Raw genomic sequence first — 57,671 nt, 5'->3', positions numbered from 1 at the left:
GATACGTCCGCCAGATCTGTGATGTCTTTAACAATACTCTGTTATTGCCGCAAATAATGTTCCACATTTAGTGAACACCATGATAAATAAGCGTCACATATCGTAGAGAATGCCCGGAATGTGGTACAGTATTGACTTATAACGGTCATGGATAATTATTATAAGGCTATAAAGTGAAGAGGGCGCCGCTGATACCTGACATTTCGTAGTGCAAAATTATACCAATATGTCAAAAATGCTACCTTTGCGCCACAATTCACGTCAACTTTAACAAAAATGGAAAAAGATCTGTACCAGCATCCCGACTATTACCTTTTAGATGAACTTTTGACCGAAGAACAGAAACTGATACGCGATACGGTTCGCTCATTTGTAAAGAAAGAGATATCGCCCATAATAGAAGAGTATGCGCAGCGTGCGGAATTTCCCAAACAGCTGATAAAAGGCCTGGGAGAGACAGGCTGTTTCGGCCCCTTCCTGCCACAGAAATACGGTGGCCCCGGGCTGGACTATATCACTTATGGCATCATGATGCAGGAACTGGAACGCTGCGACTCGGGCATACGCTCTACAGCATCGGTACAGGGCTCGCTGGTCATGTTCCCCATATACAAGTTCGGCAGCGAGGAGCAGAAGATGAAATACCTGCCCAAGCTGGCCACAGGTGAAATGATGGGCTGTTTCGGCCTCACAGAGCCGAACCACGGCTCTAACCCCGCCGGTATGCTGAGCAACTTCAAAGATGCCGGCGACCATGTGATACTGAACGGATCGAAGATGTGGATATCGAACGCTCCCTTTGCCGATGTGGCCGTAGTATGGGCCAAGAACGAGCAGGGCGAGATACAGGGCCTGATACTGGAACGCGGTATGGAAGGCTTTACCACTCCTGAGACACATGGCAAATGGTCGCTGCGCGCATCGGCCACGGGCGAGCTGGTGTTCGATAACGTGAAGGTGCCTAAAGAGAACATACTGCCCGGTGTAAAGGGCCTGAAGGGACCGCTTACCTGCCTGTCGAGCGCGCGCTACGGTATAGCATGGGGCGCACTGGGCTGCGCTATGGACTGCTACGATACGGCCCTGCGCTACGCCAAGCAGCGCGAACAGTTCGGGCGGCCGATAGCGGGCTTCCAGCTGACGCAGAAGAAGCTGGCAGAAATGATAACGGAGATAACCAAGAGCCAGTTGCTGAACTGGCGCCTGGGTGTGCTGCGCAATGAGGACCGCGCTACGCCTGCACAGATATCTATGGCCAAACGCAATAGCTGCGACATAGCCCTGAAGGTATCGCGCGAGGCAAGGCAGATACTGGGTGGTATGGGCATAACAGGCGAATTCAGCATCATGCGCCACATGATGAACCTGGAGTCGGTGGTGACATACGAGGGTACGCACGACATACACCTGCTGATAACAGGTATGGACGTGACCGGTATAAATGCATTCAGTTGATAAGCCCCTGCCGTAAGGCAGATAATGATATTACTTTTACGAACAGCGTAGGCCGGTGCCTGCGCTGTTCCTGCTTTTAGCTAAAAAGGGTCTCGGTATACCTGCCTCTTTCGGTAAGGCTTATGGCCTTTTCCTGCATATTGTACTTTATCAGCCCCAGGTCCTGCAGAAAATCGAGGTAAAAGTCGATGTTCTCATGATACATGGCATCTATCTCAGACCGTATATCGTCGAGACAGCCATCATAGGGGACATTCACATGCACACACCGCCGGCGAATAATAGCCAGCACGATATTAAATACATTCATACAAGAGTATGTTTTTAACAGGATCCTCTTTTATTGGGTCGTTCCTGTACGCATTCCTTTTATCAATGCGCATGTAAGTTATGCAAATGTTATTGATTAAAATTGGATTTTATTATAAACAATATTTAAAAATGTACATTGAACAATTCACATGGATACACTGATCACCGATAACCTATTTGGTGAATATAAAAGATCGTCCATCGAGGCATAGGAATAAGCGTGTATACGAAAGATACTGGCGTAAATTTGCGGGTATGACAACAAGATATGGCCTGTGGCTGGCAATATGGTTGATGGCAACAATGGCCATATCGTGCGGGGAGAATAAGAAAGAGAACGAGAACAACGGGATAATAGTAAAAAAGAGCGCCCGGACACGGGTAAAGGGCCGCATAATAGAAAAAGTGCGCGTGGTGCAGATACCCCTCACGGCCGGGGAGAACAACCTGCGTGGCGTGGTACATACGGTAGCATACACCACCTATGGGTATGATACTAAAGCCGAACGGGCACTGAGAGACAGCGGCCTGAACGTATATGACGAGCAAGGCCGGCTGACCCGACAGGATGCATGGGACAAAAAAGGGAACAAAAAGTGGGAATGTGTGTATGAGTATGACAAAACAGGCAAGCTGACCCGCTGGATGCTGAATATGATAGCAAAGGGGGTACAAGATACTACGACCTTTGCCTACGACACAAAAGGCAATAAAATAAAAGCAGAGACACGCGCCAATGACCCGGCAATCAGCGGCAGGAAAGAATATACCTATGACGAGCAGGGCAACGAAACGAGCGTGACCGAATACGCATCGGGCAATAAGATACGCAGCCTTAGCCGCAGCAACTACAACAATATGGGCGACCAGGTGGTGCTCGCCGACCTCTTCCCTGACAGGACACCATATATGACACGCACCGCTACCTACGACCTGTATGGCAGCATAGTGTCGTTGCAGCTATATGTGGGCGACTCTATGACCAGCAAGAGCGTAATGACGAACGACGGCCGCGGTAAGCATGTGGAGATAAAGATGTATGATGGCAAAGGCCGGTTCAGCGGGCGGGCGGCATATGCATATGATACCAGCGGCAATATGGTGGAACATACTAATTATGACGCCAGTGATGCACCCGCCGACACAAGAACGGTACTGGAGCACGAATATGACAGCGCAGGTAACGTAACAAGAACTGTGACGTATACAGAGAAAAAGGGAAAACGCAGCCCGCAGAACAGTGTAGTGTACAGGTATACTTACTACCGGAAGTGAGCGGAACGGATAAGCGACGATGCAATGGAAAACTTACTAACTTTGCGGCTGGTACAGTTTTTGCACCCCCATTCTAAAAATTCACAACAATGAAAAGATCACTGACCATCGTATCGGGCATATGCCTTTCCATGTCCCTGTTATCGTCATGCATCGTTTCTAAAAAGAAATATGATGCAGAGACACAGCGTGCAGAGAAGGAAAAAGCAGAAAAGATAGCCCTGGGCAAGCAGCTGGACGAGCAGATAGCGCTCAATAAAAAGCTGAACGCCACCAATACCGACCTGAACAATACCGTGGCCGCGCTGAACGCCCGTATAGGACGGCTGAGAGACAGCATCAGCAATAATGAAAGCGCTATACGCGACCTGACCAATAAGGTGAACGTACTGGGCGATGAGAAAGAAAGCACCAAACGCCAGCTACGCAATACCCGCGACCAGGTAGATGAACAGCGCAAGCGACTGGAACAACTACAGGCCCTGCTGGACCAGCAGAAACAAGCCGCAGAGGCCCTGCGCAGCAAGATAGCCGAGGCGCTGAAAGGCTTCAACAGCAGCGAGCTGACGGTGAAGATGAAGAACGGCAAGGTGTACATAAGCATGCAGGAAAGCCTGCTGTTCCCATCGGGCAGCGCGGTGGTGAACCCAAAGGGCAAGGAAGCCCTGTCGAAAGTAGCAGGCGTACTGAACACAAGCTCGGACATAAACATCAATATAGAAGGGCATACCGACAGCATTCCTATTCGTACTGCGAAATTCGCTGACAACTGGGAACTGAGCACGGCGCGCGCCACATCTATAGCCCATGTGCTGATAGACGACTACCATGTGGTACCTGCCAAGCTGGTAGCCAGCGGCCGCAGCGAGTACGACCCCATAGCACCCAACAGCACACCTGAAGGCCGTGGCCAGAACAGGCGCACGGAGATAATACTGGAGCCCAAGCTGAACGAGCTGATGAAGCTGATGGGTGAATAATGCGGCAATTCGACAATGCGATAATGTGAGGAACGCGATGAGTGGTGATGTGATAAATGTGTAGTAGATATTTTTGTTAAAGCCCCTGTTTACAAGACAGGGGCTTTACATTTGTAACCTGTAGCTACCAAACAGGACACATATGAAGAACATAGGAGTACTGACATCGGGCGGGGATAGCCCAGGCATGAATGCCGCCATTAGGGCGGTGGTGCGTACCGGCGTATACCATGGCATGAACGTATATGGTATAAGACGCGGCTACCAGGGCATGATAGATGGCGACATACAACTGATGCAGACCACCGATGTATCGAACATCATACAGCGTGGGGGCACCATACTGAAGACCGCACGCAGCAAGGAATTCATGACGCCGGAAGGTATGCAGAAAGCATATGAGCAGCTACAGAAACATGGCATAGAAGGGCTGGTGCTGATAGGCGGCGATGGCACCTTCAGGGGCGCGGTAAAGTTCTTCGAGCAGTATACCATACCTGCGGTAGGTCTGCCGGGCACTATAGATAAGGACCTGTCTGGCACTGACCTGACGATAGGGTTCGATACAGCGGTGAACACTGCGGTAGAGGCCATAGACAAGATACGCGATACCGCAGAGGCGCACGACCGCGTATTTGTGATAGAGCTGATGGGCCGCGATGCGGGCTACATAGCACTGAACAGCGGTATAGCCTGCGGCGCGGAAGATATATTGATACCCGAGACCGTGACGCATATAGACGAACTGCTGAACAAGATAGAGGCCGACGAGCTGCGCAAGAAAGCGGTACATATAATTGTGGTAGCCGAGGGCGACGACTTTGGCGGCGCTACAGAGGTACACGCAAGTATAACGGAACGCTTCCCAAGGCTAGACGTGCGCGCCTGTGTGCTGGGACATATACAGAGGGGCGGATCGCCGACGTATACCGACAGGGTACTGGCCAGCCGCATGGGCCATGCCGCTGTGAACGCGCTGCGCAGTGGCGACACACAGGTGATGATAGGTATAGTGAACAACGAGATAGTGCATACCCCTTTTACCAATGTGATAAAGGGCACCACCCCTATAAGCGCCGACCTGATAGATATGATAAGGATACTGAGCGTATGACCATTATCATCCTCTTTCCTGTAACATTCACTAATTTTAGCCAATGGATATGAAACAACGTAAGCCGGTATACTATAGCGAGTACCTGCAACTGGATAAGATACTGAACGCGCAATTCCCGGAGAGCGATAAGGAGGACATAAAGGCCGATGATGAGATGTTGTTCATCATCATTCACCAGGCATATGAGCTGTGGTTCAAGCAGATACTGCATGAGCTGAGCATAGTGCGTACCATATTCGGCCAGGCAAGCATACAGGACAATGCGCCCGATATATACAACAGCGTACACCGCCTGAAACGAGTATGTAAGATACTGGAGGTGGCCGTGATGCAGATGGGCATACTGGAGACCATGACCCCGCTGGACTTCCTGGATTTCCGCGACCTGCTGCGCCCGGCATCGGGGTTCCAGAGCATACAGTTCAAGATGATAGAGGCCACACTGGGCCTGCACTACGAGCACAGGCATGGCAAGGCATATTACCTATCACAACTGAACCCTGCCGACATAGAACGCGTGAAGCAGGCCGAGGAGCAGCGGTCGCTGCGATCACTGCTGAACGAATGGCTGGCACGCATGCCTTTTGTGAACGACAAGACGTACTGGGGCAATGAGGATGCGGCATTCTGGAAAAAATACCGTGAAGCCTATACAAGCGGCCTGTCAGAGGCAGAGATGGCGAATGTGAAGGTATTCGACTCTATATTCATAGACAATGCACAATACCCCGAGGGGCGAGCATTCAGCGCAGAGGCATCGCGCAATGCGATGTTCATAATGCTGTACCGCGACCAGCCGCTGCTGCAACTGCCCTACGAACTGCTGACCACCCTGCTGGAGATAGACGAACAACTGTCTATGTGGCGGCACAGGCACATACACATGGTGCAGCGCACCATAGGCAAGCGTGTGGGCACAGGTGGCAGCACAGGTGCCGAGTACCTGCGCGGCGCTGCCGACAGCCACTACATATTCAAAGAGCTGGCAGAGCTTACATCCTTCCTGCTGCCACGCAACATGCTGCCTGCCCTGCCACCTGCACTGGTACAGGCGCTGGGCTATGCAGCACGATGACCATACAGAAAACGCCGGAACGGATACCGCGGTAGCGCAGTTACCCGTTCCGGTATTATATTTGCATGCATAAAACGCATTTCGCATGAGACCGACCTACACTACTGGCATATGGCGCACTACCCTACTGGTACTTTTTGCGGGGTCATTATTGTCGTCCTGCGCGCGCCAGGAGACCGTTTGCGAATGCGTGAACAATAACTCTTACAACGGGAAGAAGAAGAATGTCTTTATCCTCAGCAAGCGCAGGCTGGACAACGAGACCGCACTGGCCGAATGTGCCAAATGGCAGGAAACAGGTAATGGCACCTACGATACCTGCCTGGTGAAGATCATCAAATAGTACCCGGCGGCGGTCAGGTATTGTATACATTCATGGCCTTACTGATACCCTGCGTAGCGAAACATTCTATCGCATCCACGCTTTTCAGCAGTGTTTCCTTTATCACCGGCATTTCGGAGGGTTTCCATTTGCCCAGTACGAACTCTACCTGCCTGCCCTTCGGGAAATCGTTACCTATACCGAAGCGCAGCCGGGGATACTTATCGGTCATAAGGGTCTGCTGAATGCTTTTGAGGCCATTGTGCCCGGCATCGCTGCCGCTACCGCGCAGGCGTAGTGTACCGACAGGCAATGCCAGGTCGTCCATTATCACTAATATGTTCTCCAGCGCTATCTTTTCCTTGTCCATCCAGTACTTTACCGCCTTGCCGCTCAGGTTCATATAAGTAGTGGGCTTCAGTACTATGAATGTGCGGCCCTTCCAGCGCACTTCGGACATGAAAGCATGCCTGTCGAGGGCGTAATTCCCCCCATGTTTCAGCACGAAAGCATCGGCCACCTCGAAGCCTATATTGTGCCGGGTGGCATCGTATTCATTACCTATATTACCCAGGCCTGCTATCAGGAATTTCATGCGGCGAAAATACTTCAAGATCGGCAACTAAAGCACACATGCAGGGCCGTGGGCACAAGGTTGTATGCCCTAAAGATGTTAACTTTGCAGTATGCATGCAGTAAACACCATATCACCGCGCACACAATATTTCCTGGACAAGGAAGAGCAGTTCGGCGCGCATAATTACCACCCCCTACCCGTAGTGCTCACCCGTGGCGAAGGCGTATTTGTGTGGGACGTAGACGACCGTCGCTATTACGACTTCCTGTCGGGCTATTCGGCCATCAACCAGGGCCATTGCCACCCGCGCATCATAAAGACCTTCATAGAGCAGGCACAGAAGCTGACACTTACATCACGCGCTTTTCATAACAATATGCTGGGCGAGTTCGCAGAGTTCATCACACATTTCTTTGGCTACGACAAGGTACTGCCCATGAATACGGGCGCCGAGGCCGTAGAGACCGGCCTGAAGCTGGCCCGCCGCTGGGGCTACGAGGTAAAGGGCGTAGCGCCGAACAAGGCCAAGATAATAGTATGCGCCGATAACTTTCACGGCCGCACCATAAATATAGTATCCTTCAGTACCGACAATGATTCGCGCCGCGATTTCGGCCCCTTCACACCGGGCTATGAGGTGATACCCTACAACAATATAGCCGCACTGCAGGCAGCCCTGCAAGACCCCAATGTGGTGGCCTTTATGGTAGAGCCCATACAGGGCGAGGCCGGCGTAGTAGTACCAGATGACGGCTACCTGGCAAAGGCCGCAGCCATGTGCCGCGAGGCCGATGTGCTGCTGATAGCCGACGAGATACAGACCGGGCTGGCGCGTACCGGCCGTATGCTGGCCTGCGACCACGAGGGTGTACGCCCCGACATACTGCTGCTGGGCAAGGCGCTATCGGGCGGAACGATGCCGGTGTCGGCAGTGCTGGCCGATGACGAGATAATGCTGACCATAAAACCGGGCGAGCACGGATCGACATACGGAGGCAACCCGCTGGCCTGCAAGGTGGCCATAACATCTCTGCAAGTGCTGGTGGACGAAAAGATGGCCGAGAACTCTGCCATACAGGGCGAGTACCTGAGGCAGGAACTGCTGGCCATGAACCACCCTCATATATCGGTAGTAAGGGGCAAAGGCCTCTTCAATGCCATAGTGATAGAGCACCCCAATAAGGAAGCCGCGTGGGAAATATGTATGGAAATGAAGGAGAACGGCCTGCTGGCCAAACCCACCCATGGCGACAGGATACGCTTTGCACCACCGCTGCTGATAGACCGTAAGCAGATAGATGAATGCGTGGGCATCATAAAAAAGAGCATGGAGAAGTGGTAAGCAGCAGAACGAAGTAAGAATATGCGATACGGGGCCTGAATGGGCCCTGTACCTTTTTAACGGGATGATGGAATGCTGGTCTTGCGCTGGCGCATACTACGGCCCACTATATAGCCCAGCAATGCCGATGGTATCATTACTATAATGCTCATAGCCGATACCCACATGGGCTGAAAAGGCATGAACATGGCATTGAATATGGCGCCGAGGGTAATGATGATGCCTGTTATGAGCGCGGGCCTCTTTGTGTCATGATCGGGGATGAGGGTGGCGATGGCACCGGCGATGGTGGTGCAAATAATGTAGTTCACAAGCAATAGTATGAATGCAGTAACAGGCAGGGTAGATATGTAGGACACATAATCTTCCTTGGCATTGAGCTGCACCCCCACGGCAGGCGGGTACGTGGCATGCAGCGCCTTTTCGCCCAGCACCTGCAGCATCACACCGGCCATGGTACCGGCCACTACCGGCAATATGTAGCTTTTGAACTTCACTTGCGCATCTTCTACTGTAAAGTTAGCGACCGCCCATCACAAAACGATATTTGCGCCTATATTTGTTACCCTATCCATATGCCTTTTCGCTCGCTCACAGTGCTTTTATTGCTGCTATCGGCACAGGCCGCACCTGCCCAGGACAACAGGCCGGGCGCAGGTTTTTGCGTGGATGTGAACTACTTTGCCGGGAAGGTGATAAAACATACGGCCAAGTTCCGCCTGCCGGTACCCGATGTATCTACAGGGCTGGACCTGAACCTGCAATGGAAGACCTACGGCAAGCGCGACTGGCATCAGCGCAGGCGATACCCGACCATAGGTATAGGGCTTGCCTATACCAACTATGGTATAGACTCGGTATACGGCCGCTGTTTCAGTATATATCCCAATATAGAGATACCGCTTATAGCAGGCGACCGCCTGCGCTGGACGGTGCGCATAGGCGATGGCGCAGGCTTCGTGACCCGCAAATACTCGCGCGTGGCCCCCATAGACACCCAGAACAACGCTATAAGCAGCCACCTGAACGACTATGCATCCTTTATGATGGACCTGCGCTACAAAGTAAGCAGCCACCTGCATGTACAGGCCGGGGTGAACTTCTCGCATATCTCCAATGCATCCTTCCGCCAGCCGAACCTGGGTATAAACCTGGCAGGGGTACATGTGGGCTTCAAATATTTCCCGGTAACAGATGCACCTAAGCCCATAAAGCACGAATTGCAGCCACTGAGCAGGCGATGGCTGGGCCAGTTCAGGCTGGGGCTGGCCTATACGGGATCGAACGCGCCGGAAGGCCCCTCCTACCCTGTATACCTGGTAACGGCACTGGCCAGCAAACGGTGGATAAGCAAGAACAAGGCGCTGATAGGGCTGGACTACTCTTACCATCAGCAGATAACGGCCTTCCTGCGCAACAACAGCTTTGTAGAGCCGGGCACGGAGAAACAGCACGCCTATAAAATGGCCGTACTGGCGGGCAATGAGTTCATACTGGGGCGGCTGGGCGTGGTGCTGCAGGTAGGCTACTATGTGAAACAGGCCTTCCAGTCACAGGGCAAACTGTACCAGAAACTCGGCGGCAACCTGTACCTGAGCCGCAATGACAAGGCATTCGTAAAAGAGATGTACCTCTGCGCCTTCCTGAAAACACATCTGTCCACTGCAGAGCTGGCGGAGTTCGGCTTCGGTATGAGCTTCTAGCGCACTATGCGGTAGATACCTCCTTTATCGCCCACCACCAGCATATCGCCATTGGGACATAGGGTAATGCTGCGCAGGGCATAGGAGGTAAAACGCTCGTATTCCCGCCAGTTGCGGCCACCATCCTCGGTGCATATTATGAGGCCCTCATCGCCCACAGCCCAGCCATGCAGAAGGTCGGTAAAGAGTATATCGCGCAGCATGTAGCGGGGTATGGACAGGCTGTTGCCATTGCGCAGGCGCTGCCAATGGGCGCCACCATCGGTGGTGTGGAAGATACTGCCATTGGCCCCGCACATCCATATCTCGTTGCCCAGTATGCTCATGGCAGTGAAATTGTCGCCCTCTACATCCTGGTAGGCCCATGTGCGGCGGTGATCGGTGGTCTTCAGCACCACGCCATAGCCTATGGCATACCCCGTGGACGGGCCGGTCATATAGATATTATTGAGCCCGAACTGGAAGGTATCCTGGCTGATGATGTTGAATGCTGTATCGACCTGCACTATGGCGCTGGCGCGCTGCAGTACCGTACTTATGAAGATGCCCGTATCCTCTACCGGGTAGGCAGCGGCTATGTAGTAGTTCCAGTTCAGTATGCGGCCCAAAAGCCAGTTGCGCCCGGTATCGCGCGAGTGAAGCACTACCCCATCGGTACCGCACATATACATGGCCCCTGCGGGCGATACCGCAAAACCATACAATCCCTTGCCCGCCGCAGGATAAGACCCTGCCGTCCAGGTATAGCCGCCATCGGTAGAGTGCAGTACGGTAGCACGGTCGTATAGCTCGCCACCTGCTACGAAACATTCCTTATCGCTAATGAACCTTACCTTATTCAGCCTGTCGGTGGTATTGCTGGCAAGAGAGTAAACATTATCTGTCCGCAGCTGGTCTTTTTTACAGCCGGCCGCAAACAGCACCATTATACCTAATATCCAAAACCTGTTCATCCGGTCTTTCTTATTTCAGTTCATATACGCGCAGGCCATCTTTATCGAACAGCTTCTGCCCCAGGTGTTCCTGTACACCCGGCCGTGTATCTACATTGCCCGTGGTGTACAGGTACTTTGCGCCCCGTTGCATGTATGAAGATAGCAGATCTGCGCTCATATCGTCATTATCATAGCTCCAGCCCTTGCGGTCTATGTAGTACAGCAATACCATATCGCTGGGGTCGTTGCCTGCTATGCATAGGGCGCCGGGTGGGGTCAGGCTGCGTATCTCGTCCTTGTAGCGGTAGAATGCGGGCTCGAAACCGGTATCGGAGGCTACATCCCAACGGGAATAACAGCGAATAAAGGCTGTGACCGGCAAGACCACAAGGCATACAGCCGCGAATATGCGAACAGGCCGGGCCATAGCCAGCAGCCGCGATGCCCCATATGCCACCAGCAGGAAGATGGGCGGAAGGAAGGGGAACATATAATAATCGTGTACGGTAGAGATAGCGTTTATCTCGAAAAAGAAATAGAACAGTACTACCACGCCCAGCGATGCCAGCAGTATAAAGTATGGCCTGCGATATACTTTTCCCCTGACCATAAAATACAGCCCTGCCGCAAAAAGCGGTGTGGCGCCATAATTGATGAGCAGCTCGGGCAGCATGGACACGGTGATCTTGAGGAGAATGGAGAACAATTCTCCTACGCTTTCCTTAGCATCTGTGACACCGGCAATGATCATGTTATCGCCCCAGGTGTGTATGACGCTGATGTACCATACAAAGGCCGGAAGCACTATAAGCGCATATATACCGGCCACCGCGAGCGCGCGTTTTAGCTGCATGCACCCTGCCCTGAGCTCTGCCAGCAGGTACACGGGTACTACTATGCCATATATGACAAAGGGCAGCTTGGCCAGTGTGGCAAGGCATAGGAAGAGCGCGGAGAGGAAAAGAAGCCTCTCCCCGGCCCTCTCCCGGGGAGAGGGAGGTGGGTTGCTTGTGTTATGCTGCCTTATATTCACATATTCGTAGAAAAACGCAAGGCTCCATATAGCGGTACACATGCTGAAGTTATCGGGCATGGGGTTTACCATGTAATAATGGAATACCGGGGAAAAAGCGAAACACCAGGCACATATGGTGGCGATAGCCGTATGCCCGAAGATATTGCGGGCAAGCCTGTACATACCATATACCGAGAACAGACCCACTATGAAGGACAATACCCGCGAGATGGCCACCGATGGCCCCAGTACCTTATGCACCACCGCAAATAGCCACTGCATAATGGGGAACTCCTGCAGCAGCAGCCTATCGGGATAGGCCATATTGTTGCAGCGGGGGTGGAAGATGTTCATATCCTCGCGGAAGAAATTGTTGATGACCTGCTGGGTCTTGGTCTGCCGCCATACATGTATGCCCACAAGGTCCAGGTCGAAGACATACCAGTGAAGCGCCAGGCTTATAAGGGGTATAAGCGCCAGCAATAGCCTGTGATATTTCTTTATGAACTCCATTTGCCTGACAAGGGTGGCTACTTCGTCAATACTATTTTAGCCGACCTTCCTTTTTTGTTGAATGCGGTGAGGTCGTACCGTTCGTCGCCATCTATAAGCAGTATCTGTGCCGTATTAGGTGGCGCCGCGCCCTCGTCGCCCGCTACGAAGGTAAATGTATCGTTCTTGCCTGTAAGCGGCACTACCAGCCGTGTATGCTCGCCGGTAAGCGTATGGTCGGTGAGCAAGGGTGCGCCATTATGCAATATGGTGAGGGCATCGCCATCTACCACACCGCCATCCCATACCTCCAGCGTACACACCGGCGACCGCCATTGCAGGCGTTTATCCACCCCCTCGGTTATCTTATCGGTAGCGGTGGTAATGGTATCGGCGATGGCGGGTATTTTGGCGGGCTCTTTTGCAGTTGCTTCCTTAAAGGGCACCTCATTGGTATCTCCCGTCATTTCCAGCGTGCCCTGGTAGCATACCACCTTATTTTTATCCTTACCGGAGAATACGCCTGTCAACTGCACCTTGCCTTTCTTTGTCTTCCAGCGCAGCAGGGCGGTCACATAGCATACATCCATAGAGTCGGGCAGCTTGCCCAGGGCGGCATTCTCTGTCACCACCATTACCTTCATATCCCTGCGCACCTGCACGTTCACCTTCATGCGTACGGACATGCCATCCTGCTCGGTAATGGAGATACCTTTACCTGTAGTGCCAGCTATATCCAGCTCCAGCCGATAGGGATATGTGGGCCCATCCTTGGCTATGATGTTGCCCTTTAGTACGCATTTGCCCTGCTGCGCATGCAATGCAGTGGCAAGGAGCATACAAAAAAGCAGCGATACCCATTTGCCGAAAAAGATACGGATAAGATGCATGTCCGCAAGATAGCGATCACAGAGGTATATAGCAAAAGATGCCCTATGCCTTCCTGAGGCGTTTGTAGATCTTTATGGCGCTCATGAGGAGTATAACGAAGCATATGAGCCCACCCAGGCCCCACAGCAGGCTCATGCCCTGCTTTACCACGGCCAGCATTACTATGGCCACAAGGAATATGGTAGCCACCTCGTTCCATACCCTGAGCTTGCCCGATGAGTATTTGAATATGCCAGCCATTTGTTGCTTGTATATACGGTGCAGGGTAAAAAAGTAGGCATACAGCCCCACTACAAAACCCAATTTTATGGCGAGCCACATGGGCAGTTCGGGCTGCATCTGTGCATACTGATACCACATCCACGGCCCGAAAATGAGGGTAAGCACGGCCGATGGCCATGTGATACCGAACCAAAGACGCTTTATCATGATACCGAACTGCTGCTGCAGTACGGTACGCTCGGCCTCGGGCTTATCGTTGGCCTCGGTATTGTATATGAACAGCCGCACGATATAGAACATACCGCTGAACCAGGTAACGATGAAGATGATATGTAACGCTTTGACGTAGGTATACATTTTTAGTCGCGAGTCGTTAGTAGATAGTTATGGGTCAAAAGTAGAAAGTAGTGAGTAGAAAGTAGAAGGTCTTAAGTAAAAGCGGGTCATCATTCCTTATTCATTACCCCCAATTCCCAATTCCTAATTACAAATTCCTAATTACAAATTCCCAATTCCGAATACCTAATTCCTAATCCCCAATTCATAATTCCCTTAACAGCGTCTCTACGGCGCTCACCCAGGCGGGCCGGGTATTCATGCAGGGGATGTACTCATAAGAGTTGCCACCGGCGTGCATAAAGTTCTCCTTTTCGCGTATGGCTATCTCTTCCAGTGTTTCCAGGCAGTCGCTCACGAAGGAAGGACATACTACCAGCAGATCTTTTATACCCTCGGCCGGCATTTGCGTCATGCGCAGGGTGGTGGCGGGTCTCAGCCACTCTGCACGGCCCAGTTTCGACTGGAAGGCTATACTGTAGCGTTCCTTTGGCAGGCCCAATGCTTCTACCACCAGCCGTGTGGTCTCCAGGCATTGGTGCCTGTAGCAATAGCTATGCGTAGCCGATGGCGTGGTACAGCATTCGCCACGCAGGCAGTGCGACTCGGTGATGTCGCGCATGTGTATGTGCTTTTCGGGTATGCTGTGGTAGCTGAAAAGCACATGCTTGTCATTGCCCGTCACATACTCCCTCATGCTTTCGGCCATTGCGGCTATATAGGCAGGGTGGTTGTAGAATGGCCTCACTACCGACAGTTTGAAACTGTACTTGCCATCGGCATGTACCTTGCGGGCCTCTACCGATGCTGTTTCGAAGCTGGACATGGCATAATGTGGGTACAATGGCAGCAGCACCACCTCTTCTATACCCGGTGCTATGTGCAGCAACTGCTCATAGGCGGTCCTGATATCGGGGTTGCCGTAACGCATGGCTATCACCACGGGCTCGGCCACTTTCTCCTGCAGGGCATCGCGCAACTGGCGGGTGATGTGTACCAACGGAGAGCCGTCCTTCGTCCATATGGCGCGGTATGCCTCTGCCGACTTCGGCGCACGGAAGGGGTTGATGATACCTTTTACCAGTATACTGCGCCATATATATGGCGAGTCTATGACACGCTCATCCATCAGGAACTCATCGAGATACCTGCGCACATCTTTTACCTCTGTGGTATCGGGCGAACCGAGGTTCATGAGTATGATACCACGTTTATTACTATCTTTTATCATTCGGGAAAGACCAAGAACGTGCAAAGAAACACACTTATCGGCCTATGGCAATGGGAGCTGATCTTTGTCAGCTACTTAAATGACCAAAACGTGACAACAGCCCCCCCCCCCCGCGAGATCTTACCTGTAAAAGTAACCGCGCGGCCCGGAAATGACCATTGGCATTATCAGGCAGGCATGGCAGTGCCCGGCCGGCTATATACATAAGTGTGTATCAATGAACGGCATCTGTACAGCGGCATGGCAGGAACATGTTTTTTCCCAATGTCATTTTGATTTCAAGATCATTTGGCTTAACTTTATGCTGTAGATCTGTATCGAACACACAAAAAACACTAAACAAATCAAATTACTTAATCCAAAAAACTGACCGTATGAAACTAAGGATCGTAACTGGTACACTGCTGGTAGCAATTTTATCAGCTTTCACTGCAAGCGCTGGCGATTGCTGCAAGAGCAACAATCATTGTGGTGGCAAACATTGGCACCATCATAGCCATGGCTGCTGGGGACATCACGGTTACTACTATGGCCCTGATGGCTGCTATGCAAAACGCAAAGCTGCATGCTGCGACAACGAAAAGAAAGACAACTGCTGCACCAGCAACAATAGCTGCAAGCATACATATACGCGTGCTAACTACCACGAAGACTGCTGCGGCAGGGGCCATCTGCACATCGTAAAAGATAACAGCGAAGACTAATAGCTATATCTTAGCAACAAACTTGCCAGGGGCTGTCCACAGGATGGCCCCTGATGTTTTATACCAATTAGACAATGAAAACAGGCATGTTTTTTTGGCCCCTCCCGAACCTCCCCAAAGGGAAGGAGGTGAACTATGAGCGCTATAACGTGAAATTTTCCTGTGCCGAATTTTGAAGTCAAATTGTTATTATACCCGCCGGGAAACTAATATCGCATTATGTTCAGCCCCTCCCGACCTCCCCTAGGGGAGGTGATGAGATGTGAGTGCCCGGCAGGGTATTATGCCTATTTCTTTTTCTCTTTCCGGCCCCACCTTATGGCATAGTCGAGGTAGATATTGAGGTCGAACACGGCGCCCTTATCGCCCTTGCCATAACCTGCTATATGCAGGGGTTGAAGGTCGCGGAAGGACTTTCCGTTCATCAGGAATTTGCCGCGAAGGTTCCAGCCTGCCAGCAGGCCGTGTACCAGCTCTACCCGCATACCCATGGTCACCTCCGACCAAATGACAGAAAAGCTCCTGGCCGGGCTGATGCCCGATATGCTGCCCCATAGACTATCTGTAACAATGTATGTACCCGGGCTGCGCGATACATTGCCATAGGCCATGCGCAACCCTACGAACATCATATCCCAATCGTGCTCGCTTTCGCGGTACAGAATGCTCTTATTGAAGCCCAGCCTGCCGAAATAGTTGGTGGTGGTATACTGCAGGTCGGGGTAAGACACCTCCGACCCTCCCCAGCCACCCTCGGCGGCCAGGTAGTATTCGTTCTTCAGGTAGTAGTGTACCTCGCCCTCGTAGCTGTATTTATTGCTGATGCGGGTATTGAGCACGGGATAAAAAACATCTACACCTATGGCCAGCTGGTGGCCTACATCGTACTTCTTGCGGTCGGGCACATCGGTCTCTGCGGCCGCTGTGTCGGCGGTCTTTGTGGTGTCTGCCTGTGCATATACAGGCGCACACATACATAGTGCGGCCACACTAAGGCCTAGGATGTATATATACCTGTATATGGTTCTTGCTGGCATCGCTGGTGACACTGGAATTGATGATCTGTACGGAATCTATGGTATGGCTGGTAGTAGCTGCCGAACGGAGGTCGTAGTAATAGGTATAGCCGCAGGCATTGGATATGAACTGCAACTGCCGCTCGTAACGGAATATGATGGTATCTGTAAGTGTGCCCGCCGCGGTATCGGGGCTGTAGAGCCACATACTGGTATCGGCCACGGGAGAAAGGGAGAGCGCGAATGACGAACGTGAGGTATACAGGTATCCCTGCTGACCGCCAGCGGCCACAGCACGGAAGAACGGATTGGGCGTGGCGGTATCTATAGTAAGGCTGTCGGTGACCTTTCTTACCATGCGCATCCTGAGGCTGGCGCTACGGGGCGTAAGGCAGGGCTGCCGCTCCTGCGTGCAGGAGTACAACGATACCAGCAACACTATGGTAGTAACGAGGATATTTCTGGCCTTATCAGTCATTGAGGGTCGTTAGTATCCTGTCTATCTCGGTTATCACTATGTCCAGTTGTTTGCGCATGTTCTGGCGGTCGTCGTCCCCGGCCACGGCAGCATTCAGGTCTACGCTTACCATATCTTTTTCCAGGGATGCCAGTTGGGCCGTCAATTTTTCGCCTGTCCTTTCCAGCCTGGCAACGGTATCCCTCAGGCGTTTGTTCTCCGCCTCCAGCGCTGTGTATTTCTTCAGCAGCGTGTTCAGTTTGCCGTTCAGTTCGTCCAGTACCTGCATCAGTCGCGTATCAGTGCGTTCAGCTTGTTCTTATAGGCATCGGCCAGTTTTTTCATCAGTTGCTCGGTCTCCGCATCGGTCAAGGTACGGTCTTGCAACTGGAAAGTATAATTGAGGGCATAGGACTTTTTGCCTGCGCCCAGTTTTTCGCTCTCGAACACATCGAAAAGGCCATAAGTGCGCAGCTCTGCCAGCTTTAGCTGGGCGGTCACTTCCTGCACCTGCTGGTAAGAGACCTGTGTATCCAGCACTATGGCCAGGTCGCGCTGCACGGCGGGGAATTTGGGCACCTCGCTGTACCTGGTCTTTACAGACCCTGTAGCGCTATACCATACTTCCCAGTATATCTCGGCATAATACACGTCCTGCTTTACATCGAACGCAGTGCGCTTATCCTTTGGCACCTGCATCATACGGCACAGCTCGCGGTTCTTCCACTTCCATACTATGGTATCGCCATCGTAAGATGTGGCTATGCCTGTGATACCATTGGCTGCCAGCATATTGTTCAGCAGGCCTTTCAGGTAGTATATATCTGCAGGCTGTGCCTTGTACTGCCAATGCTGGCCGCGAGCGTTGCCGGTAACGAGCAGCGACAGGCGGCTTTCCTCTACATACTTGCCATCTATGTGCTTGTACACATTACCGAACTCGAACAGTGCCAGGTCGGTACTTCTGCGGTTGCAGTTGTATGCAGCCACTTCCAGCGCGCCTTCCAGCAGCGATGGGCGCATACAGTCCAGGTCGGCGCTGAGACTGTTTATCATGCGCACCAGCGTTTCGTTGCCGGGGTAGTATTTGCTGTTCACTATAGAGTTGGTCACTATCTCCTGCATACCCATGCCACACAGCAGGGCGGCCACACGCTCGCGCATGTGCCTGTCGGTAGGCAATGCTTTGGTGAGCGATATGTTCAGTCGCTGAGGTATCTCTATATTGTCCAGCCCATCTATGCGCAGTATCTCTTCCACTATATCAGCAGGCTGGGTCACATCGGTCTTGTTCGATGGCACACTTAGCTTCAGCATCTCGGCGGTCTCGCCCTGTATACCGAAGCCCAGCGCCAGCAGTATGTTGCGTATGGCCTCGTGGCCATAGTCCTTGCCGCTGAGGCGGCGTATATGTTCGTATGTTATACTTACCTCTGTGGTCTTGAGCGGCGTGGGGTACACATCCGTCATATGCGGTAGTACCCTGCCACCTGCTATCTCTGCTATCATGGCCGCTGCACGGTGCAATGCGGGCAGCACATTATTTATATCCACCCCCTTCTCGAAGTGTGTGGCGGCATCGGTGCGCAGACCATGATGCATGGATGTACGGCGTATGCCCATGGGCGCGAAATAGGCGCTTTCGAGGAACACATTTGCAGTGCCCTCAGTGATACCGCTATCCTTGCCGCCGAACACGCCGCCTATGGCCACGGGGCCATTACCGTCGCATATCATCAGGTCATCGGCACGCAGCTTGCGCTGCTTGTCGTCCAGGCCGGTGAACACGGTGCCCTCAGGCAGGTGGCGCACTACTATCTTGCCGCCATTCAGTCTATCGGCATCGAAGGCGTGCAGGGGCTGCCCATATTCGTGCAGCACATAGTTGGTGATGTCTACTATATTATTGATGCTGCGCACACCTATGGCCGCCAGCCTGCGTTGCAGCCATTCAGGCGAATCGCCCACCTTTACACCACTTATACCCATGCCTGCATAGCGTGGACATGCCTCTACGGCCTCTATGCTCACATTTATGGCAGGCCAGCCATCTGTTCCGCTCTTGTCATCTATATCGAAGAAAGATACCGGCATCACGGCACGGTGCTCGCTCTTGCGGTGGTGCGACAAGTAGGCGCACACATCGCGGGCCACGCCTATATGGCTGTTGGCATCGCTGCGGTTGGGCGTAAGGCCTATGTGTATGGCGTGGTCGGTAGCGGGCAGGTTGAAGTACTGGCTGGCAGGTATGCCCACCTGCGTATCGGCTGGCAGTATCATGATGCCCGCATGGCTGTTGCCTAGGCCTATTTCGTCCTCGGCACATATCATACCAGCGCTTTCCTCGCCGCGTATCTTGGCTTTCTTTATGGTTATGGGGTCGCCCTCTGTGGGGTATACCGTGGTACCTACCGTGGCCACTATCACCTTTTGCCCGGCGGCCACATTGGGCGCACCGCACACTATGTGCAGGGGCTCGGCGCCACCTACCGATACAGTGGTCACACTCAGCTTATCGGCATTGGGGTGTTTGGCACAGGTGAGCACCTCACCTGTCACCAGTCCTTCCAGCCCACCCTTTATGGTCTCTACGGGTTCTACGGCCTCTACTTCCAGCCCTATGGATGTGAGTATCTGGCTCAATTCGTTCACTGGCAAGGGTTCCGGCAGGTATTCAAGCAACCATTGGTAAGAAATGATCATCTGTGGCGTTCAAATTTGAGCAAAGATAACCTATGCCGATAGCAAAAAGCATGTTCCCAAAAAAACGCTTAACAAGATCTTTTTTGCACACCCGATCCTGAATAACCTGTTAGCTTCCCTGTATAACAAAGTATATGTGTGGATAACAGGTTTATTTCGGAACTTTACAATTCACAACCTGTGTAAAAGATGTGTGCGAGGTGCTTAAAATTATACGATCCCTTTTTGTTTGCGGTACGGTTTTTCGCATTTACATTCGTTCCCCTCACAAATTTTCATGGCCGTTCTTCACGTTCGCTTAACCGTGTCTTCAACTACAGTTAACACCGGGAAAAGACGCCGCCGGCATAGATGAGTGGACAAAATAAACTGAACTAACTGACCATATAATCGCATTAAAAGCAATGGCTTTAAATATAAAAAAAGATTTTTCTTCCTCTCGCTCACAGGGCCGGAAACCCGACATTTCGAGCCTGGTGTATGGCAAGGTACCGCCGCAGGCCCCCGAACTGGAGGAGGCCGTGCTGGGTGCCGCCATGCTGGAAAAAGACACCTTTGCACAGGTACTGGAAATAATACAAAGCGAAGATTGCTTCTATGTAGATGCCCACCAGAAAATATATTCGGCCATGCGCAGGCTCTTCGACAAGGGTACACCCGTCGACCTGCTTACCATAACCGAAGAACTGCGCAGAAGCAATGAACTGGAACTGGTAGGTGGCGCCTACTACCTCACCCGCCTTACAATGAGCGTACTGTCTAGCGCTCACGTCGAGGCGCACGCTCGCCTGGTGATGGAGAAATTCATACAGCGCGAACTGATACGCATAAGCAGCTCGGTGATAAGCGATGCCTATGAGGACAGTACCGACGTGTTCGACCTGCTGGACAAGGCCGAGACCGGCCTGTACGACATAACCGACAAGCACCTGCGCAAGAACTTCAAAAGCCTTCAGGAAGTACTGGTACGCACCATAAACGAAATAGACGAGAACCGCAAAAAGACCGATGATATAACCGGTGTGCCATCCAACTTCCGTGGGCTGGATGCACTTACCGGTGGCTGGCAAAAGACCGACCTGATAATACTGGCAGCAAGGCCGGCCGTGGGTAAAACGGCATTTACGCTGAACCTGGCCATGAATGCGGCCATGAATGCTGGCAAGCAATTCCCGGTAGCCCTATTCTCGCTGGAAATGGGTGCCGGGCAGATAGTGAAAAGGATGCTGAGCTGCGTGGCCGAAGTGAGCATGGAAGCCATAACCCGTGGAAAAATGGCCGAACACGAATTCATACAGCTATCGCAGCGTATGACCAAGCTGTCGCAGGCCAAGATATTCATAGATGACCAGGCCGCGCTGAACATCTTCGAGCTGCGTGCAAAGGCCCGCAGGCTGAAGCAGAAGCACGACATACAGATGATACTCATAGACTACCTGCAGCTTATGCAGGCCAGTGTAGAGAAGGGCGGCAACCGCGAGCAGGAGATAAGCAAGATATCGCGCGATCTGAAGGCGCTGGCAAAAGAGCTGGAAGTGCCTATCATAGCGCTTTCGCAGTTGAACCGTTCGGTAGAGACGCGTAAGGAAAGCAAGGTACCGCAGCTGAGCGACCTTCGCGAATCGGGTGCCATAGAACAGGATGCCGACCTTGTTATGTTCCTGTACAGGCCCGAGTACTATGGCAACAGCAGCAACGAAATGGGCGAGACCATAGAGGGCGAAACGCATATACATATAGCCAAGCACCGTAACGGTAGTACCGGGCAGGTAAAGGTGCGCTTCATAAAAGAGTACCAGAAGTTCGTGGATCTGGAGGATGATGGCTTCGACTCTTACAAAGGGCGCAGCGGTGGCGGTAACCCAGGTGGTGGCAACAACTTTGGTGGCGGTGGCGGCAACTTCGATGCCGGCTTTGGCAGAAGCACACCTCCCGGTGGCTTTGCCGCTGGCCCCAATAGAGACAACCCCTCGGCAGGTATACGCGGGCGCGATGCCAGCGAATTCGGAGGCAGCAAGCTATACATAGAGGACGGGGCTACGGGCTTCCAGACACTGCAGTCTAAGGCCAACAGCATGAGCTGGGAAGATGATGAGTTGCCGGGCCAGAAACCTGCACCACCACCCCAGACCGATGAGGATGCACCGTGGTAACCTCACGGCTACTCGTGATGGTACTGTGAATTATTGAGGATGCTGAGAGAGCGGTATACCTGCTCGGCCACTATTAGCCGCACCAACTGGTGCGGAAATACCAGCGCCGACAGCGACCATACCTGCTTTGCCCTGCTGCGCACAGCATCTGTTACACCATAGGCACCGCCTATCAGTATCACCAGGGTCTTTACGCCTTGGTTCATCATCTGCTGTAGCTGGGTGGCCCATTGGGGCGAGTTCAGCAGCTTGCCGCGTTCATCCAGCAATACCAGGTAATGATGCTGCTGCAGGCGCTTCAGCAGCAGTTCTTCCTCCAGCCGCTTGGCAGTGGCAGCATCGGCGGTGGCATATTTTCGGGGTATCTGCAGGGTCACCAGCTCTATGGTGTTCCACGGCTGTATCTTTTTGAAGTACAGGCGCACGCCCTCTTCTATATGAGGTTCGTTATCCTTGCCCAAAGACCATATCTCTATATGCACGCCTGTAGTGGTTTTAGCTGTTCAAAGGTGTATATTTTTTCTCTGCCGCGAAAAAGTATTTGCAAAATACAGGGCGTTTAGTATCTTTGCACTCCCAAAACGGGAATGGCCTTGTAGCTCAACTGAATAGAGCATTTGACTACGGATCAAAAGGTTTCAGGTTTGAATCCTGACAAGGTCACCAGGAATAAGCGCTCACAAGGCGCTTATTTTCGTTTTACTACCTACTAATTGCATGGTCTGAAGTTTCTCGTACATGAGGTCTTATCCCTATCTTTAAGGTACATTTACCGTTACAAGAACATAATATGAGAAAGTCGCTATTACTGATAGCCGCCGCTGCTACCCTGTTCGGCTCGTGCAGGAAAGAGGATACGCATATGAAGGTGCCCTATGGGTCGCTCACTACCACTACCAACTACTTCACCACCTTCAAGGGTGCGGATGGCAATACCACCGCAGACCTGGCCGATATGGGAAAACGTGTGAACATGCTGAAGGAACTGGATGAATACATGATCTCTTTCGGTGCTGTACCCCTTAGCGGTGCCAAAATGAAGGATATGTTCAATAATACGAACAACCCCTTCAAGGATACATCGCTTAAAAATGCTACCGGCATCAGTATGGCATCGGTAACGGCCATGTCGTTCGCTGCGGCCGATGGCGAGGCCGAGCGCGCTATCATAAGTGCCTGGTTCGATTCGGTGGCCGCTATAAGCGTTCACGGGCAGACATTGGCCTCGCAGGGTGTACCCGGCGCGCTGGACTATGCCTACCTGGTGAATGGCAAGGCATTCGAATACGGGCAGTTCGCAGAGGTGGGCCTGACAGGCGCCCTGCTGCTGGACCATATGAATGTGATGCTGAGCCCCGAAAAGATGGCCGCAGACAATACCACGGTAGTGGCCGGCAAGAACTATACACAACTGGAACACAACTGGGATGAGGCCTACGGCTGCCTTACCACCAATGAGTATTTCCCTAAAAAGGACAATAAGGGTAGCTGGCAGGAAAACTACCTGGGCGACCTTGTGCGCCAGGTGAACGGCCTCTTCGGTGAGCCTACCGATGTATATATGGCATTTCTGAAAGGGCGTGCCGCTATAGTGAACAAGGATATAGCCACCCGCGACCAGCAGATAGAGATAATACACAACAAAATAGAAAGAGCCCTGGCCACAGTGGCCGTAAGCTTCCTGAACAGGGCAATGGCAGCCTCGAACGAGGCCTCGCGCTATCATGCACTGTCTCAGGGCGCAGGTATGATATACGCGCTTCGCTATGCCTACAGCCCCAAGCTAAGCAAGGCCAGGTCGGAAGAACTGATGGGCATGCTGATGAACAAGGCCAATGGGTTCTGGTCGCTCACCACTACCGATATCACCAACGTGCGCGACCAGATAGCTACTACCTACAACGTAGACAGGGACGCAGTGGTATATAATTAAAATAATACAGATACAATTCTCCAAGGACGGCTTTAGGGCCGTCCTTACTATTTTATACAACAAATAACACATGTGAAATAAAGCGGAAAAACTAGAATTTCCCGATTATGAAGATCGGGCCGGTGGGCAGCCGATACATTTGCACCCACAAAAACGTTCCCACTTTAATATGAACAAAAAATTAGTACTTTCTGTAGCTGCAGCGTCTATGCTGTTCGGCGCGTGTAAAAAAGACAAAGAAACCACACCTGAAGAAAAGGTGCCCTACGCATCGCTCACAGCTACTACCAGCTACTTTACCACCTTCAAGGGCACCGATGGTAACACATCGGTAGACTTTAGCGGCCAGACCACCCGCATCAGCATGATGAAGGAGATGGACGCATATATCAAAACGTTCTCTACCGCCGCACTGGACGCTACAAAACTGAAGAACATGTATGCCAATACCGGCAGCCCCTTCAGCGATGCAGCACTGAACAGCGCTACCGATAAGACCATCATATCTAAAACGGCCCAGTCGTTCGCTACTGCTGATGCAGATGCCGAGCGCAACTGGTTCAAGGCCTGTTTCGACTCTGTGGCGCTGGCCAGCACACATGCTTCGCAAACTGCAGCTATAGGCGTACCGGGCAAGCTGGGCAACTACCTGGTGAATGCAAAGGGCTTCGAATATGGCCAGTTCATACAGAAAGGCCTGATGGGTGCCATGATGCTGGACCAGATAAGCAACATATACCTGGGCACAGAGAAAATGGCCGCCGACAACAACACCATAGTAAGCGGCAAGAACTATACCGCGCTGGAACACCACTGGGATGAGGCATATGGCTACCTTACTGCCAACGAATACTACCCCAAGCCCGATCCTAACGATGCTACAAAGTGGCTGGAAAGCTACCTGGGCAGCTATGTACGCCAGGTGAACGGCACCTACGGCGACCCTACAGCGGTATACCTGGCCTTCCTGAAAGGCCGTGCTGCGGTAGTGAACAAGGACATGACCACACGCGATGCACAGATAGCCTCTATACGCACTGCGCTGGAAAAAGCTGTGGCCACTGTAGCCGTAAGCTACCTGAACAAGACCAAGACCGCTACTACCGATGCTGCACGTTTCCACTCTCTGTCGGAAGGTATGGGCTTCTTGTATTCTCTGCGCTTTGCACACAATGCGAAAGTGAACAGGGCAAAGTCTGAAGAGCTGATGGGCCTGCTGATGAACAAAACAAATGGTTTCTGGTCGCTGACCAATGCCGACCTCGATACTGTTCGCGATCAGATAGCTACTGCCTGCGGCATAGACAAGGAAGCGGTGGTGAACCACTAGATCGTACCTTATACATCCTATGAAGAACTAAATGGAGCGACCGGTAAGTTACCGGTCGCTTCGGTCGTAAAAAGACGAACCATAAAAATGAGAAAAAAGGCACTTTTGGCAATGGCAGCAGCGGTGGCAGTGATACTGTCTGTGGCCGGCTGCAATAAAGACAAGGATAAGGATAACGATACTTCTGTCGACTTCGACAGGGCGGCAATGCTCACAAATTATGCTGATAACTATGTGATACCCGCCTATGCCGACATGGCGGGGAAACTGACCACGCTGAGAACGAAAATAGACGAATTCGCTGCTGCGCCCGATACCACAAAACTCATAGCCGCACGCACAGCGTGGAAAGAGGCATACCTTACATGGCAGGGTGTGGAAGTGCTGGAGTTCGGCCCGGAGGCCAGCATATCGCTGCGCGACTTCCTGAACATCTATCCTGTATCTGTAACGAAGGTGAACACCAATATCACATCGGGCAGCTACGACCTGGAACAGTTCGGCAATAAGGATGCACAGGGCTTTCCCGCGCTGGACTACCTGCTGAACGGCCTTGCCACTACCAATAGCGCTATAGTGGCCCTATACACCACCGATGCGAAAGCCACCGGCCGCAAGCAATACCTGCAGACCGTAGCAGCAAAGATGCTGGCCAAGATAACTGCGGTAAAAGATGCATGGGGCGGCTACAGGGGCACCTTCATAGCGGCCACATCTACCAGTGTCACCGGCAGCATATCGCTTATGACCAATGCCTATGTGCTGTATTACGAACGCTATGTACGATCGGGCAAGATAGGCCTGCCGGTGGGTGCCATGACAGGCACTGCCGCGCCAGAGCTTACCGAGGCATATTACACACCTACCCTATCAAAAGACCTGGCCATAGCAGCTATGAACAGTGTTGCCGCCTTTTACGAGGGCATTTATTACAATGGCAGTAACAATGGCATGGGCTTCAAAGACTACCTGGCAGCTATAGGTACCAAGGATGATAATGGAACGCCAATGGCCAATGTGATAGCCACCGAAATGGAAGAAGTAAGGACCGCCCTTACCACTATACCGGCCCCTATAACCACTGCAGTGACCACCAACAGGGCCGAAGTGCTGAAACTATACGACCAGATGCAGCAGGTAGTACCGCTGCTGAAGGTGGATATGGTATCGGCATTCGGGATATCCATTACCTATACCGACAATGATGGGGACTGATGTGATAGGAGGCGATGAGCAGAACAACATCCATATCGATAAAGACATACCTGGAGCAGCCGTTATACTCGGCTGCTCTTGCCGTTTTCAGGCTGGCGTTCGGTATCATGTTGTTCGGCGGCGTCATCAGGTTCTGGCTACGCGGCTGGATAGAGGAACTGTATATACGGCCGCACTTTTATTTCCACTATTATGGCTTTGAATGGATAAAGCCACTGGGCAATGGCGCCTACCTGCTATTTGCCGTCTGTGCTATCAGCGCATTGTTCTTTGCAGTGGGGTTGTTCTACAGGCTGTCGGCCACAGTACTGTTCCTGTCCTTTACCTGGATAGAACTGCTGGATAAGACCAATTACCTGAACCACTACTACTTTGTGAGCCTGGCGCTCTTCCTGATGATATGGCTGCCCGCCCAGGCAAACCTATCGCTGGATGCATGGCAGCGCCCTACCCTGTACAAGCGCTACCTACCCCGCTGGACCATAGGCAGCATACGCCTGATGCTGGGCATAGTGTATATATATGCCGGGCTGGCAAAGCTGAACAGCGACTGGCTGGTACAGGCCATGCCCCTGCGCCTGTGGCTGCCTGCCAAGAACGACCTGCCACTGGTGGGACCACTGCTGAACAAGGAATGGGTGGCCTATGCCTTTAGCTGGTTCGGTGCGGTATACGACCTTACTGTGCCTTTCTTTCTGCTGAACAGGAGCACCCGGCCATTTGCATTCGCGACAGTGATAGTGTTCCATGTGGCCACATCCATACTTTTTCCCATAGGCATGTTCCCCTACATCATGATACTGTCCACCCTTATCTTCTTCGACAGCCGCGATATAGATACTATTGTAAAGAAATGTGAACATCTTTTTACAAAACTGCCTGCGGCCACAGGCAGCGATATGTTTACCTTTGCGCCGCCCTGGCGCCGGGTGGTACCGGCGCTGTTCGCAATGTTCTTTGTCATTCAGTTGCTACTACCCTGGCGCTACCTGCTGCTGCCCGGCGAGCTCTTCTGGACCGAGGAGGGCTACCGGTTCTCGTGGCGGGTAATGCTGATGGAGAAAACAGGTTATGCACAGTTCGTGGTGCGCGATGGCGCTACCGGCAGGCAAGTGGGGGTGAACAATACCGACTTCCTGACCGCCAACCAGGAAAAGATGATGGCCACCCAGCCCGACCTTCTGCTACAATACGCGCACATGCTGCGCGATCACTACAGGCAGCAGGGCATGCAGGATCCAAAGGTATATGCCACGGTATATGTGACACTGAATGGCAGGCGCAGCAGGCTGCTAACCGATACATCGGTAGACCTGGCGGCAGAAAAAGATGGGTTCTTCCATAAAAAATGGATAACCGATCAACAGTATAAGATATATGGTTTGTAAACGTTCGTTGTTCTTATTGTTCACCTTCCCCATATACTGCCACGCGCAGGATACGGTAAAGCATTTGAATGCCGTAGAGGTACGCGATAGGAACAGCAGCGACTTCCGCAGCATGAACCAGGTGGAAGGCATGAAGCTGACGGCCGGCAAGAAGACCGAACTGATAAATGTAGAGCAACTGACGGTCAATAAGTCGACCAACAACGCACGCCAGGTATATGCCAAGGTAGCAGGGCTGAACATCTTCGAGAACGACGGATCGGGGCTGCAACTGAGCATAGGCGGTCGCGGGCTGGATCCCAACCGCACCTCGAACTTCAATGTGCGGCAGAACGGGTACGATATAAGCGCAGATGCCCTTGGCTATCCCGAAAGCTACTATACCCCACCTACCGAGGCGCTGAAGAAGATAGAAGTGATAAAGGGCGCATCGGGCCTGCAGTATGGCACCCAGTTCGGCGGGCTGCTGAACTTCGAGATGAAACAGCCCGACGACCTCAAGAAGCCGCTGGAGATAGAAAGCAGGCAAACGGCGGGATCGTGGGGGTACTTTGGCAGTTACAACAGCATAGGCGGCACATCGGACAAGTTGTCCTACTTCGGCTACCTGCAGTACAAGCGTGGCGACGGCTGGCGGCCCAATAGCGGCTTCGAGGCCATAAATGCCTATGCCGACCTGCATTACCACATCAGCAACAAACATATGCTGGGGCTGGAGCTTACGCACCTGAACTACCTGTCGCAGCAGCCGGGCGGCCTTACAGATGCCATGTTCGCAAAAGACCCGAGGCAGAGCAACAGGTCGCGCAACTGGTTCGCAGTGAACTGGAACCTTGCCGACCTGGAATGGGACTTCCACATCACCGAGCGTACCCGCTGGCAAACACGGGCATCGGGCCTGTATGCCACCCGCAATGCACTGGGCTACCGCCCCAACAGGCCATCGCAGCCGGACAACGGCACCGCCCCGCGCGACCTGCTGAAGGGTGTTTTCAGGAACGGCACGCTGGAATCGCGCATCATACACAGGTACAAGGCCGGCAAGCAAGAGAACAATCTGCTGGCAGGCATACGCGCCTACTATGGCCGCAGCAAGGAGGCACAGGGATATGTGCAGAACGGAAGCGGCCCCCAGTTCTCCTTTGCCGATGAGACAAGTACCGATATGATGTCGGACTATGAGTTCCCGAATATGAACTATGCGGCATTCGTAGAGCATATCTTCCGCCTGGGGCCACGGCTGAACATCACCCCCGGCCTGCGAGCCGAGCATATACGCACCCGTGCGCAGGGCTACTACCGCTACCGCGAGACCGACCTTGCGAACAACCCTATAATAGATACCCTGATACAGGAGAACAGGTCGCTGCCGCGCACCTTTGTGATAGCAGGGGTGGGCGCAGGCTACAAGCTGAATACGGATGCAGAGTTCTATGGCAATCTTTCGCAGAACTACCGCTCGGTGACCTTCTCTGACATACGCACCATGAACCCATCCTTCCAGATAGACCCCAACATACAGGACGAAAAAGGCTGGAGCGGCGACCTGGGCATACGCGGCAGTGTGGGCAAGGTATTGCGCTATGATGCCAATGTGTTCTTTCTGCACTATGGCAACCGCATAGGCGAATACCTGTACAAAACACCGAACTATACCGTGATACGCCGCAGGAGCAACATAGGGCAGGCCGATATATATGGCCTGGAATCCTTCCTGGAGCTGAATGCGCTGCAACTGGCAGGCTATACCGGCAGCGACTGGAAGCTGAACCTGTTCACCAACCTGGCCCTTACACAGGCCGGCTATACCAAAAGCATGATACCCGACATACAGGGCAAGCGGGTGGAATATGTGCCCCTCATGAACCTGCGCACAGGCGTGCAGGGCGCATGGAAGAGCCTGAAAATGTCGGTGCAACTGAGCGCCCTGAGCGAGCAGTATGCCGATGCCACCAATGCTACCGACGGGCTTTACAGCGCCGTGAACGGCCTGATACCCGCCTACCGCGTGGCCGATATATCGGCGGGGTATACATGGCGCAGGTACACGGTGGAAGGCACGGTGAACAATGTGCTGAATGCGGCCTACTTCACCCGCCGCGCCACCGGCTATCCCGGTCCCGGCATCATACCCGGCGATGGCAGGGGCTTCTTCATTACACTGGGGGTAAAGATCTGACCGACCGCTATGCCCGGCAGCATACATTTCCCCCGCATTGCGGCTATCTAACCCATCCTTTGCATCATGGTTCATACCCATAGCGTATATTTACACCTCAATTCACACACTACGTTATGAGGTCGAAAAAAGCCCTGTGGATCATTATCATTGGTGTATTGCTGCTGGTAGTACTGGTCATCGTCATCAAGAACAGGGGCGATGATGGCACCAAAGTGGCCGTAGAAAAGGTAGCAAGGCACACCATAACCGAGACCGTGACGGCAAGCGGCAAGATATACCCCGAGACAGAAGTGAAGATAGCGCCCGAGGTGAGCGGTGAGATAACCATGCTGGATGTGCAGGAGGGCGATAGCGTACATAAGGGCGATGTGCTGGTAAGGATAAACGCCGCCATATACAGCTCGCTGGTGAACCAGGCCTCGGCATCGGTATCGCAGTCGAAGGCAGGGGCGCAGAACTCTTCGGAGATGATAGCACAGGCAAAATCGCAGTACGATCTGGCGCTGGCCACTCACAACCGCAACCAGAAACTGTATGAGCAGAAAGTGATATCGCAGCTGGAATATGAGCAGGGCGAGGCGAATTTCAATTCTGCAAAAGCATCGCTGGAAGCTGCAAAGGCATCGGCATCGGGCGGGAAATATAGTGTGGATGCGGCCATGGCAGGGCTTTCGCAGGCAAAAGAGAACCTGCAGCGCACTACCATAGTAGCGCCTACATCGGGCATCATATCCCAACTGAACGTAAAGAAGGGCGAGCGTGTGGTAGGTACCGCGCAAATGGCAGGTACCGAAATGCTGACCATAGCCGATATGAGCCGTATAGAGGTGCGTGTGGATGTGAGCGAGACCGATATATCGAAAGTGAAGATAGGCGACACCACCATCATAGAGGCCGATGCCTATCGCAACCGGAAATTCAAGGGTACTGTATCGAAGATAGCAGTGAGCAGCTCCAAGTCCATCATGTCGGGTGCGGGCGGCAACAGTTCCGACCAGGTGACCAACTATACGGTACACATCACCATTCTGCCATCGAGCTATGCCGATATAGCGGCCAAGCTGCCAAAGGGTAAATTCCCCTTCAAACCGGGCATGTCGGCATCGGTAGAGATACAGACCAACAGGCAGGAGAACATCCTTTCCGTACCCGTGAACGCAGTGACCACCCGCGACTGGCCCGACAGTATGAAGAAGAAGGAAGAGCTGGCCTATATAACCAACGAGATACGCCAGGTGGTGTTCGTATACAACGACAAGACAAAAACAGTGCACCTGCGCGATGTGAAGACCGGCCTGCAGGACAACAAATACCTGGAAATAACAGAGGGCATTACCGAGAACGAACAGGTAGTGACCGCACCCTATGGCGCCATAGCCCGCACCCTGAACGACAAGGGCAAGGTGAACGTGGTGGACAAGGAAAAACTCTTTGAGAACAAGGATAAGGACAAGGAATAATACCCCATACCGCGGCCATACCTTATGAGCATAAAGCCCTTACTCAGCCGCTTCGACCTTACCATGATAGTGGTGAGCCTGGTGATAGGTATGGGCATCTTTCGCACGCCGGCCGATGTGGCCATAAAGGCCGGCAGCGAATGGGTATTCTACGGGGCATGGATATTCGGTGGTGTAGTGAGCCTGTGCGGCGCGCTCACCTTTGCCGAGATAGGCGCACGCTACCCGCATGCAGGCGGTTTCTACAAAACATTATCGCATTGCTACCACCCCTCTGTGGCCTTTATGGCAGAGTGGGTGCTGGCCATATCCAACATAGCATCGGTAGCGGCAGTGGCCATGATAGGCGCAGGCTACATAAACCCCGTACTGATGCCGGACAGCCTGCAGAACGATACGGGTATAAAGATCACCACCATCACATCGGTACTGGTGCTGTATGTGGTGAACTACCTGGGTATAAAGACCAGCGCACGGCTGCAGAACGCCCTTACCCTCTTCAAGATAGGAATGATAATATTGCTGTGCATGGCGGTGTTCGTACATGATGCACCACCGCCGGTAGCTACCTATAAGCCTTATGAGGGTAGCCTCATAAGCGCTTTCGGCCTATCGCTGATACCTGTCTTCTTTACCTATACCGGCTATGCCCTTACCATAAACATGGGCGGCGATATAGCACAGCCGCAGCGCAATATACCCCGGTCCATATTCACGGGCATAGGCATAGTGCTGGCGCTATACCTGGCGGCCAATTTCGCCTATTGCCGGGTATTGGGCTTTGGCGGTGTGCAGCAGACCGATGTGCTGGCCGCGCGCATGGCGCAGGTACTCTTCGGCAGTGTGGGGTACAAGGTCACATCCATACTCATGTTCCTGTCGGTGCTGGCCTATGTGAATGTATACATTATGTCGAACCCGCGGGTATATTACGCCATGGCCGAAGACGGTGTGCTGCCACCCATCTTCAGGCGGGTGAACCCAAGAACACAGGTGCAGGAATTCGGCATCACGGTATTCGTTGCAGCTATACTCGTTACACTGTTCTTTGCAGACTCTTTCGGGTCGCTGCTCAACTATACCATGTTCTTCAACACCACCGGCCTGATACTAGGCGCCAGCGCCATCTTTGTGCTGCGCAAACGGGACGATGGGCAGGAAGGCATCTACAAAGTACGGCCCTACCCTATAGTACCGCTCATATTCATAGCGGCATATGCCTATGTCACCATATGCATAGTGGCCGATGACCCTGCGGCATCGTATGTATATGGCGCAGCATTCGCCATCGGGCTCGCTATATATTACTTATGTATAAGAATATGGGGGAACAAACCCCAAAGCTGATAGCCTACACAGACACATTAAAGTCCCTCAGCGCATCGTTCAGGCTTGTCTTCAGGTCGGTAGATGGTTTGCGGGTACCTATGATAAGGGCGCAGTTCACATGATACTCCCCGGCAGGGAATTTTTTGGCATAACTGCCCGGTATCACTACACTGCGTGCAGGCACCCTACCCTTGTATTCTACAGGTTCGGGGCCGCTCACATCTATTATCCTGGTGCTTTGTGTCAGTACCACATTGGCGCCCAGTACGGCCTCTCTTTCTACTATCACCCCTTCTACCACTATGCAGCGCGAACCTATGAAACAGCCATCTTCTATTATGACTGGCGATGCCTGTAGCGGCTCCAATACACCACCTATTCCCACACCACCGCTCAGGTGTACGCCCTTACCTATCTGCGCGCAAGAGCCTACAGTGGCCCATGTGTCCACCATTGTACCCTCATCTACATAGGCGCCTATATTCACATAAGAGGGCATCAGCACCACATTGCGGGCCAGGAAGGCACCATAGCGGGCCACAGCATGCGGCACCGCACGCACGCCCAGCGATGCATAGTCCTTCTTCAGGGCCATCTTGTCGTAGAACTCGAAGGGCGGCAGCTCCCATGTCTGCATCTGCTGTATGCCGAAGTACATGAGTATGGCCTTCTTCACCCATTCCTGCACCTCCCAGCCGCCATCTATGGCGCGCGCCACACGCAGGCGACCTTTGTCCACCTCTTCTATAACGGCCCTTACGGCATCGCTGTAGCTGGTGCTCTTCAGTAGTTCACGGTCTGCGAATGCGGCCTCTATCGCCTCTTGTAGTTGTGCGTACATAAAATAGTGTGCTGTTGAGCGGGTCAAAAATAGTAACGGAAAGCCATCATGGCTCACTTGCTATCCAGAAAAATATCGCGCAGGTACTGTATACTGACATCGGCGGTCATTTTCCGCGTCTTCAGGTTCAGGTAGCGGTATGCACATTCATCGCCATCCTTTACCCCGAAGAGGAAGTACTGGTCTATACCATCTATATGCGCTTTCCACAGCATATACTTTTTGGCACTGTCGGCCACTATCAGTTTTGTGGACTGTCCCTGCATGTCCTGGTACTTTTTCTCCAGTTCGTAATACCGCTCTACTACGGCATACCCCTGCAATTGCTGCTTGCCAAAAGGCAGGCTTCTGCAGGAGCCTATGGCCGCTACAAGGGTGCTGGTATCGGCCCGGTACAGGTATTGATGTCCGCTACCCTTGGTATACTTTCCCGCCTCCCAGCGGCCGGGTATCACCAGGCTGCCATACGGCGCTTCGGTATAGGTAGTGGTCTGTGCGCTTTCGTTGTATACTATATCTTTCTTTGGCTGCATTATTTTGCGGTGGCAACTGCTGCCGGCCAGCCATAGCATACCTATCATCAATATACCTGCTATCTTGTTCATATCTCTTTTGTGTCTTTTTCTGTGGTGCCGGGCTTCTGTTCCTGTGCTCCGTCCACCCTTTGCGGTGTGCCCACTATCTTCTCGAATACCTTTATGCGCTTTATGTTGCCCACTATCCACAGCAGGTCGTTGCTGAGCAGCACCACGTTCGATTCGGGGTTCAATATACGCTCCCCGTTGCGTTCTATGCCCACTATCAGTCCCTTGGTACGCTCCCTTATCTCCGATGCCTTTATGGTCATACCGGCTATGGGCGATCCTTCTGCTATCTCCATGCGCTGCAGCGTCAGCTCGTCCTCAGGCGACCCTTTGCGTGCGCGTGCCGCACTGCTTTCTTCCAGGTGCTTTTTGAAAGAAATGACCTGGTCATCGGTGCCTATCACATACAGGGTATCTTCGGGATATATGCGTTCCTGCCTGTCGGGCGCCTGTATGGTAAAGGCGCCACGTTTTATCATGGCTATGTTCACACCGTAGTTCTCACGCAGCTTTAGCTCCATCAGGGTCATACCTACCCCTTTGAAATCGGGCGATACTACGAAATTGGTGATATGCGCATCCCATGGGGTAAGGTGGGCTCCGCTCTCTCTTTTATCCAGTACCTCTTTTTCGTTCAGGTTGGTCATGAACCTGCGCTCGGCCCAGGAATGTACCAGTTGCAGCCGCCGGTAGTTCAGCAGTACGGTTATCAGTGTGACCCCCAACAATATCAATGCCCATGTATAGGAAACGATATTATGCACCACGAAACCCATTATCACGAAGGCTATCACCAGGCGCAGCAGTTGCAGCACTATCATGGGGCCGCGGTAGTAGCGTTTTTCCCAAAGCCTGTTGGCTACCGAAGGGTATATCTTGCGTATGGCAAGGGCCCATAGCAAGGGCGCTATGAGCAGCAAGGTGGTGATGGCAGTACCTATTCTTATAACAGGATTGTCGCCATGATCGTCGAGCGCGGGCAATATGATATTGGACACCACAAGCACTATACCCACTACCAGTATAGTGTGAATGACCGTTTGTATGAGGTAAGATGTGATGTACTTGTTCCAGTCGCTGGTGGGTTTCACTTTCTGCCCCTCGTGGCTGTATTTGTCTATGGCGGTCACCCAGTTCCCGGGTAGTCTGCGGGTGAGCCAATTGTAGAGCGGCCCCGATAACCGTATCATATAAGGTGTGGTAAAGGCCGTGAGCGCCGATACGGCCACCGCCACAGGGTACAGATGCGGGCCGGTGAGCTTCATGGTAAGGCCCATGGTAGCTATGATGAAGGAAAATTCGCCTATCTGCGAAAGGCTCATACCCGCCTGCACCGATATCTTGAACGGCTGCCGCGAAAGCAGGGCACCCACTATGGTACTGAATGGCATGGCCACCAGCACCACCAGCATGATGATGAGTATCTGCTGCCAGTACTGCGGCAATATATTGGGGTCTATCATCATACCTACCGATACGAAGAAGACCGCCCCGAACATCTCTTTTATAGATACAGTAAGGTGCTCTATCTTTCCGCCAAGGGGGGTTTCGGCAAGGATGGAGCCCATGATGAACGCCCCGAGGGCGGGTGAGAACCCGGCCCCGGCGGCCAGTATCACCATCATGAAGCAGAGCGCCAGCGAGGTGACGAGCAGCATCTCATTGTTCATGAACCGGCCTGCGCGGCGCAATATGGTAGGCAGGAAGAAGATACCCGACACGAACCACAGCACCAGGAAGAATATGAGCTTGCCCACCGGGAACAGGATGGCCGTACCCGACAGCTTGGTACTGGCGGCCACCGTAGGCAGTAATACAAGCATAAGGATGGCGGCGAGGTCTTGTACGATAAGTACGCCGAACACCAGGCCGGTGAACTTCTTTTCCTTTACCCCCAGCTCATCGAACGCCCTGATGATGATGGTGGTGGAAGAAATGGACAGCATGGTACCCAGGAAAATACAATCGGTGGTAGACCAACCCAGCAGCTTACCCACACCGAACCCCATCAGGAGCATGGTGCCTATCTCTGTAACTGCGGTGACCGATGCCGTGCCGCCCACCCGCATCAGTTTTTTGAAACTGAACTCCAGGCCCAGGCAAAAAAGCAGCACTATCACTCCTATCTGCGCCCATACATCTACGCTTTCCGTATCGGCCACGCTGGGGAATAGCGGGAAGTGAGGCCCTACCATTATGCCTGCCAGTATATAACCCAGTACAGTGGGTTGCTTCAGCCGTTTGAACACGAGTGTCACTACGGCCGCTGCCCCCATTACCAGGCCCAGGTCTGATATAAGTGGTGGAAGATGCGTCATTAACTAATTTTTTTTATATAAAATACGGGTCAGCGATAAAGATAGAAGATAGGCGTCTTACAAGGTAATGAATATAATGTTAAAAACCCGGCCGGCCGGAGCGGCAAAATGTATTCTACACATGTCTCAAAAACATATTGGCCGAAAATATCTGTACACCTTACCAACGGCTGTAGCCCATATTTTTTACGGCCTATTTATTTAAAAACAATTTAATTTGTATCTTACTGCGCCATGCTTCGATATCTTATGTTCCCAATTCATTATTTTTTTATTTTTTGTTCATGGCAGGGCTTGTTAGTAAATTAATTTTGTTAAATTTGCTGCCATATAGGCTAATGTGTATGGGATCGATCCGTCGGTCTACCTGTAACATTTTTTATTACAGAATGCATGAAAAACATTCATATTTCTGCGTAATATTGCCTAGTAGTTAGTAAATAAAGAAGTAATAATCGATCATTAAAATCGTATACATGAGTAAGCGAATTCTATGTTTAGTGGCTTCAATTGTTGCATTGAACGCTCAAAGCGCGCTTGGTCAGGTGAGGAGCGAATATTTTCGCAGCTTATCGGCAGACCTGCAAGTAAATGGCGGCTTGCTCAATCAGAAGATCACTGCTATCCCTTTCTCTGAGAACTACCCCGACGCTCTGAATGCTACACAAAGTGATATCAAATTCACCGGAGGCCAATCCATAGGCTATGACTTCCGTCTTGGATATTATTTCAACCGTAAACGTTCGCTGGGTATAGGTGTTGGTATCAATTACTACCAGCAGAAAGGCACCCTCAGCCTCGATACCTTCCATATAGAATTCAGGTCATCTACCGAGAACTATCCTATATTCAGGCAGGTGATATCTACTACCCGCGGCATAAAGGAGACCATAGTGAGCAAGAGCCTGAACGTGCCCATACTGTTGCGCTACAAGAAAGACTTCAACGACAAGCTGGCCCTTACCGTAGACGCAGGTCTGCTGTACAACATAAAGGTGACCAACAGCTACGAGACCGATGCCCGCTTCGACTATGAGGCCATCTACAAATTCGAGGGTCCGGAGCTGGTGTACGACAACTCGCCCATACCCGATCCGTCGTCGCTCATCATCACCAAGGCCGAATACCTGAAAGATTTCCCCAAGGGCGATGTAGTGAAATACTTCATGCACCACGATAGCATAGGCAAAAGCGTGGGTCTGAACCTGGCCGCCAACGAAAAGAAGGGTGATGTGGCTTACAAGTCGGGTTCGCTGGGCTATACCGGCGAAGTAGCTGTGAACTACATGGTGGTAAGGAACATATGCATAAGGGCAGGTGTATACTATACCGCACAGTCTTTCACCAATACATCGAACAATAACGCACTGCGCCTTACCGATACCAAGATAAAGGATGCTGCAACAGGCACCAGCACGGTGAACTATAACTCTCTGCTGAACGAGATGCAGACAGCGAAGACCAGCAACTATGGCATAGTGCTCGGCGCCCGTATCTACTTCAACAGGATGGCATGGAAAGCACCTGCCGACGATGTGAACAGGGTGACACCTGCGAAGGGCCGCGCTCACTAATACCACAAAAGATATACTATACCAGGAGCCCCTGCATACTGCAGGGGCTCTTTATTTATGGCATCGTCCGTGCCTCATTACGCATGCCGGGAATGCGTCTGTAGCGAACTTGCAAAGCATATCCAAAATTTACTGTGGGTACTGTAAAATGCATGAGCTTTCCTTACCTTTGGCTACCTTACCACAGAAGTATATAAAATGAACAAAAACATAGCCTTGCTAGCCGGCGGATATTCAGGCGAATATGTAATATCCATAAAGACAGCAGAGACAATAGAAAAGAACCTTGACGCCAGCAGATACAACGTTTATAAGATAATCGTCACCAAGGAAGGATGGTGCCATGAGCACAACGGACAGAGGTTAAATGTGGACCGCAACGACTTCTCGCTGACCATAGACGGGAAGAAAATAAATTTCGACTGTGTATTCATAGCCATTCATGGCACACCCGGCGAAGATGGCCGTATACAGGGCTACCTGGACATGCTGCAGATACCCTATACCACATGCAACTCTATAGTATCGGCGCTTACCTTCAATAAAAGCTATTGCAACAAGGTGGTACGCTCCTTCAATGTAGTGAACATAGCCAATGCCGTACACCTCATAAAAGGCGAACCCTTCTCTATGGGTGCCATACTGGACCAACTGAAACTACCCCTCTTCGTGAAACCGAACGAGAGCGGCAGCAGCCTGGGCGTGAGCAAGGTAAAGGATGTAGGCGGCCTGCTGCCTGCCATAGAAAAGGCTTTCAAAGAAGACGACCAGGTGCTGATAGAGGAGTTCATAGAAGGCCGCGAGCTGACCATAGGCGTATACCGTACCAATGGCTACCTGCGTGCACTACCCGCTACCGAGATAATAAGCAAGAACGAATTCTTTGACTACGAGGCCAAATATACTCCCGGCGTGACACGCGAAGTGACACCTGCCGAAATAGACAATACCACCCGCGAACAACTGGAGAACAAGGCCATGCATATATACCGCCACCTGAACTGCCGTGGCGTAGTGCGCATGGATTTCATACTGCAGAAGGGAACAGGCAAGCTGTTCTTCCTGGAAGTGAACACCATGCCCGGCCAGAGCGAGAACAGTATAGTACCACAGCAGGTAAGGGCCGCCGGCCTGCACCTGAAGGACTTCTACGGCGAGCTGCTGGAAGACTGCATGAACAACAATAAATAATTACGATACAAGCATGTATCGCGCAATATGAAGGAAAAACTGAAAAATTCGTTCTTGCTGAACCTGGCAGTGGTGCTGGTATCGTGTGTATTGCTGTACATACTGTTCTTCGCATCGCTGCATTGTGTTACCAACCATGGCAAGGAAGTACTGACGCCTGACGTGCGTGGCAAACGTGCCGACAGCGCCATAAAGATATTGAAAGACCTGAAGTTCGATGTGGCCATAGACTCTACCTACGAGCCTGCATTCCGGCCCATGAGCGTACTGAAACAGGTGCCCGATACAGGATCGCTGGTGAAGGAAGGTCGTACCATATTTCTGACGGTGAACATGCTGACACCGCCGCGCATACCCATGCCCAACATAAAGGACCTGTCTTACCGCAGTGCCGAAATGATACTGCGCAACAACAAGCTGATGGTAGGCGATACCACCTACAGGGCCGATATAGCCATGGGCGCCATACTGGAAGCAAGCTATGAGGGCAAACCCATAGCCGCAGGCGCACTGATAACACAGGGCAGCAAGATAGACCTGGTGATAGGCAATGGCCTGGGCAATACCGAATGGGATGTACCTAATGTGACCGGTATGACGGTAGATGAGGCACTGATACTGCTCACCCAGTTCAACCTGCAACCGATGATGGTGCCGGCCAGCCAGATGGACCAGATAACCGATACCCCATCGGCCATAGTTACCGACCAGCGCCCACGCCAGCTGAACGATGCAGGGCAGAAGAACCGTATAAGGATGGGAGACTTCATAGACCTGCAGATAATGCAGAACCCTGCACCGCAGGATATCTACCAGGGCCCGAGCAATACGAACCAGTGACGCAGCGTTAATAACTATGACCCAAAATATAGAATGAGCAAGTGAAACACAGGATCATCGTCTTACAGATATTCATTACCGGCATATTGCTGCTTGCGGGCCTGGCCCATGGGCAGGAGTATGAGGGTCATATCAATTATAATCCTGCTCTTTTCAATACTCCTGTAACTGCCTCACCGGTATTTGCCAAAAAAACTTCCGCTACCGATCCGCTACCCCTACCCTTCTTCGAAGATTTTACCAATACCGGCGTCTACCCCGACATGGCAAAATGGACGGACCGCAATGTATACATCAACAACACCATGGGCTTCAAACCCATAAGCCGCGGCGTAGCCACGTTCGATGCGCTGGACCAGCGGGGCATACCCTACGATTCGTTCAGCAACACCACTTTCCGCATTGCCGATTCGCTCACATCGCAGCCCATAAACCTAAGCCTGAATGTGGTAGCCCCCGGTGATAGTGTGTACTTCAGCTTTTTCTACCAGCCACAGGGCAATGGCTTCTACCCCCTGCCTCAGGATTCGCTCATGCTCTTCTTCAAAACGAGATTTGGCGGGTATGTAAAAATATGGTCGGCACCGGGCAGCACACTACAGCCCTTCAGGCAGGTGATGATACCCATTACCGACACCCTGTATTTCGATAGCTTCTTCCAGTTCGCATTCATCAACAAGGCAGCGCTGGCCTGGGCCGATGCCATATGGAACGTAGACTATATACGCCTTGGTGCAGGCCGGTCGGCAGGCGATACTGTTGTGAATGACCTTGGATTCACTGCAGAGCCTACCTTTCTGCTCAACGACTATACATCCATACCATATCGCCAGTATTTCACCAACCCGGCGGCAGAGCGTGCTACGCAGTACATATGCAGCCTGCGCAACAACTATAATATGCCGGTAGGCGTGAGCGATGCCTATACCGCTACCGCACTACCCCTGGGTACACTGCTGAAACCCGCAACATTAACGCCGGTAACGGTACCGGCAAATACTGTGCAGCAGGTCACCTTTCCACAATACGTTACATTGCTGCCGCTATCCAGCCTGGGGTATTACGAGAAGGTCATTTTCCAGAACAAGTTCTTCATCACATCGCCTGCACCCGGCGACCCTACCGACAATGATACCGTGATACGCGACCAGGTATTCGACAACTACCTGGCCTATGACGATGGCTCTGCCGAAAAAAGCTATTACCTGAGCCTGTACCCTACCCTGCCGGGCCGTATAGCCATAGAGCACCACCTGAACCGGGCCGATACCATGCGCGGCATGTCCATATACTTTGGCAGGCAGGTACCGTTCGCCTTCAATAAAGGTTTCAACATCAATGTATACCGCTCACTGGCAGGCGTGAATGGCGCCCCGGCCGATGAGCTGCTGTATACCAAAGAGTACTGTATGCCCGGCTATGCCGACACCATCAACAATTTTTGGGTATATCGCTTCGACGATGCGCTGCCACTGCCACCGGGCACCTTCTTCGCAGGAATATTTCTGCCTGCAGAGAGCGGCAGCGACAGCCTGTACCTGGGGCTGGATGTGAACCGTATAGGCAGCAACCACACCTATTTCAAAGTACTATCGGCATGGGAGCCATCGCTCATCAGCGGGGCCATAATGATGCGCCCCCTGCTGGGCCAGGATGTAACAGGTACACGCCTGCCCGATGTGCCCGCAGTGAAATGGAGCTGGAACATATACCCCAACCCCGCCAGGGATGTAGTAAGAATAGACCATGAAGGTAGCGCACGCGCCACATATGCCATTATGGACATACAGGGCCGCAAAGTGGCAGAGGGCGCTGTGAGCAGGGACATGAGCATAGACATATCGTCTTTCGCACCCGGCATATACTTTGCACGCCTGGTAAGCGGCGATGCCATATACCCTGCCATAAAGCTCATAAAGGAGTAGAGACGAACACCTGTAAGGGAAAGGAACACACAACACAAGACATATGAAACAGATAACAGCAGCAGAACTGAAACAACGCATAGATGCCGGTGAAAAACTGAACATAATAGATGTACGCGAACCTGCAGAATATGCTGAATATAATATGGGCGGCAAGCTGATACCCCTGGGCCAGATAATGGGTATGCAACTGGAGGAACTGGAAGACCTGCGCAACGAAGAGGTGATACTGCATTGCAAAGGCGGCACACGCAGCACACAGGCCGGGCTGATGCTGGAGCAGGCAGGCTTTACCAATGTAGTGAATCTTACAGGCGGCATCATGGCGTGGAAACAGCTGGGCTAAGCAGCTGTTAGTACCTTTACATTACTATGAGGAAGTATCTACTACTGTTGCCGGCGGTATGTGGCGCTATGCTGTGCCATGCCCAGTATAGCGACTCTGTACACCACTATGCGGGGCTGGTATCTACCGGCACATACAACAAGACCACTACCAACAGCTCTTTCGTGCTGTCGAATATGCTGAAGCTGGGTATACGGCAAAAAGCCTATGCCTGCAATGGCAATGTGAGCTGGCTGTATGGCCAGCAGCAGGGCAACCTTACCAACAATGACGTAGTGGCCACTGCCGACATCAACCTGTACAAGACATTTCCCAACTTTTACTATTGGGGGCTTGCCAACTATACGTCCAGCTTCTCGCTGAAGATAATAGACCAGTACCAGGCGGGCGCTGGCATAGCGTACAATATACTGGATACTAAAAATGCTTACCTGAACGTGAGCGACGGTATCATTTATGAGAACAGCAACATCATACTGGCAGACTCTACGGACAAGTACAGTACTTACCGCAATTCGTTCCGCTTGTCGTTCAGGTTCGTGATAAAAGATATGGTCACCATCAGCAGCATGTCTTTTTACCAGAATTCGTTCAATTCTTCTACAGACTACATAATACGCAGCAATGCCACGCTGGGTGTAAAGGTGCGCAAATGGTTGTCGCTGAATACCACCTATACCTACAACCGTTTTAACCGTACAGGGCGCGAGAATACGCTTCTGAATTACGGCCTTACAGTAGAAAAATACTTTTAACCGAAGCTTTATTTGGTGGCTGTATACAGCGTGGTCACACCCAGGGTCAGCGGGCGTGCATTGGCCTTGCTGAAACCGCATTTGGTAAGTATATCGCAGAAACGCTGCCCATCAGGGAATGCCTGTACCGATTCGGGCAGGTAGGTATATGCCCTGCTATGTTTAGACACCATGCGTCCTATAGCAGGCAGCACATATTTGAAGTACATGCCGTAGAGCTGCTTCACGGGAAAGGCCGTGGGAGATGAGAATTCCAGTATGGCCAGTTGCCCGCCGGGGCGCATCACCCGCTGCATCTCGCGCAGGCCTGCCTCCAGGTTCTCGAAGTTGCGCACACCATAGGCACACATCACCGCATCGAAGCTATTGGCCTCGAAAGGCAGCGCTTCGCTATCGCCCTGCTGCATGGCTATGCATTTGTCCAGCCCCAGCTCGCTTATTTTCTTCCGGCCATGGTCCAGCATCTGTACCGCTATATCCAGGCCTGTCACATGCGCATCGGTAGCGCGCGCGGCGGCTATGGCCAGGTCGCCGGTACCGGTAGCTATATCCAGTATAGCAGCAGGCTTTATGGCGCTTACCACGGCTATGGCCTTCTTCCTCCATGTCTTGTCTATACCCAGAGAAAGAAGATGGTTCAGAAGGTCGTACTTGCCCGCAATGTTATTGAACATTTCGGCCACCTGCTCCTTTTTGCTCTGTGCCGATGCCGCATTCGGCATCACTACGGCCTGCTCACGGTCTGATGTTGTTTGCATGGATCGCAAAGGTACGAATTGTGGGTCTAGAACAACGATACATTACCCGAAACATATGGATCTCACGGCCCCTTATACCTACCGGGCATTGTCATTAATTTGTAACTTTGAACACCGCTCACTTACCATCTCTTCACTTAAAAACCGACCATTATGCTAACATCCCGATGCCCGGAAAAAAGAAATATACTGAGGAAAATAAGGAGGGCAGCGATAACGCTATTGCTGGCCATACCTGTGGTGGCCAATGCCACTACGGCTTCGGTGACACGCACATCGACCAATAACATCATATGTACCAACTATGCCGCTGCAGGGCTATCGCCCAAATGGACAGCGCTCAATACCATAGGGATAGATGAGGTAGATACATATGGGTTCGGAAATACCGGCAGCACATTCTTCATAAGCATAAGGATTGATGCACCGGCAGGCTGGGAATTCAATTCAGCGCACATACCCGCCATATCTGTATCTACTGGCGACCTGGAGGGGTCTTCTACCATAGCATCATTCACGTCAGCGGCCATCACCATAAATGTGAGTGGCACCGGCGACATGGCCCTTGACCATATACGGGTGAACGACCTGCAGGCCCGCCCTGCTACCACCAGCCCATCGGCAGGCAATGTTACTATCTCAGTGCTATCGGGCACCATTATAGGCATAGCAGGTGGTGAGAGCCTCGGCACACTGACCCCAGAGACCGCTGTAGCAGGTACGGCATCGGTAAGCGTGGGCGCTACAGCTACCGCTATCTGCGCAGGCGAGCATGTGACATTTACTGCTACCCCCACAAATGGCGGCCTTGCACCATCTTACCAATGGCGCATCAATGGTGCCGATGTACCTGGGGCCACTTTCGATGCCTACACTTCTTCTGCCCTTGCTGATGGCGATGAAGTAGATGTGGTGATGACAGGCTATGGCTGCATCACGAGCCCCAATGCAGTATCCGGCATCACTACCATGACGATAACACCATCGCCTGCGGTCATTACCGGCACTACTGCCATATGCCTGCACGATGTGACCAGCCTTGGCAGCTCACCTACAGGTGGCACCTGGAGCAGTAGTGATATGGCCGTTGGCACAGTAAGCACCACCGGCGAGGTGACAGGGCTAAGTGCAGGCACTACCACCATTACCTATGAGCTGGCATCGGGCTGCAAGGCCACTGCCGATGTGACCGTGAGCGATCCGCCGGAGGCCTTTGCGGTAACAGGCATAGGCAGCTATTGCGCAGGTGGAACAGGGCTTGCAATAGGGCTCGACAATTCTGCCACAGCCACTACATACGACCTATACGATGGCAGCGGCTACATCTCCTCAGAAGTGGGTACAGGGGCAGCTATATCTTTCGGCACATATACTGCGGCAGGCACATATACGGTTACTGCACTGAATATAGCAGGCTGCGCGGCCGATATGACGGGTAGTGCGGTCATCACCATCATACCATTGTCTACCCCCGCAGTATCGGTGACCAGCACACCAGGCGATACCGTATGTAGCGGCACTGCGGTCACCTTTACGGCCACGCCTGTGAGCGGCGGCACTGCACCTACCTATGCCTGGAGCGTGAACAGTATGCCCATGGGTACCGGCGACACCTACAGCTATACGCCTGCCAATGGCGATGTAGTGAATGTAGTGCTGACCAGCAATGTAGTATGCCCTACCACTACCACTGCTACCGATGGTGTGACCATGGTGGTAGTGCCCTACCAGGCACCCGCTGTGACCATTGCAGCCACCAACACCAGAGTATGCCAGCATACACCCGTTATATACAGCGTGGCCGGCACGGCATATGGCGGCGCCGGGCCGGTATATACATGGTACAAGGGCGCTACATCTACTGGTATCACAGGCCCGGTATATACCTACGCGCCTGCTAATGGCGATGTGGTATCGGTACGGCTGAACAGCAACTATCGCTGCACCAGCAGCAACAATGTGGCCAGCAATGCCATTACTATGTATGTAGATAGTGTTTATGCGCCTTCTGTATCCATATCGGCCAATACGGGCCTGAACATAGCTGCCGGTGAGCGTGTCACATTCACGGCTGCAACGGCAAGCGCAGGGGCCACACCCGGCTACCAATGGGTAAAGAACAAAACAGCTATTCCCGGTGCTACTGCGGCCACATATACCACTGCTGCACTTGCCAATAACGACTCTATTACCTGCGTGGTATGGGGCTCGGGCCTGTGTTCCTATCATTCTTTCAACTCGGTAAAGATGAAGGTGGCTGCAGGTATAGACCAAGTGGGACCAGGCTTAACAGGCATCTCCCTTTCCCCTAACCCCAACAATGGCAGCTTCTACCTAAAAGGCTCACTGAACACCGGTACAGATACCGAGGTATGGCTGGAAGTGACCAATATGATGGGGCAGGTGATATATAGCACCAGTACCATAACAAATGATGGCAACATAGACACCTATGTGCAGCCGGCCGACATATGGCCCGATGGCATGTACATACTGAGTGTACGCACCGCCACGGCCAATAGCGCCATCCGTTTTACTAAACAACACTAATACCGCGCATAACAGATCAAGGAACAGCCCTGTATAGTACAGGGCTGTTCTTTTTTGTATACGCATATCATATCCATTTATCCGGGGTTTGTGTTTTTTGCGCGTTCTTTGCAGCACAATGTCACAGGGAAACGTTTTCTACTATATATTCCGTTTGCTGCTGTTCCCGTTCGCCCTTATATATGGCGCGCTGGTGTGGCTGCGCAACCGCATGTACGATACCGGTTTCTATTCCTCGGTACGCTTCAGCGTGCCGGTCATATCTATAGGCAACCTCTCTACAGGCGGCACAGGCAAAACACCTCATGTAGAGTATCTCATAAGGCTACTGCAATACCGCTACCGCGTGGCCACTATGAGCCGGGGCTACAAGCGGCATACGCGTGGTTTCCTGCTGGCAAATGAACAGTCCAATGCATTGCGTATAGGCGATGAGCCCATGCAATACCACCTGAAATTTCCCGAGCTGGTAGTGAGTGTGGCCGAAGAGCGAATGACAGGTATACCTTCCCTGCTGCAGCGCAGGCCCGGTGTGGATGTCATACTGCTGGACGATGCCTACCAGCACCGATCTGTAAAGGCAGGTATGAACATCCTCATCACCGACCGTTCGCACCCTTATTACAGCGATCATATACTGCCATTCGGCAACCTGCGCGAAAGCAAAAGCGCCGCTAAACGTGCCGACATCATCATAGTATCGAAATGCCCGGAGAATTTCCCACGCCAGCAGGCCGATGAGATGGTAAAACGTATAGCCCCAAAGCCGCACCAGCAGGTATTCTTCACCGGGCTGCGATACAATATGCCCTACGACTTCTTTACCGGTCAGCCGGTGAACATAGCAGGCACCCATGCGCTGCTGGTGTGCGGCATAGCCCGACCCGAGCCGCTTGTGGCCTTCCTGGGGCAGCATGTGACGGGCATACACTCACTGCCCTACAAAGACCATCATTACTTCGTATCGTCAGACCTGGAGGAGATAAAGACCGCCTACGACAACTGGGACACCCCCAACAAGATAATAGTGACCACCGAAAAAGATGCCACCCGCCTGCGCCTGCACTACGAAAAGCTGGTGCAATGGGGGATTGCCATTGTCATACTGCCTATAGAGGTACATGTGCTCTTTGGTATGGGCGAGCAGCTCGATAGTATCATAAACACTTATGTAGACAGCGTGGTAATGGAGAACAATGGCGGTGAATTTCCACCCCTGCCTGATGTAGGGCCTTTTACACCATAGCAACAAAAAGGCAGCACACATGTGCTGCCAGTTCAGATATGGCCGTTCTTTATCTTTCGGCCTAGTGTTTCTTGTCACTCTTTACACCCTTTCGGTTGTGAGTAACGTGCGAACCCTTATTTTCCTGTTCTTCGCCGGTACGGGAGTCAAGGTCATCCTTGTTCTCTACCCTTTTACCGCCCGATCGTGAGGCCGCCGGGTCCATGCGGGTATTCCTCACGTTGGGATCCTGATCTTTCCTTTTCATAGCACAGATCTTTAGTGAAGTATAAAGTTACGACACGACCTGTGTAAATGAGGTTAAAGAAGGTATAAACAAATACTAAAACCCGCTACTGCAGTGCATCTTAGCTACTTTACCTTAATAAGGAGGTCCTCAGAGAATTTCACATTGTACCCACTCTCCCATTTTATTTTCTGCCATTCTGATGTCACTGTGATAGAGGCAGTTCTATCGCCTGCCTTTACAGATAATGGCAGAGAAAAACCGGGCACTACATTCGTGAACCTGTAACTAAGCTCACCATTGCTCACGCTATATTCTATCTCGGGTATATCCTTTCGGCGCAGGTACTGATCGAAGAAGGCATTGAGCTTCAGGCCTGTCATACGCGCTATGTATTCTTCTACCTGTGCCGTGGTAACGGTGCTGTGATAGAACTCGCTGCCCAGCCCGCGCAGCATGGCCCTGAATTTTTGATCGTCGCCGGTAAGTATGCGTATCATGTGCATTATCGCCTCGCCCTTCTCGTATATATCGCCCGTGCCTTCCGAGTTCACTCCGTAAGATGATACAACGGGCGCCTCGTTCTTTATATTATGCCACAGGCCACGGCTATACTTCAGTCCTTTTGTCCATCCCTGCTGGCACTCGGTAAAGAGCGCCTCTGAGTAAGAGGTGATGCCCTCATGTATCCAGTTGTCGGCCATATCGCGCGCGGTCACATTATTGCCGAACCACTCATGCCCGCTTTCGTGAATGATGATGTAATCCCACTTCAGCCCAAAACCCGTAAGCGAGCGGTCGTACCCCTTATAACCCATCTTGTAATCGTTGCCATAGGCAATGGCGCTCTGGTGTTCCATGCCCAGGTAGGGTGCTTCTACCAGTTTATAGCCATCCTCATAAAAGGGATATGGGCCCATCCAGTACTCGAAACAGCGTATCATTGGCTTTACCACCTCGAACTGCTTGCGGGCTTTTTCCTCATTGCTGCGCAGTACATAATAACCCAGGTCCAGCTTACCTTTTTCGCCTAGCAGGGTATCGCTCCAGTGTACATAGTCGCCTATGTAAAAGGTAACATCATAATTGTTTATCGGGTTGCGTACTTCCCATATGGTCGTTTTGTAGCTGCCATCGCTATGCTCACTTTCCTTGCGGCCATTGCTTATGGCCTGCAGGTTGGCAGGCGCTTCCAGGCTTATGCGCATACCCTGTTCAGGCTCTTCCCATTGGGCATCCTTGCAGGGCCACCATACGCTGGCACCCAGTCCCTGGCACGATACCGCTATGAGCGGTACCCCTGCCTCATCATGCCGCCAGCTAAAGCCACCATCCCAGGGTGGGTTCACTGCCTTGCGGGGTGTGCCATGGTAGTAAAGCACCAGCGATGCCGTGCTATCCATAGGGGTTCTGCGGAAGTCGTGCAATATCCACCATGCATTGCCGTCCCTTACAAAGGCCGCCCGCTGTATGCGCGATGAGTGGATAGAAGGTATGACAAAAACACTATCCAACTGCATGGGTTCCTGCAGGTCTATCTGCATGCTATCGGTAGTGGCACCGGTGATCTTGTAGAATATCTGCACCCGTCCACTAATGCTTTCTTTCAGGGTATCGAACCGCACATCCAGGTGATAGCGGCGTACATCCCACCAGCTACGGCCACGCCCATTGCTGCCGCGCAGGGTATCGGCACGGTCGAATGCGAATGTATGGGCCGGGGCCAACAGACCTACCACCAGCAGGATGGAACTGAATATATGCTTCATACCCCTGCAAGATACACAGTAGCGCACATACGGTGCGCGCCCCGCGGTGTGAAATAGGTAGGGAATTTCAGAGCCACATATTATAGCAGAGAGGGCAGCCTTGCGGGCTGCCCTCTCCATATCTCTACCCTTTTCGGGTACTATTAGCGGTGTTTCAGCGACATTATCACCCTGCGGTTCTTCGAGCGGCCTTCGGCGGTATTGTTGTCAGCTACCGGCTGACGGCTACCATGGCCTATCGCTACCAGGCGTTTGGGGTTAGCGCCCATGTCTATGAGGTATTTCCTCACAGCGTTCGCACGGCGGAATGAAAGCGCATCGTTCACAGCATTACCACCGGTTATATCGGTATGACCATCTATAACTATGTAAGCGTTCTCGTGCGTGTTCAGCTCCATTATCGCTTCTGCCAGTATGGGGAACGACTCTTCGCTGATCTTGGCCTTGCCTATCTGGAAGAGTATGGGCTCGGTCATATCATGCTCGCGCAGCGGTGCAGGAGCAGGCAGTGGTGGTGGTGGCGGAGGAGGTATGGGGCAACCATCGTTAGATGCCGGACCGGCCTCGTTGGGGCACTTGTCTTCGCTATCCAGTATGCCGTCATTGTCGGTATCGGGGCAACCCATGAACTTGGCAGGACCGGCCTGGTAAGGGCAAGCATCGTCATAGTTAGGTATACCATCGCCATCGCTATCGGGGCAACCGTTGAAGTGCTTCAGACCGGGTACATCCGCGCATGAGTCCTCTGAGTCGGGTATGCCGTCGCCATCGGTATCGGGGCAGCCGTCGAACTGGGGTACGCCCGGTGTCCATGGACACTTGTCTATCCTGTTAGGCACGCCATCCTTATCCCTGTCGCTGAACTTAGAGAAGTAGAAACGAACGCCCAGGTTACCACCGTAAGAAGATGCTTTGGTGGTGGTAGAATTGCTCAGGAAGGAGTTGTACTCACCCAGCCTGTCGGTAAGGTGTGCACCTGTAGGCGCATGTGTGAACAGCTGGTACAGGTAATAGCCGCCTATGTTCAGCGCTACCTTGTCTGAAAGGTACAGGCTGTAAGAAGGCTGGAACATGAAACCTACAGAGCTCTGTGCATAAGACACCGAGCCTGTGGTCTTTGCTGCCTGTACATCCCAACCCACATTGTAGCCATTGTTTATACGCTGCGATGTGAGGTATGCTGCTGCATCGCCACCGGGATGCGTTTTCAGGTACTGGTCGGCAGTGATGAGGAGCGACGTACCGCCCGGAGTGGGCGAATTGTCATATACCGTAGCTACACCATTGCCGGTGTTCACATGCTTGTATATGGCCTCGTAGTTGAACCTTGCATCGGTAGTGTACTCGTTCTTCATAGACACGTTGTACACCAGGCCCGCATCGGCGGTGATACCCGAGCGTTTTGTGAACCTGTATTTGAATTTCAGCACCAGCGGTATGCTGATGTTGGTCATCTTCAGCTGCTCCTTTATGGGGTTGGCAGAAGTGATGATCTGGCGGAACACATCGCCATTGCCGTCCGTAGACTGGAACTCTACCTTATACTTGTCCAGTGTGGCATCGCCGGTCTGCATCAGGTACATAAGACCTGTACCTATACCGAAGTGGCTCTTCTTATCGAAGAAGAAACCTATCTGCGCATTGCCTCCATAAGACATCCCATTTTCGAACTTCACGCTGCCTATGCCCGATGAATTGAGCGCATTGGTATAGTTGAGCACAGGATTGGTAGTGGTTATATCCTGAGTGAGCATACCGCCCATTGCATTTATATCTATCACCCAGCGAGGAAGCCCGTCATCCGTCGTGTACTTCTTGGGTGGTGGTGTCGTCTGTGCGATGGCTGATAACGCTCCATTGGCTGCTATCAACAAGAAGAACAGTTTTTTCATCTACTGGAATTTTTATTTTAAGAAGATCAGTTTTTAATGAACCTGGCGGCGGCAACTTTCGTGCCATCGCTGTAACAATCAACTATATAAGCGCCGGCCGCAAGATCTGTTATGCTTATAACAGCCCTGTTGTTCACTGCCTTTACGCTCTGTACCTTCTGTCCCAGCAGGTTGAACACTTCCATCGTTATTTCACCTCTTACTGAAGCGCTTACCTCTACATTCACAACATCTATAGCAGGATTAGGATACAGCTTCATACCTGCTACTGCATCGTTCATATCTACTATGCCTGTAGGCCTGTTGAAGTAGGTCTTCTGTATACAGCCACCTGCGTTCGTGATCACCCAGTAGTACTTGCCTGAAAAGTCGGGGAACGCATTAGAGTAGTTCTGGTTGGTCTCGCCTACAAGTACGGTAGAGTCGAATGTGTTGGCGTCGTCATAACCCCACTGGTAGCTCGATACCTGGTTGCTCTTGCAGATGAACTGGTTCTGATAGTAGATAACCTCTGGTATGATGGCAGAACCTGCATTCACCTTCACATTGTAGTTCGACAGTGAGGTACATGTAGTGCTGCTGTTGTGTGTGGTAAGGGTAACTACTGCATTGCCGGGGTTAGTGAAGCTCACTACTGCGAACTGGCCGTTATTGCCTGTAGAGTGCAGTATAGCATTGCTAACGCTCCAGCTATATGTGAAACCTGCAGGAGCAGGGGTAGCAGCGCCGAAGTTCTGGTACATAGAGTTGTTGCACAGCTCTACTTCAGGATGAGTGCCTATCACAGCTACTGATGGTGCAGGGTTCACTGTCACGAACACTTTCTGTGGGTTGTCGCAACCGTCTACGGTCAGTATGTAGTCGTAAGTAACTACTACGGGATTAGAAGAGCTGCTGGTAAGCACGTCCTCTATTTTGCCTTCGCCATCTGCTACATCGGGAGTGATGCCTGTTACCTTGGCACGAGACCATGCGAATGAAGCATTGGTAGAGTAGCTAACGGGCTCGAACTCGAAAGGAGCAGCGCTACATACTACAGCAGTATTGCTTGTAAGTACTGCCGAAGGACGCACCTGCACTATCACGTTCTGTGTATTGTTACAGCCGTTGGCCGTGATGGTGTATACATATGTAGCAGCTACGCTGATGTATGTAGTGTTGTTCAGGCGTTCGTTAGGGTTGCCGGCACCTGTAGAACCGAGGTTCGATATACCGGCCTCATAAGCGCGGGTCCAGGCGAAGGTAGCGCCGGGAGTGATGCTTGTGGGCGAGAATGAGAACAGTGCGCTATCGCAAACGGCAAGGTCGTCAGAGTTGTTGCTGATCTTTGGCAGGGGGTTCACCACTACTTTCACAGTATCCTGGTGGGGGCAGCCGTTAGCAGTGCTGGTGTATATGTAAGGAACGGTTATTGGCAGGTCGGTAGTGTTCACCAGTACCTCGTGTACACTGCCCGAGCCCATCATAGCGCCATTGCTGATACCGGCCTTCACATCGCGCGCCCATATATAGGTAGCGCCTGCTGTACCGCTTGCAGGTACATAGTCGAAGTACATGTTGGTGCATATGCCATTAGGCGTGAGCGAGCTGCTGAGCCTTGGCCTTGGCTTCACTGTCACCGATACGTTCTGTGTATTGGTACAGCCGAAGGCGGTCATTGTATATGCGTAATCCACGCTTACGAAACCAGTAGTAGTGTTCACCAGTGTTTCGCTGAAACCATTAGTACCTGTGGCAGCAGCATTGCTGATGCCTGCCACTGCTGCACGGCTCCAGGTCATTGCAGCCGTAGGTACAGATGATACAGGGCTGTACGATGTTACCACACTGTCGCACACAGAGCCAAGAGAAGTAGCGCTGGTGAGGTTGAGCGGAGGATTAACTGTTACTACCACGTTCTCGTTGTAAGAGCAGGCATCTTCGCTCAGGGTCACTACATACGTCACCGTCTTTGGAGTGGTGGTAGTGTTGTGCAGTGGCTCGCTTATAGCGCCTGTACCTGTATTGGCAGCATTGCTGATACCTGTTACCGCAGCGCGGCTCCATGCTATGTTGGCACCTGCATATGATGGTACGGGAGTGTAGTTGAACGCAGCATCGTTACACAGCGCTGTAGGCGTGTGTGTAGATGTAAGCACGATAGTGGGGTTCACATCTACGGTCACTGTCTGTATGTTCTCGCAACCGGCAGCAGTGAGCGTGTATACATACGCTACGGCTACAGGGTCGGTAGAAGAGTTCATCAGCAGTTCGTTAGGGTTATCTGCACCGCTGGATGCAGGATTGTCCACACCGGTCACAGCATCGCGGCTCCAGGCAAAAGTAGTACCGGGCGCCAGGCTGTTGGGTATGTAGCTGAACACGGTATTGTTACATACCGAGGCAGGAGTAAGTGTGCTGTTGAGCTCTGGTATGGGGTTGCTTATCAACTGGAATACCTCTTCATCACCTATACAGCCGTTGGCCACAGGTGTAACAGTGATGTTAGATATCACAGGAGAAGAAGTACCGTTCACAGGCAGGAAGCTGAGTATATGACCTTCGCCCGATGCGGCCAGACCTATAGCAGGGTTATCGTTCACCCAGTGATAGTCGCTGGCACTGGGGGCAGTACCTACGAAAGTGATGTCGGGTATCATGGTACCGTCGCATGCAGCTATGGTACCGGGGTTGTTCACTATAGGCTTAGGCTTGATGGTTATCTCTATCGGGTAGCTGGGGCTGTTACAGTTGCCATTGTTGATGGTGAGTGTACCGTGGTATGTGCCTGCAGCTGCTGTAGCAGGTACAGGGAAGGTGATAGCCGATGTCGGCAGGGGCACGCTTGCCTGGTTCTCGAAACCTTCTGCGAAAGCTGTAGCATCCCATATGATGGTGTATGTACCTGGCTTCACATAGTAGAGTGTGGCCATACCGTCGCCTGCATTGGCACCCTGTGTATGCGTTACGCTGGTAGTGGTAAATGCATCGGCATAGGATGATCCGCCGCCGCCGCCATTCCATATACCGCCGCCGCCGCCGAAGTAGCCACCGCCACCGCCACCGGATATACCCTGCGTGCTACCGTTACCGCCTACGCCTGTAACGCCGAAGCCGCCCGATGTCCAGCCTATGTACGATGCAGGTGCGCCACCCAGTGCCTGGGTACCACCCTTAGATGCAGAACCCATAACATTGGGAACGCTGCTGCCGCCTATAAGGCCGCCGCCATTGCCACCGGGGAACATAGTGCTCAGTTCTGCACCATTACCGCCGCCGCCGCCGGCCACTGCCTTCCTGTTGGTAAGGGCATTGCCGCCTACGCGTATATCAGTAGCACCACCACCGGCGCCGCCAGAGCCATAGTAATAGAAGAAGGCATCGCCGCCGCCATTATAGCCGCCCTCTGCCACACCTGCACCTACACCGTCAGAACCGGCCCCGCCTACATATATACCCAGGTTGGCACCGGGTGTAACTGTAAGTGTACCTTGTATACGGCCACCTTTGCCGCCACTGCCTGTTCCCAGGTGGCTGTCGCGGCCGCCCGAAGCACCTTTGAGGTCGAACTGAACGCTGGTCACGAAATCGGGCACGGTCCATCCCTGGTCTGCGCCTGTATATACGAATTCAGCAGTATCGGGGCCCACATTCGTGAGGTCTGCTATGGGAATAACAGCCGATGTGATACCCGAACATACCGGCAGTATGGTACCTACCGATATAGATGGGCCTGCATTTATGGTAATGATAACTGATATGGTAGCTGTACCGCCATTGCCATCGTCTATGAATACCGCGAAGGCATCGTTGGTAGCGCCTGGTGTGGTAGGCGTATAGGTCATACCTGTAGGTATAGAGGCGCTGCCTCCCGCGGCCACCTGTGTACCATCGCCAGATATTGTACCATTTGTAGGACCGCTGATGAGGGTCCAGGTTATTGTTTCACCTACATTCGGGTCAGTGACCTTCAGCCAGTCGCTGATGTCGGTAACAAGGCCGCTGCACACCGTATGGTTCTGGTTATTACCGTTCAGGGGAGCAGGTGCTACCAGCTGTGCCTGAGAAAGCAGCGGGGAAAAAACCATCAACATGCCCGACAATAGGAACGCTTTTTTGAAGCCGCTCCGCCTGTTGCCATTCTTTTTCGCAATAAGTCGGGAGGATACATGTTCTATTCTCATATCAATATAGTTTAGGAAACAATGCCGAAAAATACTCAAAAAATCAAACTATTCCCTGTTATCCACTCATTTTTTTTTAAATATACGTTCCATTACACCTCATTTTAATACACTTTTTTGATGTAAATGAGGAACATTAAATTGGAACACAATGGAATATATTTCTGTGCTTAAAAAATATCATTTGAGTGTTCTTGTATTTAAAAATATGAACTTTCAGTTAAAGTATCCCAAAGGGCGAAGTATTCCTTCGGGATAAGAGACCTCTTCCAGGTACAATCCATGTCCTGTCACATCAAAAAAAGCTTTTGTACAATCGCGCGCTTCTATTATCTGTCTTAGCCGGGCCATGTCCATACTGCCCCTTGCCACCCTGAGTTGGGTGGCTACAAGACCCCTTACCATTCCTCTCAGGAACCTGTTGGCCGACACAACATAGTGCAATTCTTTGCCATGCCTTTCCCAGCGGGATGTATTGATGGTGCAATCGAAGGTATGCACCTGCGAGTTCCGCTTTGCGAACGACTGGAACTGGCTATACCCCTTTAGCACTGCCGCTGCCTCGTGCAGCAGATCCTCCTGCATACGAAAAGGATAGTAAAGTGCCCTGTTCACAAGAAATGGGTCTTTTATTGCATATATTTTATACCTATAGCTGCGTTCTATGGCATGGAAACGGGCATTGAAATCGTAGGGCGCGTGGTATACGTTCTTCACAGCCATCCCCGATGGCAATATGGCATTGCACTTGTACACCAGGTCGGGGCGGGGTTCGGTATCGGCGTCGAAGTGGAAAAAGTTCGACAGCGCATGCACCCCCTCGTCGGTACGGCTGGCGCCAATGGTGACCATAGGCGTGCGGTAGAGGGTGGAAAGCACTTTATTCACCAAAAGTTGAACGGTCTGCAATTCGCCCTGTACCTGCGACCCGTGGAAGCAGGTACCATCATACATCACCTCCAGTACATATCGTGCCATTGCAAACTCTTTGATGCCGGCAAATGTAAGCCAATAATGCCGCAGCTACCAATGCCCTGCCCTATCCCACTCACAACAAAAAAGCCTCCTTTACAGGAGGCCCCTTGGGGTTTTTATGAAGCAAACGTATCGTTAGTTGTTTATATTGATGTTCAGCGAGCCCTTGCCACCTTTTATGGTCACTTCCTTCCCTTCCATGTAGCGGCTGTATTTCTCATATACTTTCCCGGACTGCTTCTGACCATTTATATACAGCTCGTTGTTCTCCTTCTCTATCTTGAATTTTTCGTTCCTGTCTATGAGGCCATCCTTCTGCATCTTGTTCAGCATGGTCTCTATGTCGTTCGTATCAGAGTGCAGGCGGCCATTCCTTGCCATAGCACGGGCATGAGCAGCCTCGGCCCTTGCCTCTGCGGCCATCTGCCTGCTATCGGCCATCTCGCGCCTGGCCTCGGCCTGTGCGCGGCGGGCATCCGCCATCGCCTTTTTTACTTCTACGCGTATATCCTCGCCCAGGTCCTCCATGTTCAGTTCGTTCTTCAGCTCTGCCATGGCGCTTTTCAGC

At 52.2% G+C, this 57,671-nt stretch carries 48 protein-coding genes and 1 tRNA gene (1 of these 49 running past the window's edge); 26 read left to right on the top strand and 23 right to left on the bottom strand.

What is annotated here, in order from left to right; genetic code table 11:
• The first annotated feature begins 276 nt into the window (after window positions 1-276).
• Complete coding sequence (locus tag ABD843_RS01715) at window positions 277-1,455, top strand: acyl-CoA dehydrogenase family protein (protein ID WP_345077562.1); 1,179 nt, start codon at window positions 277-279, stop codon at window positions 1,453-1,455.
• Window positions 1,456-1,531: 76 nt separating this feature from the next.
• Here ABD843_RS01715 and ABD843_RS01710 read toward each other — a convergent pair whose 3' ends face one another.
• Complete coding sequence (locus tag ABD843_RS01710) at window positions 1,532-1,765, bottom strand: hypothetical protein (protein WP_345077559.1); 234 nt, start codon at window positions 1,763-1,765, stop codon at window positions 1,532-1,534.
• Window positions 1,766-2,022: 257 nt separating this feature from the next.
• Between ABD843_RS01710 and ABD843_RS01705 the strand changes: the two genes are divergently transcribed.
• The 5 genes from ABD843_RS01705 (at window position 2,023) to ABD843_RS01685 (ending at window position 6,557) form a co-directional block, all read left to right on the top strand.
• On the top strand, window positions 2,023-3,042 hold the full coding sequence (locus tag ABD843_RS01705; protein WP_345077556.1) for a hypothetical protein: 1,020 nt from the start codon (window positions 2,023-2,025) through the stop codon (window positions 3,040-3,042).
• 89 nt (window positions 3,043-3,131) lie between these two features.
• Complete coding sequence (locus ABD843_RS01700; RefSeq protein WP_345077553.1) at window positions 3,132-4,022, top strand: OmpA family protein; 891 nt, start codon at window positions 3,132-3,134, stop codon at window positions 4,020-4,022.
• Window positions 4,023-4,164: 142 nt separating this feature from the next.
• Window positions 4,165-5,136, top strand: a complete 972-nt coding sequence (pfkA, locus tag ABD843_RS01695; RefSeq protein ID WP_345077550.1) for a 6-phosphofructokinase — start codon at window positions 4,165-4,167, stop codon at window positions 5,134-5,136.
• Between the two features lie 49 nt (window positions 5,137-5,185).
• Window positions 5,186-6,214: a tryptophan 2,3-dioxygenase gene (locus tag ABD843_RS01690; RefSeq protein WP_345077547.1), complete on the top strand. Its 1,029-nt coding sequence runs from the start codon at window positions 5,186-5,188 to the stop codon at window positions 6,212-6,214.
• A gap of 85 nt (window positions 6,215-6,299) precedes the next feature.
• Window positions 6,300-6,557 carry a hypothetical protein gene (locus ABD843_RS01685; RefSeq protein ID WP_345077544.1) on the top strand — a complete coding sequence of 86 codons (258 nt, stop codon included), beginning with the start codon at window positions 6,300-6,302 and terminating at the stop codon, window positions 6,555-6,557.
• Between the two features lie 13 nt (window positions 6,558-6,570).
• Here the strand turns inward: ABD843_RS01685 and pth are convergent, their stop codons facing one another.
• Entirely contained in the window at window positions 6,571-7,131 is a 561-nt protein-coding gene (gene pth / locus ABD843_RS01680) for an aminoacyl-tRNA hydrolase (RefSeq protein ID WP_345077541.1), read from the bottom strand.
• 91 nt (window positions 7,132-7,222) lie between these two features.
• Here pth and rocD point away from each other — a divergent pair, with 91 nt between their 5' ends.
• Window positions 7,223-8,455, top strand: coding sequence for an ornithine--oxo-acid transaminase (rocD, locus tag ABD843_RS01675; protein ID WP_345077538.1), 1,233 nt, complete (start codon window positions 7,223-7,225; stop codon window positions 8,453-8,455).
• 56 nt (window positions 8,456-8,511) lie between these two features.
• Here the strand turns inward: rocD and ABD843_RS01670 are convergent, their stop codons facing one another.
• The gene (locus tag ABD843_RS01670; RefSeq protein WP_345077535.1) at window positions 8,512-8,952 is read right to left on the bottom strand and encodes a hypothetical protein; all 441 of its coding nucleotides are present in this window, start codon (window positions 8,950-8,952) and stop codon (window positions 8,512-8,514) included.
• 78 nt (window positions 8,953-9,030) lie between these two features.
• Between ABD843_RS01670 and ABD843_RS01665 the strand changes: the two genes are divergently transcribed.
• Window positions 9,031-10,158, top strand: coding sequence for an acyloxyacyl hydrolase (locus ABD843_RS01665; RefSeq protein ID WP_345077532.1), 1,128 nt, complete (start codon window positions 9,031-9,033; stop codon window positions 10,156-10,158).
• Here ABD843_RS01665 and ABD843_RS01660 read toward each other — a convergent pair.
• From ABD843_RS01660 to hemH, 5 genes are all read right to left on the bottom strand, one after another.
• The gene (locus ABD843_RS01660) at window positions 10,155-11,111 is read right to left on the bottom strand and encodes a WD40/YVTN/BNR-like repeat-containing protein (protein ID WP_345077529.1); all 957 of its coding nucleotides are present in this window, start codon (window positions 11,109-11,111) and stop codon (window positions 10,155-10,157) included. The two genes, ABD843_RS01665 and ABD843_RS01660, sit on opposite strands and share 4 nt — an antisense overlap.
• A gap of 10 nt (window positions 11,112-11,121) precedes the next feature.
• Window positions 11,122-12,621 (bottom strand): ArnT family glycosyltransferase, encoded by a 1,500-nt coding sequence (locus tag ABD843_RS01655; RefSeq protein WP_345077526.1) that lies wholly within the window; start codon window positions 12,619-12,621, stop codon window positions 11,122-11,124.
• A gap of 17 nt (window positions 12,622-12,638) precedes the next feature.
• Window positions 12,639-13,490: a hypothetical protein gene (locus ABD843_RS01650; RefSeq protein WP_345077523.1), complete on the bottom strand. Its 852-nt coding sequence runs from the start codon at window positions 13,488-13,490 to the stop codon at window positions 12,639-12,641.
• A 43-nt stretch (window positions 13,491-13,533) separates the two neighbouring features.
• Window positions 13,534-14,070, bottom strand: coding sequence for a CopD family protein (locus tag ABD843_RS01645; protein WP_345077520.1), 537 nt, complete (start codon window positions 14,068-14,070; stop codon window positions 13,534-13,536).
• 184 nt (window positions 14,071-14,254) lie between these two features.
• Window positions 14,255-15,280: a ferrochelatase gene (gene hemH, locus ABD843_RS01640; RefSeq protein WP_345077517.1), complete on the bottom strand. Its 1,026-nt coding sequence runs from the start codon at window positions 15,278-15,280 to the stop codon at window positions 14,255-14,257.
• Between the two features lie 374 nt (window positions 15,281-15,654).
• On the opposite strand from hemH, the gene ABD843_RS01635 reads away from it, so the two are divergent.
• Window positions 15,655-15,984 (top strand): hypothetical protein, encoded by a 330-nt coding sequence (locus tag ABD843_RS01635; protein WP_345077514.1) that lies wholly within the window; start codon window positions 15,655-15,657, stop codon window positions 15,982-15,984.
• 287 nt (window positions 15,985-16,271) lie between these two features.
• Here the strand turns inward: ABD843_RS01635 and ABD843_RS01630 are convergent, their stop codons facing one another.
• From ABD843_RS01630 to pheT, 4 genes are read right to left on the bottom strand one after another with little or no spacing between them, the layout of a single operon-like run.
• Entirely contained in the window at window positions 16,272-17,021 is a 750-nt protein-coding gene (locus tag ABD843_RS01630; RefSeq protein ID WP_345077510.1) for a DUF6048 family protein, read from the bottom strand.
• Entirely contained in the window at window positions 16,975-17,478 is a 504-nt protein-coding gene (locus ABD843_RS01625) for a DUF6452 family protein (protein WP_345077507.1), read from the bottom strand. Before ABD843_RS01625 ends, ABD843_RS01630 begins: the two co-directional genes overlap by 47 nt.
• Window positions 17,471-17,746 (bottom strand): hypothetical protein, encoded by a 276-nt coding sequence (locus ABD843_RS01620; RefSeq protein ID WP_345077504.1) that lies wholly within the window; start codon window positions 17,744-17,746, stop codon window positions 17,471-17,473. Before ABD843_RS01620 ends, ABD843_RS01625 begins: the two co-directional genes overlap by 8 nt.
• On the bottom strand, window positions 17,746-20,160 hold the full coding sequence (gene pheT, locus ABD843_RS01615) for a phenylalanine--tRNA ligase subunit beta (RefSeq protein WP_345077501.1): 2,415 nt from the start codon (window positions 20,158-20,160) through the stop codon (window positions 17,746-17,748). Before pheT ends, ABD843_RS01620 begins: the two co-directional genes overlap by 1 nt.
• Before the next feature lie 404 nt (window positions 20,161-20,564).
• Here pheT and dnaB point away from each other — a divergent pair, with 404 nt between their 5' ends.
• The gene (dnaB, locus tag ABD843_RS01610) at window positions 20,565-22,313 is read left to right on the top strand and encodes a replicative DNA helicase (protein WP_345077498.1); all 1,749 of its coding nucleotides are present in this window, start codon (window positions 20,565-20,567) and stop codon (window positions 22,311-22,313) included.
• 8 nt (window positions 22,314-22,321) lie between these two features.
• Here dnaB and ABD843_RS01605 read toward each other — a convergent pair whose 3' ends face one another.
• Window positions 22,322-22,795: a 23S rRNA (pseudouridine(1915)-N(3))-methyltransferase RlmH gene (locus tag ABD843_RS01605; RefSeq protein ID WP_345077495.1), complete on the bottom strand. Its 474-nt coding sequence runs from the start codon at window positions 22,793-22,795 to the stop codon at window positions 22,322-22,324.
• A gap of 107 nt (window positions 22,796-22,902) precedes the next feature.
• Here ABD843_RS01605 and ABD843_RS01600 point away from each other — a divergent pair.
• The 8 genes from ABD843_RS01600 (at window position 22,903) to ABD843_RS01565 (ending at window position 33,168) form a co-directional block, all read left to right on the top strand.
• Window positions 22,903-22,979: transfer RNA gene (locus tag ABD843_RS01600), tRNA-Arg, on the top strand.
• A gap of 124 nt (window positions 22,980-23,103) precedes the next feature.
• Window positions 23,104-24,246: a DUF4856 domain-containing protein gene (locus ABD843_RS01595; RefSeq protein ID WP_345077492.1), complete on the top strand. Its 1,143-nt coding sequence runs from the start codon at window positions 23,104-23,106 to the stop codon at window positions 24,244-24,246.
• A 169-nt stretch (window positions 24,247-24,415) separates the two neighbouring features.
• Window positions 24,416-25,576 (top strand): DUF4856 domain-containing protein, encoded by a 1,161-nt coding sequence (locus tag ABD843_RS01590; RefSeq protein WP_345077489.1) that lies wholly within the window; start codon window positions 24,416-24,418, stop codon window positions 25,574-25,576.
• A gap of 87 nt (window positions 25,577-25,663) precedes the next feature.
• On the top strand, window positions 25,664-26,791 hold the full coding sequence (locus ABD843_RS01585; protein ID WP_345077486.1) for an imelysin family protein: 1,128 nt from the start codon (window positions 25,664-25,666) through the stop codon (window positions 26,789-26,791).
• Window positions 26,792-26,805: 14 nt separating this feature from the next.
• A complete protein-coding gene (locus ABD843_RS01580; protein ID WP_345077483.1) occupies window positions 26,806-28,179 on the top strand; it encodes an HTTM domain-containing protein in 1,374 nt (457 codons plus the stop codon).
• Window positions 28,169-30,358 carry a TonB-dependent receptor family protein gene (locus tag ABD843_RS01575; protein WP_345077480.1) on the top strand — a complete coding sequence of 730 codons (2,190 nt, stop codon included), beginning with the start codon at window positions 28,169-28,171 and terminating at the stop codon, window positions 30,356-30,358. The genes ABD843_RS01580 and ABD843_RS01575 overlap by 11 nt, the downstream gene beginning before the upstream one ends.
• 116 nt (window positions 30,359-30,474) lie before the next feature.
• Window positions 30,475-31,821, top strand: a complete 1,347-nt coding sequence (locus tag ABD843_RS01570) for an efflux RND transporter periplasmic adaptor subunit (RefSeq protein ID WP_345077477.1) — start codon at window positions 30,475-30,477, stop codon at window positions 31,819-31,821.
• A gap of 24 nt (window positions 31,822-31,845) precedes the next feature.
• On the top strand, window positions 31,846-33,168 hold the full coding sequence (locus ABD843_RS01565; protein ID WP_345077474.1) for an APC family permease: 1,323 nt from the start codon (window positions 31,846-31,848) through the stop codon (window positions 33,166-33,168).
• 4 nt (window positions 33,169-33,172) lie between these two features.
• Here the strand turns inward: ABD843_RS01565 and ABD843_RS01560 are convergent, their stop codons facing one another.
• The 3 genes from ABD843_RS01560 to ABD843_RS01550 are packed head-to-tail and all read right to left on the bottom strand — an operon-like array spanning window position 33,173 to window position 36,893.
• Window positions 33,173-33,991, bottom strand: coding sequence for a 2,3,4,5-tetrahydropyridine-2,6-dicarboxylate N-succinyltransferase (locus ABD843_RS01560; RefSeq protein ID WP_345077471.1), 819 nt, complete (start codon window positions 33,989-33,991; stop codon window positions 33,173-33,175).
• A 53-nt stretch (window positions 33,992-34,044) separates the two neighbouring features.
• Window positions 34,045-34,596: a hypothetical protein gene (locus tag ABD843_RS01555; protein WP_345077468.1), complete on the bottom strand. Its 552-nt coding sequence runs from the start codon at window positions 34,594-34,596 to the stop codon at window positions 34,045-34,047.
• Window positions 34,593-36,893 (bottom strand): monovalent cation:proton antiporter family protein, encoded by a 2,301-nt coding sequence (locus ABD843_RS01550; RefSeq protein WP_345077465.1) that lies wholly within the window; start codon window positions 36,891-36,893, stop codon window positions 34,593-34,595. Before ABD843_RS01550 ends, ABD843_RS01555 begins: the two co-directional genes overlap by 4 nt.
• A gap of 518 nt (window positions 36,894-37,411) precedes the next feature.
• On the opposite strand from ABD843_RS01550, the gene ABD843_RS01545 reads away from it, so the two are divergent.
• The 6 genes from ABD843_RS01545 to ABD843_RS01520 all read left to right on the top strand — a co-directional run bounded on the left by ABD843_RS01545 (window position 37,412) and on the right by ABD843_RS01520 (window position 43,524).
• Window positions 37,412-38,467 (top strand): hypothetical protein, encoded by a 1,056-nt coding sequence (locus ABD843_RS01545; protein ID WP_345077462.1) that lies wholly within the window; start codon window positions 37,412-37,414, stop codon window positions 38,465-38,467.
• Between the two features lie 198 nt (window positions 38,468-38,665).
• Window positions 38,666-39,658: a D-alanine--D-alanine ligase gene (locus ABD843_RS01540; RefSeq protein ID WP_345077459.1), complete on the top strand. Its 993-nt coding sequence runs from the start codon at window positions 38,666-38,668 to the stop codon at window positions 39,656-39,658.
• A gap of 27 nt (window positions 39,659-39,685) precedes the next feature.
• Entirely contained in the window at window positions 39,686-40,498 is an 813-nt protein-coding gene (locus ABD843_RS01535; protein WP_345077457.1) for a PASTA domain-containing protein, read from the top strand.
• A 41-nt stretch (window positions 40,499-40,539) separates the two neighbouring features.
• Window positions 40,540-42,423 (top strand): T9SS type A sorting domain-containing protein, encoded by a 1,884-nt coding sequence (locus ABD843_RS01530; protein WP_345077455.1) that lies wholly within the window; start codon window positions 40,540-40,542, stop codon window positions 42,421-42,423.
• A 43-nt stretch (window positions 42,424-42,466) separates the two neighbouring features.
• Entirely contained in the window at window positions 42,467-42,769 is a 303-nt protein-coding gene (locus ABD843_RS01525; protein ID WP_345077452.1) for a rhodanese-like domain-containing protein, read from the top strand.
• A gap of 26 nt (window positions 42,770-42,795) precedes the next feature.
• Window positions 42,796-43,524, top strand: coding sequence for a DUF481 domain-containing protein (locus ABD843_RS01520; protein WP_345077450.1), 729 nt, complete (start codon window positions 42,796-42,798; stop codon window positions 43,522-43,524).
• Between the two features lie 8 nt (window positions 43,525-43,532).
• On the opposite strand, the gene ubiE is transcribed toward ABD843_RS01520, so the two are convergent.
• Window positions 43,533-44,282, bottom strand: a complete 750-nt coding sequence (gene ubiE / locus ABD843_RS01515) for a bifunctional demethylmenaquinone methyltransferase/2-methoxy-6-polyprenyl-1,4-benzoquinol methylase UbiE (RefSeq protein ID WP_345077447.1) — start codon at window positions 44,280-44,282, stop codon at window positions 43,533-43,535.
• Window positions 44,283-44,435: 153 nt separating this feature from the next.
• Here ubiE and ABD843_RS01510 point away from each other — a divergent pair, with 153 nt between their 5' ends.
• Window positions 44,436-46,832, top strand: coding sequence for a T9SS type A sorting domain-containing protein (locus ABD843_RS01510; RefSeq protein WP_345077444.1), 2,397 nt, complete (start codon window positions 44,436-44,438; stop codon window positions 46,830-46,832).
• Window positions 46,833-46,950: 118 nt separating this feature from the next.
• Window positions 46,951-48,078: a tetraacyldisaccharide 4'-kinase gene (gene lpxK, locus ABD843_RS01505; protein WP_345077441.1), complete on the top strand. Its 1,128-nt coding sequence runs from the start codon at window positions 46,951-46,953 to the stop codon at window positions 48,076-48,078.
• Window positions 48,079-48,139: 61 nt separating this feature from the next.
• On the opposite strand, the gene ABD843_RS01500 is transcribed toward lpxK, so the two are convergent.
• From ABD843_RS01500 to ABD843_RS01475, 6 genes are all read right to left on the bottom strand, one after another.
• Window positions 48,140-48,325 (bottom strand): hypothetical protein, encoded by a 186-nt coding sequence (locus tag ABD843_RS01500; protein ID WP_345077438.1) that lies wholly within the window; start codon window positions 48,323-48,325, stop codon window positions 48,140-48,142.
• A gap of 104 nt (window positions 48,326-48,429) precedes the next feature.
• Window positions 48,430-50,073: a M1 family metallopeptidase gene (locus ABD843_RS01495; protein ID WP_345077435.1), complete on the bottom strand. Its 1,644-nt coding sequence runs from the start codon at window positions 50,071-50,073 to the stop codon at window positions 48,430-48,432.
• 143 nt (window positions 50,074-50,216) lie between these two features.
• The gene (locus ABD843_RS01490; protein ID WP_345077432.1) at window positions 50,217-51,965 is read right to left on the bottom strand and encodes an OmpA family protein; all 1,749 of its coding nucleotides are present in this window, start codon (window positions 51,963-51,965) and stop codon (window positions 50,217-50,219) included.
• A 26-nt stretch (window positions 51,966-51,991) separates the two neighbouring features.
• On the bottom strand, window positions 51,992-56,128 hold the full coding sequence (locus tag ABD843_RS01485) for a glycine-rich protein (protein ID WP_345077429.1): 4,137 nt from the start codon (window positions 56,126-56,128) through the stop codon (window positions 51,992-51,994).
• Between the two features lie 216 nt (window positions 56,129-56,344).
• Window positions 56,345-57,106, bottom strand: a complete 762-nt coding sequence (locus ABD843_RS01480) for a tRNA pseudouridine synthase A (protein WP_345077426.1) — start codon at window positions 57,104-57,106, stop codon at window positions 56,345-56,347.
• Between the two features lie 132 nt (window positions 57,107-57,238).
• A protein-coding gene (locus tag ABD843_RS01475) for a M56 family metallopeptidase (RefSeq protein WP_345077424.1) crosses the window boundary here: on the bottom strand, window positions 57,239-57,671 show its 3' end. The gene runs 1,433 nt beyond the window's last position; 433 of the gene's 1,866 nt are visible here — the last part of the coding sequence; its start codon lies beyond the right edge, outside the window — the gene reads right to left on this strand; its stop codon occupies window positions 57,239-57,241.

The sequence above is a fragment of the Nemorincola caseinilytica genome, from assembly GCF_039540515.1.
Classification (GTDB): Bacteria; Bacteroidota; Bacteroidia; order Chitinophagales; family Chitinophagaceae; genus Nemorincola; species Nemorincola caseinilytica.
The sequence above is the reverse complement of the archived record's forward strand: the minus strand, read 5'-3'. Positions and strand labels throughout refer to the sequence as shown.

Excerpts from the sequence above, each read along its gene's own strand:
- ABD843_RS01715 (WP_345077562.1), top strand. The coding sequence starts at position 277 with ATGGAAAAAGATCTGTACCAGCATCCCGACTATTACCTTTTAGATGAA.
- ABD843_RS01710 (WP_345077559.1), bottom strand. The coding sequence starts at position 1,765 with ATGAATGTATTTAATATCGTGCTGGCTATTATTCGCCGGCGGTGTGTG.
- ABD843_RS01705 (WP_345077556.1), top strand. The coding sequence starts at position 2,023 with ATGACAACAAGATATGGCCTGTGGCTGGCAATATGGTTGATGGCAACA.
- ABD843_RS01700 (WP_345077553.1), top strand. The coding sequence starts at position 3,132 with ATGAAAAGATCACTGACCATCGTATCGGGCATATGCCTTTCCATGTCC.
- pfkA (WP_345077550.1), top strand. The coding sequence starts at position 4,165 with ATGAAGAACATAGGAGTACTGACATCGGGCGGGGATAGCCCAGGCATG.
- ABD843_RS01690 (WP_345077547.1), top strand. The coding sequence starts at position 5,186 with ATGAAACAACGTAAGCCGGTATACTATAGCGAGTACCTGCAACTGGAT.
- ABD843_RS01685 (WP_345077544.1), top strand. The coding sequence starts at position 6,300 with ATGAGACCGACCTACACTACTGGCATATGGCGCACTACCCTACTGGTA.
- pth (WP_345077541.1), bottom strand. The coding sequence starts at position 7,131 with ATGAAATTCCTGATAGCAGGCCTGGGTAATATAGGTAATGAATACGAT.
- rocD (WP_345077538.1), top strand. The coding sequence starts at position 7,223 with ATGCATGCAGTAAACACCATATCACCGCGCACACAATATTTCCTGGAC.
- ABD843_RS01665 (WP_345077532.1), top strand. The coding sequence starts at position 9,031 with ATGCCTTTTCGCTCGCTCACAGTGCTTTTATTGCTGCTATCGGCACAG.
- ABD843_RS01660 (WP_345077529.1), bottom strand. The coding sequence starts at position 11,111 with ATGAACAGGTTTTGGATATTAGGTATAATGGTGCTGTTTGCGGCCGGC.
- ABD843_RS01655 (WP_345077526.1), bottom strand. The coding sequence starts at position 12,621 with ATGGAGTTCATAAAGAAATATCACAGGCTATTGCTGGCGCTTATACCC.
- ABD843_RS01650 (WP_345077523.1), bottom strand. The coding sequence starts at position 13,490 with ATGCATCTTATCCGTATCTTTTTCGGCAAATGGGTATCGCTGCTTTTT.
- ABD843_RS01645 (WP_345077520.1), bottom strand. The coding sequence starts at position 14,070 with ATGTATACCTACGTCAAAGCGTTACATATCATCTTCATCGTTACCTGG.
- hemH (WP_345077517.1), bottom strand. The coding sequence starts at position 15,280 with ATGATAAAAGATAGTAATAAACGTGGTATCATACTCATGAACCTCGGT.
- ABD843_RS01635 (WP_345077514.1), top strand. The coding sequence starts at position 15,655 with ATGAAACTAAGGATCGTAACTGGTACACTGCTGGTAGCAATTTTATCA.
- ABD843_RS01630 (WP_345077510.1), bottom strand. The coding sequence starts at position 17,021 with ATGCCAGCAAGAACCATATACAGGTATATATACATCCTAGGCCTTAGT.
- ABD843_RS01625 (WP_345077507.1), bottom strand. The coding sequence starts at position 17,478 with ATGACTGATAAGGCCAGAAATATCCTCGTTACTACCATAGTGTTGCTG.
- ABD843_RS01620 (WP_345077504.1), bottom strand. The coding sequence starts at position 17,746 with ATGCAGGTACTGGACGAACTGAACGGCAAACTGAACACGCTGCTGAAG.
- pheT (WP_345077501.1), bottom strand. The coding sequence starts at position 20,160 with ATGATCATTTCTTACCAATGGTTGCTTGAATACCTGCCGGAACCCTTG.
- dnaB (WP_345077498.1), top strand. The coding sequence starts at position 20,565 with ATGGCTTTAAATATAAAAAAAGATTTTTCTTCCTCTCGCTCACAGGGC.
- ABD843_RS01595 (WP_345077492.1), top strand. The coding sequence starts at position 23,104 with ATGAGAAAGTCGCTATTACTGATAGCCGCCGCTGCTACCCTGTTCGGC.
- ABD843_RS01590 (WP_345077489.1), top strand. The coding sequence starts at position 24,416 with ATGAACAAAAAATTAGTACTTTCTGTAGCTGCAGCGTCTATGCTGTTC.
- ABD843_RS01585 (WP_345077486.1), top strand. The coding sequence starts at position 25,664 with ATGAGAAAAAAGGCACTTTTGGCAATGGCAGCAGCGGTGGCAGTGATA.
- ABD843_RS01580 (WP_345077483.1), top strand. The coding sequence starts at position 26,806 with ATGAGCAGAACAACATCCATATCGATAAAGACATACCTGGAGCAGCCG.
- ABD843_RS01575 (WP_345077480.1), top strand. The coding sequence starts at position 28,169 with ATGGTTTGTAAACGTTCGTTGTTCTTATTGTTCACCTTCCCCATATAC.
- ABD843_RS01570 (WP_345077477.1), top strand. The coding sequence starts at position 30,475 with ATGAGGTCGAAAAAAGCCCTGTGGATCATTATCATTGGTGTATTGCTG.
- ABD843_RS01565 (WP_345077474.1), top strand. The coding sequence starts at position 31,846 with ATGAGCATAAAGCCCTTACTCAGCCGCTTCGACCTTACCATGATAGTG.
- ABD843_RS01560 (WP_345077471.1), bottom strand. The coding sequence starts at position 33,991 with ATGTACGCACAACTACAAGAGGCGATAGAGGCCGCATTCGCAGACCGT.
- ABD843_RS01555 (WP_345077468.1), bottom strand. The coding sequence starts at position 34,596 with ATGAACAAGATAGCAGGTATATTGATGATAGGTATGCTATGGCTGGCC.
- ABD843_RS01550 (WP_345077465.1), bottom strand. The coding sequence starts at position 36,893 with ATGACGCATCTTCCACCACTTATATCAGACCTGGGCCTGGTAATGGGG.
- ABD843_RS01540 (WP_345077459.1), top strand. The coding sequence starts at position 38,666 with ATGAACAAAAACATAGCCTTGCTAGCCGGCGGATATTCAGGCGAATAT.
- ABD843_RS01535 (WP_345077457.1), top strand. The coding sequence starts at position 39,686 with ATGAAGGAAAAACTGAAAAATTCGTTCTTGCTGAACCTGGCAGTGGTG.
- ABD843_RS01525 (WP_345077452.1), top strand. The coding sequence starts at position 42,467 with ATGAAACAGATAACAGCAGCAGAACTGAAACAACGCATAGATGCCGGT.
- ABD843_RS01520 (WP_345077450.1), top strand. The coding sequence starts at position 42,796 with ATGAGGAAGTATCTACTACTGTTGCCGGCGGTATGTGGCGCTATGCTG.
- ubiE (WP_345077447.1), bottom strand. The coding sequence starts at position 44,282 with ATGCAAACAACATCAGACCGTGAGCAGGCCGTAGTGATGCCGAATGCG.
- ABD843_RS01510 (WP_345077444.1), top strand. The coding sequence starts at position 44,436 with ATGCTAACATCCCGATGCCCGGAAAAAAGAAATATACTGAGGAAAATA.
- lpxK (WP_345077441.1), top strand. The coding sequence starts at position 46,951 with ATGTCACAGGGAAACGTTTTCTACTATATATTCCGTTTGCTGCTGTTC.
- ABD843_RS01500 (WP_345077438.1), bottom strand. The coding sequence starts at position 48,325 with ATGAAAAGGAAAGATCAGGATCCCAACGTGAGGAATACCCGCATGGAC.
- ABD843_RS01495 (WP_345077435.1), bottom strand. The coding sequence starts at position 50,073 with ATGAAGCATATATTCAGTTCCATCCTGCTGGTGGTAGGTCTGTTGGCC.
- ABD843_RS01490 (WP_345077432.1), bottom strand. The coding sequence starts at position 51,965 with ATGAAAAAACTGTTCTTCTTGTTGATAGCAGCCAATGGAGCGTTATCA.
- ABD843_RS01485 (WP_345077429.1), bottom strand. The coding sequence starts at position 56,128 with ATGAGAATAGAACATGTATCCTCCCGACTTATTGCGAAAAAGAATGGC.
- ABD843_RS01480 (WP_345077426.1), bottom strand. The coding sequence starts at position 57,106 with ATGGCACGATATGTACTGGAGGTGATGTATGATGGTACCTGCTTCCAC.